Origin of the sequence: uncultured Thalassospira sp., assembly GCF_963976115.1 — a bacterium.
Classification (GTDB): Bacteria; Pseudomonadota; Alphaproteobacteria; order Rhodospirillales; family Thalassospiraceae; genus Thalassospira.
This window is the reverse complement of the sequence record NZ_CAXBJJ010000003.1, coordinates 115,344-173,014: the sequence shown is the minus strand read 5'-3', so window position 1 is coordinate 173,014 and position 57,671 is coordinate 115,344. Positions and strand designations below refer to the sequence as shown.

Sequence of the window (57,671 nt, the reverse complement as noted above, 5' to 3'; positions counted from 1 at the left end):
TTTATGGCAAGCTGGATCGTTTTGCCATCGATAACCAGATGCAATATGACACCGCAATCAACCAAAACCTTCAGAGCAAGACTTTGTTTGGTTTTGACTTTAATCGGGATGTAAACCGGGAAAAAAGATATGACGGAACGGCATCGCCAATAGATCCTTACAACCCCGCCTATTGCGGCCTGTCCTGTATAAATCTCAACTTCACCTCGGATACTGAAATTACCCAGGCCGCTTATGGTGCTTATGCACAAGAACAGTTGACGATTGCCAGAAACTGGATCGCGACGATAGGCGGCCGTTTCGACTATGTTCAAAGTGATGTTGATACCTTAAGCCGCGGTACGACCGAGGAACGAGATGATCACAAATTTACCTCGCGTCTGGGCCTGACCTATAAGGCGACGGACGAGATTTCGGTTTACGGCAATTATTCAGAATCATTCGAACCGGTTTATAGCAGCACCTCGTCGCTTCCGGGGGGCGCCAAACCACAGTTAGGGACCCAATACGAGGTTGGCGCGAAATATCAGCCCGCAGGACGTGACGCTTTGCTAAGCGTTGCGCTTTTTGATCTGACACAGGAAAATGTTTCGCAATGGAATGAAGACTATTCCAAGCATAGCCAGGTTGGCGAAATTAACTCGCGCGGGGTCGAGGTCGAGGGCAAAATGTCACTTGACGAACGGACCAATGTAACGCTGGCTTATACGTATCTTGATGCAGAGATTAAAAAAGACGTGATCGCCACCAATATCGGCAATCGGCCACAAATGGTGCCCGAACATACGGCATCGGCATGGTTTGACTATACCATTCCTGAAAGTGGCGCCCGGGGTGATCTTACCTTTGGTACTGGTGTGCGTTTTGTTGGTGCGCGTTATAATAATAATGCCAATGCCGAGTTGCTGGGATCTCATACGGTCGTGGATGCGATGGTAAATTATAAGGTAACCGACAATGTCAATTTGGCGCTTAACGCGACCAACCTTTTTAATCGTGAATATGTGTCGTCAAATGCATTTGGCAGCCGTTTTTATGGTGACGGTCGTACGGTTCTGGCAACATTGAAATACAGCTGGTAGCGCCGCGTTTTATGCGGGTGACTGATACGAACAGGCCGGATGCGACGGCAACTTGCTACTAGTCCGCTAGTCAGTGCCCGAATATGTATAATTTCGTATACCAAAACCCCGTCATTGCTGTGACCGTCGAACTTTTATTTCGGCGGGGTCAGCGTGACGGGGTTTTATGGTTGGGGCACTGTTTGCAAAAACGTATGTGATCACGGTTCATGAGCGCTAACCACGGCGTCTGCAAGTTGTTCGGCAAATCGCGCCCCGGACAATACGCTGCCAAAGGTCCAGCTTGTTGGAATGGAATAGACGTGCTTTTCGCGGACAAACGGCAGGGATTTCCACAATGGCGACTGGAACAGTTTGGCTTTGATCGTCGGGGCAACAGGTTCGATATAGACAAGTTGCATATCGCCCATTCTGGCAAGGTCGGCAATGGTGCCATTATGGAAAGACCAGCTGTTTACCTGCCCGTTCCAGGCATTGGTAAATCCCATTCGGGCCAGAACAGACCCGAATAAGGACGTATTGCCGTGAATGCGGAAATTGGAATCATTGATAATACGGATGATGCCAAATTTGACGTCATTACCGGTAACTGCACGTATTCGATTTGCGGCGGCGTCGATGCGCAGATTTACCGAGCGGATAACCTCTTCAGCTTTGTCTGTTTTACCGGTGAGCCTGCCAAGATTTCTTAAAAGGGTTTCGGCCTGATCCATCGCCGCTTTGTCGGTATTGTAAATCGAATAGACCAATGTCGGCGCAACATCCAAGAATTTGTCATAAGCCATCGCGGCATCGGAACTGATCAGGATTGCATCAGGTTTACTTTTGCGCAGGGCTTCAAAGTTTGGTTCCTGACGGCTGCCAAGATCGACAAAAGTCGGCGGCAACGGCGGATCAGCCACCCATTGGCGATATGCGTCGCCCTCGGGAATTGCAACCGGTGCCACACCCAGGGCGAGCAGACTTTCGGTGAGTGACCAGTTTGAAACGGCAAATCGCGTGGGGGGTGTTTTAAATTCGGCTTGTCCCATCTCATGCCGGAACGTTTCGGCATAGCCCGATAATGGGGTCAGGATTACACAGGCGATCATACATCTTAATGCCGTTCGGGCAAGCCAGTGATTTTGCATGATCTTGTTCCTGTCTTGCGTCGTGAATGCAGCCAAATGTCTTGTGAGACCTGAGAATGCTTATCAATTACGACATCGCAATGCAACCGGATTACAATGAAATCCAGCGCTTAAACAGGGTGTATGGCAGGATCAGGATGCGGGAAACGTTTTCTGTGCAAGTCGGGTTTTGCTGCAGGTGAGCAATGCGTTATTCCGAGTGACCAGATCATGGTTTTATTAAAAAATCATGTTGTCATAACGGATCGGCCCTATTGTGGCGGCGGGCGAGAAAGCCGGAGTGGCTAAAGCACATTTCCTTTAATATGACCCATTTTGTTTGTTTTTGGCGTGTCGTTTGGCAAGGCACAGCGCGCAGCGCGATGCGGCGCATCGGGCAAGCGGTGTAACGCCGCCAAACACCGCCAAAATCAAACCCTGTGGGCCAGCTCAGTCTGCCGCCTGGCCGCGTCGAAATCCTTGTCCGTAAACCCATTACGCCCGGCGGACTTCTCCTTGCCAGGCGGCAGACTGAGCTGGCAAAATGGGTCATATTAAAGGAAAAGTGCTTTAGTGTGCATTGCCATGATGCCAATGAACACCAGCCTGATCTAAGTATATTTTCGTTATATCGTTGACGGCAAACCTGGTATCACACCAGGCCGGAATTTTGAGAGGCATTCGCGTTAGTGGGCAAGGCTATGTCCGGTTGGGCACAGAACGCCACTGGTCCCGCCCAGAACATCATCGCCAAGGTTTAATCCCAGAAAACGGTGCCGATCAAAATAACCGGGCATTGACAGGCCTGCTGCCGGTGCGGCGACAAAGCCGAACCGGGCATAATATTTTGGATCTCCGACCAGCAGAATGGCCCGGTGCCCGGCATCACAGGCGGCGTTGATGGCTGCATACATCAAACCAGCCCCGACGCCGGAACCATTATAGGCTTTTTCTACCGCAAGCGGGCCCAGCATCAGGGCAGAGCCGCCATTGCCCGCATTGACATTCCATAACCGAACAGTGCCGATCATGTGTTTGCCGTCATGGGCAACAAAGGCCAGCCCGTCGGCCGGAAGACGTCCCGCCCGGATCACTTCGGACGATTTTTTAAACCGGTCCGGTCCCATCACGCGATCCAGAAGCTTTTCCCGCTCGATATGGGACGAAGCATCTTCGCGATCAATGACAATCATTGGCGGGATGCCTAGATGATATAGGCGGCCAACGGCGAAAAGCCGTTAAACGCCACCGATGCATAAGTTGTGGTATAAGCGCCGGTGGCTTCGATCAAAACCTCGTCGCCAATTGTCAGGGCAATCGGCAGATCGTAGGGTTTCTTTTCATACATCACATCGGCGGAATCACAGGTCGGACCTGCCAATACACACGGGGCCACATCGCCACCATCATGGATGGTCGTAATCGGGTAGCGAATGGCTTCGTCCATGGTTTCGGCCAGGCCGCCAAATTTACCAATATCAAGGTAAACCCAGCGTATCGGATCATCTTCGTGCTTGCGCGAAATCAGCACCACTTCGGCTTTAATCACACCTGCATCCCCCACCATGCCACGGCCCGGTTCAATGATGGTTTCAGGCATGTGATTGCCAAAATGATCATGAAGGGCATCGACAATGGCGGCACCATAGGCTTCGGTTGCCGGAACATCACGCAGGTAACGGGTCGGGAAACCGCCGCCCATATTGACCATGCGCAGTGTAATGCCTTTTTCTGCCAGGGTGCGGAAAATCATTGCAGCTTCGCCCAGCGCAGTGTCCCAGGCATCGAGGTTGCATTGCTGAGACCCGACATGGAACGACACACCATAGGCATCAAGACCCAGATGATGGGCATGTTGCAAAACATCCAGCGCCATGCTCGGCGCGCAGCCAAATTTGCGCGACAGCGGCCATTCGGCGCCAAAACCGTCGGTCAGAATGCGGCAAAACACGCGCGAAGCCGGGGCAACACGGGCAATTTTTTCAACTTCTTCAACACAATCAACGGCGAACAGGCGCACACCCAGGGCATAGGCACGGGCAATGTCGCGTTCTTTTTTAATGGTGTTGCCAAATGAAATCCGTTCGGCAGAGGCACCGGCAGCCATGGCCATTTCGATTTCCGGCACCGATGCGGTGTCAAAATTGCTGCCAAGGTCGGCCAGAAGGCTCAGAACTTCCGGTGCCGGATTTGCTTTGACGGCATAAAAAATGCGCGAGTCAGGCAGGGCACGGGTAAAGGTTTCGTAATTGCGCTGAATTACGTCCAGATCAACAACAAGGCACGGACCTTCCGGTCGGTTCTGGGCAAGAAAATCAATAATACGCTGCGTTGCCATGGGGGCGTTCTCCCATTCCACTATAAAGAGCATAGCGACACCTGATGCATCCTGACGCGGTGGAGGCGCAGAATGCGGTCTATCGTCATGCCAAACGTGAACACCGATGATCCGGGTTCGCGAAAGTTGCCTCGATATAAGAATGGGAAAATGCCATTCCGCACGGCGGGCAATGATGGTGTGCCTCTTCAGTGTCGGTGGTATTTGGACAACCACCTGAGACCAAAAAAGCCCTACACCGTCGTTGCTTTAAGTAAGTCCTACAGGGTTCCTGATCCGGACCACCACAGGCACGTGCGACTTTGGGCAAACCGGGATTTACGCCTGTTCTAACTTTTGTGCAAGTGAAATTTTCAACCATTTTGTCATGGTTCAATCGCAGGATCGTCGAACAAGTCCACGTCCTACGCAAAAAATGGCGTAAATGGCCGTGTTTTGCCCGGTCGGCTTTTTTATTCAAGGTGTTTTGGAATGGGGCATTGCAATTTGCGCATATCGCACGGCCTGATCAATCGCGTTTGACGATCGGGTGTGTGTCTGTCAGTCGGGGACCGTTGCAATATAAAGCGGGTAGGGGCCGACAATATGCCACCCCATGCGTTTTTGTAACCGGATTGAGGCCGCGTTGCGGCGTCGGGTAACACTCCATAACGCGTCAAACCCGCGTTCGCGATACAGATCCATCGTATAGCCACTGATCCACTGGGCAAGTCCGGTACCCCACCAAGGTCGCAGCACCGCGACGCCGGAAAACAATGACGTCCTGGTGCCTTCGGTATAGGCCGCGATCTGACCGCTGGCATCGTCGCGGGCATAAACCATCCAGACATCATCATCGGTAATCAGGCGCCTGATTTTTGCCCCGGTTAACTGGATACCTAATCCTTCGTTGGCATAGGCGCGATTGTAAAAATTGGCCAGTTCGTCATCGATCTTGTCATCAAGACAACTGGCGTCATAGAGATGAAAAGACAGGCCGGGGACTTCCTTATAGGAATAATCATCGCCGTCCCATGCAAGCCGCACCGTGTCATCTTCGGCGACAAAGCCGGTTTTTTTTAAAAAACCGGCTGCGGGGAGAGATCTTTCATCAAGCATCGCGATCTGATGGGTCAGTCCGCGTTTGCGAAAGGCGACATCCATCCCGTTTTTCAAGGCCGTACCGATACCTTTTTTCTGGCAATCGTTGGGGACAAGATAAACGACAGAGCGTGCATTATCATTGCGATAGGGACGCCAGTTGGCAAATGCAACGCCCTTTGCCTGATCATCCTTTATGGCCACCAAAACAACTTCCATGCTTTTATGGGGCGACGCTATCACCGATTGCCAAAAATCATAGTGATACGATGCCGGGTCATTCCCACCCCATCCCGCGACCAGTGCGACCAGCAAGTCTTGCATGCAAGCCGGATCATATTCGACAATATGGCAGGCTAAGGGCTGTATCGTGGTCATGAAACGTGTCTTTCTTAAATGCCGGGGAAGTAATATGAAGTGGAATGGCGCAGCACATTTTGAGAATAAAAAAGTGCGATTGCCAAACCCAATTAGCAATCACACCCTTGTCAGATAATTTTTAGTCTGCCGACATTAAAATTGTCTCAGCCGAGAATACGCACATCTACTGGAATTGAGGGACCTGCTTACTGTTGCTGCGTAAGCCAGCACGGCTGGGAATGGGGCCAGCCGACAGATTCTGATCGTCGCTGATGGAACGGCAAGCCGGTATCGTCGGCATAGGGCCGCTGGTGGAAAGCGTTTCATCGGCATGGATAAAGCAGGAGCAATTTGGCATCGGACGACCGTGAGCTGCCACTGTCAGTTTCTCATCCTTGATATTCATACAGGGGCCGAGGCACATGGTGTTCGGATTTGGCACAGGTCCGGATAGTACAGCAAGAGCCTCAGCATCGCTAATGCGCGATAATAGCGGTGTTGGGAGACTGTTTGAAACCAGAGCGGTTGCGTCGTCATTAAAACGAGAAAAAACCGGCGGTGGCAAGTGATCTGCCCTGATGGAATTGTTCTGTGTCATAATCCCTGCTACTCCTGATTGTGTGTCTACGCTAATAAGGAACGCCCTTGCTGCGTAATCCGGAATTCAGGCTGGAAATCCTTGCAAAAGAAATGCCCGCCTATTGTAAAATTCAAGAAACTTTATTTTAGTTTATTTAGCCATCAAGACTTTTTATTGCACTATCTTACGCGATGAATGAAAGTGATGCAACTGAAGGGTAATTAGGGTTTTGGGAAATTGTCGGGTGTTAAACCCGGACAAAACAAACACCACAAGATGGGTTACTGCCCGTTAAAAAAGAGGGGCCGGTACACAAACCGGCAAAGATCGGTTTATGGGACAAAATAGCAGTCATTATCTGGCCATCGCACCGCATTTGAATGTGCATCGCATGGGGGATGACCAGTTTATGTTATTGTCTGAAGATCAAAGTTTCCGGCTGTCCGGGGCAGGGTATAAAATGATCATACCCTTGCTTGATGGTCGGTTTACCCGTGCGCAAATCCTTGAGCAAGTGGCCGGGGAGCAAGTGGCCGGGCGTGCCCCTGTTGACGAGCTTAATGCTCTGATCGATACCTTGCTGGTCAAGCGCTATGTCGTTCCGGTTGAGCCATGGGCAGATAGTGCGCGATCCGCATTCTGGAGTGCACAGAACCTGCCGCCGGTTGATTGCGAAAGCCATTTGGCGCAGTACCGCGTAGCGGTGGTGCCGTTGGGCAAGGATGGTCCGGCTGGGTCCGTGCAGGCCTCCCAACTGGCTGCCATGTTGATGGCGGCGGGGTTTTGCATCAGCGATTATAAAAATGCCCATGTTTCGATCGTGCTGGTCGAGGATTATCTACAGCCCGCCCTTGGCGATTTCGCCCGGTCAGCCGCACAGCGAAAAGCCCTGTGGATTCCGTTCAAGCCGGGCGGTATGTCCGCATGGTTCGGGCCGGTCATGGGCAGCCACAGTGGCGAGCATAATTGTTATTTCTGTCTGGCACGACGGCTGGCGGAACACCGGCCAACGGAGCATGTGCTAACCCCGACCATGATGGGTGTTCGCGCGGCAAAGGCATGGACCCCGGCCACTTTGGCGATTGCAAGTGGTCAGGCAACGCTGGAAATGATCCGCTTTGCCCTTGGTCAGTCGCAACAGATCGAACAGCGCCTTATGACCTGGGGCATTGTTGACGGTCAAAATGCGGCGCATATGGTGCCGTTGTTTGATGATTGCCCGTCACAAGATAGCGCGCAGGCGCAGGGGCAGAACGGGGGGGCTGATGGGCCAAACGATACGGTCGATGCCGTGCCGATCCGGTTGTTGCCGGTTAAAAATTTCGATGGTGCCGACAGTGGCTGGCGTGCCCTTTCGCCAGAGCAAGCATTGGCGCGGTTAGAACCGATCGTCAGCCCGATTACCGGAATTGTCGCCTATATAAGTCCGGTTGCCCTTGGCGAAGGGTTGCATGTTTACAGTGCGTCCCAAGGGAGCAGGAGTGCGATTGATCCGCGCCAGAACCGCACCCTTGGCCGTGCGGGCGGGGCAGCAGGCAAAGGATTAAGTGCTAAGCAGGCAAAAATCAGCTGTCTGGCCGAGGCGGTAGAGCGATATGGCGCGCAATGGGTGGGCAGTGAACCCCGGCGACAGGCAAGCTGGCGCGATCTGGGCGCACTTGCCCCGCATCCCCGTGATTTGTTGCAATATAGCGACTTTCAATACGAAAACCGGGCCGAATTAAACAAATCGATTGGCATGATGGCGCGCATTGGTGAGCCGTTTGACGAAACCGCATTGGTTGACTGGAGCCCGGCATGGTCGTTGCGCGATGATGCTGCGCGCTGGTTGCCCAGCCGGTTTTGTTTTTATCAATATCCCGATGGTCTTGTGCAGGGCGATCATAAATTCTGTTGGGCGGATTCCAATGGCTGTGCCACGGGGGGCAGTCTTGAGGAAGCCATCCTGCAAGGGTTCCTTGAGGTGGTTGAACGCGATGCGGTGGCGATCTGGTGGTATAACCGCCTGCGCGTTCGTCAGGTTGCGTTTGACGGGCTTGATGACGCCTATGTAGCGCAGGTTCAGGATTATTATCGCGGCTTGGGGCGTGATATCTGGTTGCTCAATATCACCACAGATCTTGGGATTCCGGTGGTGGTTGCGGTTTCGGCAACCTTTGACGGTCGTCGTATCCTGACCGGTTTTGGGTCGCATATTGACGGGCGGATCGCCGCCTTGCGCGCCCTGACCGAAATACATCAGATTATATTGTTCGATCGATCCCCCGATACGGAGCGCAGTGCAAATCATCTGGTTGATGATGCGCTTTGGCAATGGCTTGATGAGGCCAGTCTGGATGATCATCCTTATTTGAAGCCCGATGGCATGACCACGGTGCATGAGATGCCCGCCCATCAGTTTGACAGTATCGATCAGGCGGTACGTTATGGCGTTGACCGCGTGGCGCAGGCAGGTCACGATTTTATTGTTGTTGATTACAGCCGTAATGACTTGCCGTTGAACTGTGTGCGGGTTGTTGTGCCGGGCTTGCGCCATTTCTGGAATCGCCGTGCGGTGGGGCGTTTGACCGAGGCGCCGGTGCGTATGGGGAACCTTGCCCGGCCTTTACGCGAAGACGAACTTAACCCTGTTAATTTTTTCATTTAGGGCATTTTTTATGACATTCGATGCGGCCGAACCGATGCCTGGAATGATGCTGTCGCCCATGATTACTGCGATTTCGTATGATGCAGATCGTCTTGTGCTGTCAGTGCATTTTCAAGATTGGCCAAGCCGGGATTTGCCCTGGAATGATGCAGCGTTGGCCGGACTGATCGGCAAGATGCCGGGGGCTGCGGGCATGTCGCTTTCAGACGTTGAGCGCGCAGTAGGGCGCTTGTATCCTGCCATGTCGGATGCGGATCTTGGCAAAGCCACCGACACTCTTTTGCTTTTTCTGTCTCAGAACGACATGCTGCACTGGTGGTTTGGCACTGCGGAGCAACCCTTGTGCATCCTCGATCCGCAATCGCGCCTGTTTTCCCCAAGATTTAGCTTGGGGCCGGTGCCCGATGGGGTGGTTTTGTCGCGTTTTGCCTTTATGCGGCGTGACGGGGATGCGGTTCTTCTGGAAAATCCCGAATATCATGCGGTGTTGCGCTTTACCGCCGCCGGGCGGGATTTGCTGCCGGTGGCTTTTGCATATTCTGCATCTGGTACGGCAGCAGAAGCAGTATCATCCCATCAGGCCTTCTGGCATTTTCTGTGGTGCTCGGGATTTCTTGAACCTGGCGCAACCGATACGCCATCCCGCCAGGCGTGGGATTTTCATGACCGGGTCTTCCATGCCGGTTCGCGGTCTTTCCTCGGCTCAGCACCCATCGGGATGAATTGCCGTTTTAAAGACACGATTGCCCCGCTCCCCGCTCAGAAACCGGCAATGTCGACCCGCAAGATTAACTTGTTGCGCGTACGTGATGGCGAAACGACACCGCAATCGCGGCCCTTAAGCAGTGTGATGGAAACCCGGCATTCTGTGCGCAAACCGGGTTACTTTCCCCTCTGTCTTGACGATTTGGGGGTGTTTTTATGGCGCACAGCCTCGGTGCGTGGGCAAAGGTCTGGCGGGGGGCTGGAATTGTTAGAACGACCAATGCCCGCGGGTGGTTCGATCCATGAGCTTGAATTTTATATTGCGGTCCATCGCTGTGACGGGCTCGAACCGGGCCTGTATCACTATCATGGCGGCGAACACGCCCTTTATGCCCTGCCGGCCAAACCGCCCTACGTGCAAGCGATTGTGTCCAGTGTCGCCAGCGGCATGGGACAGCCCGACATTTTGCCTGATTGTGTGATTGTCATGGCGTCCCGGCTGTTGCGACTGGCGTGGAAATATCAGGCAATTTCTTATCGGCTGTCGCTTTTGCATGCCGGGGTGGCGATGGAGACATTTTATCTGGTGGCCGAGGATATGGGGCTTTCACCCTGTGCTGTCGGCAGCGGTGATTCAGCCTTGTTTTCGATTGCTACTGGCCTGCCCGAGGACGAAGAAACCGCAATTGGCGAATTTGTTTTGAACGGTCGTCAGTTAACTGGAACGGCAGGGGCGGGAAGCGGGACATGGCAATAAAAAGCCCGGAACCGGCACGATCAACATATTATTGTCACCATCATCGCTGATTTTCGCCTAAGCCATTTGGGACGTTATAGCAGGGATACTCGCCGATGATCACGACTATCCGATTGTTTAAATCCTGTATCGTGATGGCGGGCCTGTCGCCGTTTGTTTTGACTGGATGCCAGACATTTATGGCCGATGACGTTGCTGCCAACCCGGATCGTCAGCCCCCAGGCATTATTATGCCCGACCGCCCGGCGGTGGCTGATGACTGGTCGGACAATTTGCCGATCATTTATAATCAGGTTGCAGGTTGTTTGAACGCCGACCCGACACCACCGGCGCGTGTGGTTGATGCCGGGCAAAATGCGGATGGGCAAATTGTCATTGATATGCTTGGTGACAGTGGCAGTTATATCCGTTGCATCAGCGATCCCTCGGGCAAAAGCAAACCGGTATTGCTCGATCAGGTGGCCCCGGCCGATTTGCCCGGCCCTGTTTACACATCTACCCCGTATCCGCCCCCCAAATCGCCCGACGCCGCAATATGTTATGAACATTTTCCAGTGTTGGACAAAACCGGCTGGCAATTGGGGTGGCTAAGTTATGCGCAAGCGGCAGGTGATTGCACCGATCGGACCGTTGCCAAACCATAAGCTCGTATTTCGGGGTTGTTAAATTTGGTTGCTATCTTATTGCCAGAAATACCGGTAATATGAGAAGATAAAAATAACCACACTAACAATCGTACCCGTCTCGTTTGAGTTTGACGCCAAACTATCAATCGAATCCGTCCCTTAAACGTGCGTCGTATTTCTGAAGCAGTGTTATTTGAAAGGTTGAAAATTTTTCAGATTGTGGTTGATTTACCTAAATAAGAAGGTTTTTTAGCGATATCTATTCCGTTGAAGCGGTTTTTCGGGTAATTTTCGATATTATTCTATTTGTTTAAAAGCATTTATCCTGTTGTTGGGTTTTTTTTAATTTAATTGTGTTGTCATAGGTGAGGCGTATGTCAAATAGAAAACTTTTAGAACTTCTTCAGCGCGGGAGGAACGGGAATGCAATTTTATTTTGCGGTTCTGGGCTTACTGCGGATTGCTTGAATTTTGATGATCCCTCTTCTGTTGGAGTGACATCGCATTTACTTGGTGTGTTGAACCGCGGACTGGAAAATAATGGAAAACAGTCTGGTTTTAGGGATGTTAAGAATGCCGCTAAACGGTTCAAGAAAGATCTTGGAGATTTGCAGCTCATGCAGCTCCTTCAAAATCGTTTTAAATTGAGTCATGTTTCCGCATCTGTTGTTGATATAATGAACTATCCGTGGACTGCCATTTACACCACTAACTATGATAACGGCCTTGAGCTTGCTCATCAGATTAATCATAGTAAGTTCAAGGCTGTAAATAATCTCGATGACCCAAGTTTGATTGTAAATGGTACGCCGATTATTCACTTGCATGGGTATGCAGAGGATTGGGATTTAGATAGCTTTGAAAAGAGTTGTGTTCTTGATAATGATTCCTATCGTAGTCTTGCAGGTCTTCGTGATTGGTTAAAGAGGCTCCGACACGACATCGAACGTGCAGAAATTGTTGTTTTTGTTGGATTTAGTGCAAACGATCTTCATTTGGAACAGGTTTTTTTTAATGTTTCTGGATTAAAGGAAAAATCTTTTTTCATAAATCCCATTGTTTCTGAGCCAGATTTAGATATGCATGCGGCCCAAGAGGATTTTGGCCTCCCCCTTTATATTGGCCGAGAGCAGTTCTCTCAGATTATCAATACTGCGATTCAGGAGGGTTTACCTGTAGAGCCAGTTTTGGCATCTTTTAGCAGGTTCAAAATTTTGCCGCCAAGTGAATCGGTGCCTTCGGTACATGAGATTGAGGATTTGTTTGTTTGGGGAAAAATTTCGGAATCCCAAATAAAAAGAGACTTAACTCAAAATAAATCCGACTATCATGTTCTTAGGAGAGAAATTTCTGAACTAAGAGATGAGCTTGATAGGCCGGGAAGGGTGGTATTAGTATATGGTGATATATGTGATGGTAAAAGTCTTATTGTGAAAGGAGCTGTAAGCGAAATTTCCTCGTCGCGACCTGTTTTTGTTTTGAAACATTCTTATAATGACTTGGTGGAGGAAACTTCTAATATTTTATCTTATTATTCTAACGCTGTTTTTGTCGTGGAAAATTGCTTTAGTGTTGGTGACGAGCGTCTATCTAAGGTTGTGCGATTGGTTAGTCTGAGTGAAGGGGGGCTTATTCTTTCAGCTCGGAGTATTTCAACTGAGGCCGAAATTGAAAAACTAAAGTTTTTAAGAAATTTGGAAGCTTTTCGAGAGATTGAAATCGGCGGATTGCAAGACGACGAGGCGGAGTCCTTAATAAAACTGCTGGATCAAACAGCAGGTTGGAGAAGTGTGAGAGTATTGTCTCACTCTGACAGAATGAAATTTGTCATCAAAGACTGCGAAGGGGTTATTCCTCGTGTTCTTTTACATTTGCTGAATTCTGAGTATGTGCGTGAGAAATACAAGGAAGAATATAATAAGACAAACTATCTCAATGATTCGGATAGAGAGATGCTTATTGCAGCCTTGTTGGTCTCGAACCTTGGCCTTAATGCTCCACTTTCTTTTTTGAGTGAGGTTTTCGAAGCAGATTTAAAGTTTGTTTTAGAGGAACTTAATTCTCGTACAGGAGGACTCCGACTGCTCCGTATTGAAGGGGACCGAGTTCAGACGGTGCCGTCTATTGGTGCGCGTAATTTGCTACGCAATGTGATTGAGGACCGTGAAATAGTAAATACGACGATTAAAATTTTGGAGAGAATAGCGGAAGATCGCCACCGGGAAGACTTTGATCAGCATGTGTTTGCTCAGTTTATGCGTTATTCAATTTTAAGTTCAACGGTTACGAATGAGAAGGAGATAAATCGTTTCTTCGATCATATATCGAAAATTGATCATTTCCGTCGAATGCCCCTATTTTGGTTGCAGTGGCATATGGCTATGTGTGAGCAGAAAAGTTGGCTGAACGCTGAAAAATATTTGGAAATGGGTTACACGGCTGCTAGTGCATACGAAAAGCACAGCGAAAAAAAATATAAGCGCAAACAGCTTGATGATCGGAAAGCTAAGTTCTTGGCGCTTACTGCTATTGGCAAAGAAAAGTCTGGCGCTGAGTTATTCAGAGATTTTAAAGAAGCTATCGATACTACTGGGCGATTGATTAGGGATTCTGAATTAACGCATCACTCGTTTGAGACCCTTCTCGATATTGCAAAGGCATTGGGCGATAGGGCGTATGTCCTGCTTGAGGGGCAGTTGCCGGTTCTTTTACTTAAGTTAGACGGCCTAGTAGTTCTTGCTCGGAGGCGCGTTGATTTAGTTCCGTCAGGTTATCAAAGGTCTCATGCCCTTCAAGCAATGGATCAAATTTCTCCTATATTGGAAAAATTGCAAAAATCTTAAGTTTTTACGCTTTGATTACTCTGCCGCCACCGTCTTCCCGTCATGTTCCAGCATTTCGCCCTGTTTGCGTTTGCCAAGGATTTCGCGGGCTTTGGCGTATTGCGGGTCGTGCCAGAAGATCAGGCAGCCATTACAGCCCCGGCCACAACAGCCCTGGGTGCCAACGCGCGGGGTGCGGAAGCTTCGGTCTTTTTGACAATCCGCAGGACGAACGAAGCCAGCGTTTCGTTTCACGGCTAGCAAAGACGTGATCGGGAAAGGGCGATAACCCGAACATTAACTCGCAGAAATCGCGGTATCCCGCGAGATTTGAGGCACCGTTTGTTTTTCGTATAAGACATAAAGAAATCTTTATGTCTGTGTTGACAGTTATGGGATTTAGGGGCACTCTACGCCGTGTCGATGGTTCTTCCGTTTGATTTTCAGACGGAAGCTAAGAGGGAATTCGGTGCGTCGTTTGAAGAAACGGCAATGCCGAAGCTGCCCCCGCAACTGTAAGCGGCGAGCTTTTATCCATGCATGGCCACTGAGACGTTCAGGCGTTTCGGGAAGGCCGGTTAAAAGCCGTGACCCGTGAGCCAGGAGACCTGCCGCGACTTTATGTTACGTCCTCGGGCGGGGTGCCCCGGTGGAGTATTGTGCTTTCACCGGTGGTTGATTCCGACTGAGGGTGCGTGCTTTTGCCTGGCCTTTGCCCCCATTTATTGGGGTAAGTCTATGTCGAAGAACTTTTTCATTCCTGTTTCAACTCTGGGAACACCCCGGATTGGCCCTCGGCGCGAATTGAAATTCGCACTTGAGGATTACTGGTCCGGCACGTCTGATCTCGCCACCTTGCAGGAAAAGGCATCGGCCTTGCGCTGTGCCAACTGGGCGCGGCAAAAAAGCCTTGGTGTTGATCATGTGCCCAGCAATGATTTTTCCCTGTATGACCATGTGCTGGATATTTGTGCCATGGTCGGTGCAATTCCCGATATCTATGACTGGCAGGGCGGATTGATTCAACCCGCCACCTATTTTGCCATGGCACGTGGAGATACACAGGAAGAAAGCTGCTGTGGCAAAACGGCTTATAAAGGTATTCCGGCCCTTGAAATGACCAAATGGTTTGACACCAATTATCATTATATGGTGCCGGAGCTATCGCCCGAACAGCATTTCACCCTGGCCTCAACCAAGGCCGTTGACGAATTTCGCGAAGCAAAAGCACTTGGTTTTAAAACCCGCCCGGTTTTGTTAGGGCCGGTCACGTTTCTGAAACTGGCAAAATCCACGGTTCCGGGGTTTGATCCCCTGTCTTTGCTGGACCGGTTGTTGCCGGTGTATGGGGAGGTGCTCCGCCAGCTTAGGGATAGTGGTGCGGACTGGGTGCAAATTGATGAACCCTGCCTGGTTCTTGACCTTGGCGATGCCGAGCGTTCGGCTTTCAAAAAGGCATACCAGGTATTGGGCAAGGCTGTCCCGGAATTGAAGCTGATGTTGGCGACGTATTTTGGCAAACTGGGTGAAAACTTGCCGACGGCCCTGTCATTGCCGGTTGCCGGGTTGCATGTCGATTTGGTCCGGGCACCTGAGCAGCTTGATGCCGTGATTAACGGTGCAGCACCAAACCAGGTTATTTCGCTTGGCGTAATTGACGGGCGCAATATCTGGCGGGCGGATCTTCAGGCAATTTACGACTGGATTGCCCCGGCCATTGCTGCACGCGGCAATGATCTGTTTGAACTGGCACCATCATGTTCGCTTATGCATGTGCCGATTGATCTGGAGCAGGAAAGCGAACTGGACCCGGACCTTAAAAGCTGGCTTTCATTTGCGGTTCAAAAAATACAGGAACTTAAAACCCTTTCGCGGGCTTTTGGTGACGGTGTAGGGGCGGTCGCATCGTTATTTCGCGAAGCATCGGTGGCACTTGCAACACGTCGCACGTCAGCGAAGGTTCATAATCGCCTGGTGACGGAACGTATTTTGGATATTTCTGCAGGCATGGATAAACGCAACAGCCCGTTTGAGGTGCGTCGTTGCTTGCAAACCGCCAAACTTGGGTTGCCTGCTTTTCCAACCACAACCATCGGGTCGTTTCCCCAAACAGCAGATGTGCGTAAATCCCGTGCGGCCTTTGCCAGAGGCAACATGCAACCTGATGCCTATGATGCCTTTATTCGCGAGCAAACCAGTGCCGCCATTCGCTGGCAGGAAGAAATTGGCATGGATGTGCTGGTTCATGGCGAGTTCGAGCGCAACGACATGGTGCAGTATTTTGGCGAAAAACTGGCGGGATATGCCTTTACCAAACAGGGTTGGGTACAAAGTTACGGGTCGCGATATGTTCGGCCCCCCATCATTTATGGCGATGTATCGCGCCCCGACGCCATGACAGTTAAATGGTCGCACTATGCCCAGTCGTTAACCGACCGCCCGGTTAAGGGGATGCTGACCGGGCCTGTCACCATGATGCAATGGTCGTTTGTGCGAAACGATTTACCGCGCCGCGACGTTTGCGCCCAGATCGCACTGGCCCTGCGCGACGAGGTTACCGACCTTGAAGCGGCGGGTATTGGCCTGATCCAGATAGACGAACCCGCTTTGCGCGAAGGGTTGCCGCTGCGCAAGGAGGATTGGAAAACCTATCTGGACTGGGCGGTTGAGTGTTTTCGGCTGTCGGCATCGGGCGTGCGTGATGAAACCCAGATCCACACCCACATGTGCTATTCCGAATTTAATGACATTATAGAAGCAATTGGCGCGATGGATGCGGATGTTATTTCGATTGAAACATCACGTTCAAAAATGGAATTGCTGGATGCCTTTGTCGATTATGCCTATCCCAATGATATTGGTCCGGGGGTTTATGATATCCATTCGCCGCGTGTGCCAACCATTGATGAAATGGTCGACTTGCTGGTGGCGGCAACCCGGCAATTATCCGCAAGCCAGATTTGGGTCAACCCGGATTGCGGCCTTAAAACGCGGAATTGGGATGAAGTGCGCCCGGCACTTGTAAATATGGTCGAAGCGGCCCGGTTATTACGTCACAACCTTGCGAAGGCCGCACAATGAACCCGGATCACCCGGTATTTTCCGGGCCAACCCGGTTGGTTGATATCGTGTTTCCGGGGGCGGCAAATCATCATGGCACGTTGTTTGGGGGCGCTGGCCTTTCCTTTATGGACAAGGTTGCCTTTATTGCGGCGTCGCGCCACGGGCATGTCGATTTTGTTACGGCATCGTGTGAACGCATTGATTTTAACGCACCGGCGCAAATCGGCGACATTGTTGAACTGACGGGTTCCGTGGTGCGGGTCGGTTGTCGGTCATTGTCGGTAGAGGTCGACATGATCGCCGAAAACCCGCTAAGTGGCGTGCGTAAACATTGTTGCCGTGGTGGTTTTAACATGGTGGCGGTCGGGGCCGACCTTGGGGCATGGGGCGGCAAATTGCCGCCTTTGCCTGACAATGCCGGGGTGAGTGAGACCGACGAAACACAGATACATCCGGCAATGGTTGAAATTGTTTTTCCCGAAAAAACCAGCCATTACGGTAGTTTATATGGGGGCAATGCACTTGCGGCCATGGGAAAAGCAGCCTTTATTGCCGCATCCCGCCAGTGTCGGCAAACAGTGGTGATGGCGGGGTCAAAGCGGGTTGATTTTACCCGTCATATTCACAGCGGTGAAGTTGCCATTACCGTGCCGCGGGTGATGGGCGTTGGGCAAAGCTCGATCCGGGTTGAGGTCCAGCTATGGGCCGAAAATTTACACACAGATCAAAGGCGGCAATGTGGTGTTGGCGAGTTTGTGATGGTTGCCATTGATCATGATCATCGTCCAATGCCGTTTCATAATCGCGCAGCATAACAATTGCGATTTTAACGGGAAAAGATGGCTGGCGTTAATTGTGCGCCAGCCATTTTCCGGTTGTTAAAATCGCGGGTATTTCCGGCTAAACAATGATCGATAGTTGATTGCCGGGAAAGCTGTTTGTGTCGACCGAGCCTGAATAATCCTTGGGTAAGGTGTTACATGGCAGGCGTTATTCTGCGGCGCGGGGCAGTGCGTTATTCACAAGTTCCCTGATTTCGGGAAGGCACGACCCGCAACCGGTTCCAGCCTGAAGCAAACGGCCAATATCGGCGGTGGTCACCGCATTTTGTGTATGAATAGCGCGCGTGATTGCCGTTAGCCCGACCGAGAAACACGAACAGATCAAACGGTCGTTGATTGCTGTGGCGTCTGGCATGCGTCCGGCGAGCAGGGCATTGCGTTCTGGCGTGCTGATCGCGGCATTGCCAAGAAGGGTCGATACCCAGTCCCGGCCCAGGGCGGGTCGTTTTAGACCAACAAAAAGTGCGCCGGTAATACGTTCTCCCTGAAGGCGGGCATAACGATGAATACCCTTTTTGCCGTCGCTATATTCAATGATCTGTTCAGGGATGTTATCGGGCCCGGTATTGGTCGCTGTGGGCAGCATTGATTTAAACAGGCAGGGTTTGTCGCTGGCAATTTCATAAATCATGCAACCCGGCCCGCTTGCGGCGACCCAGTAAGGCAGGTGCGATAGATCAACCGGGGCGTTTGAAAACAGCAAACCTTGCCACAGCGCTGTGAACGGTTCGATGGAAACCGGAATATATTTGGTTTCTGGCTGGCCGGAACAGGGGTCAACATTTGCGCTGGCCAGTTGGCCAATGCCACCGGCAGAAGAATAGACATCGTTCCAGTGCATGGGCAAAAAAACCTCACCGGGCATTTGCGCATCACTTATCGATACCCGCATAAGGGCGGTGCCCTGGCGGCCTTTGATCCGGGCCAGTCCACCGTCACATAGTCCGTATTGCGCGGCGTCGATATTATTGACCTCAAGCAACGGTTCGGGGCGGTGGGCTGATAACCTTGCTGCCGTTCCGGTGCGGGTCATGGTGTGCCATTGGTCGCGATAACGGCCGCTATTCCCAATCAGCGGGAAATCGTTGCTTGTTTGCGACAGGGGCAATTTATGCTGAACGGCCAGCATCCGGGCGCGACCATTGGACGTTGTGAAAACGCCGTTGCCATAAAGGCGGCTGGCACCATCTGCTGGTTGATGGTGGCGCGAGGCAGGCCATTGAAACGGCACCATCGTGTTGTAGGCTGATTTTTTTGCTTTGCGCCAAAGGCCAATGTCAAATGCCCGCACGCCGTCGTTTTCAAATTCCGACAAAGCAGCATGTTCGGCAAAGATTTCGGCCGGGTCGCGATATTTGAATGCCGTGCCATATCCCATTGCAGTTGCAACCTGGCTCATAATCCACCAATCGGGTTTGGCGTCACCCTGTTGGTCGCGAAACGGGCGCTGGCGTGATATCCGGCGTTCCGAATTGGTAACCGTGCCCGATTTTTCGCCCCAGCCCGCCGCCGGAAGTTTGATATGGGCATAACGTAACGTATCGGTGTCATTGACCGTATCTGAAACAATCACCAGCGGGCACCGTGATAACGCAAGCTTTACACGGCTGGCGTCGGGCAGGCTGACTGCCGGGTTGGTCGCCATAATCCACACCGCCTTGATCTCGCCGGTTTCAATGGCACGAAACATGTCAACGGCCTTGTACCCTTCGCCGGTTTCCAGAATGTCGGATTCCCAGAACCGTTTCACCCGGTCAACATCGTTTACATTATTCGGGTCCATATGGGCGGCAAGCTGGTTGGCAAGGCCGCCAACCTCACGTCCGCCCATGGCATTTGGCTGGCCGGTAACAGAAAACGGACTTGCCCCTGGTTTGCCAACCCGCCCGGTCGCCAAATGGGTGTTAATAATCGCATTAACCTTGTCCGACCCGCTGCTGGACTGGTTTACGCCCTGTGAAAATACCGTAACCGTGCGCTCAAACTTTGCAAACCACTGAAAAAATGTTTCCAGTTTGGTCAGCCCCGATGCCGTTTCATCGGCTTTTGCCGGGTCGTCAAGGCCGCATTTTTTTGCGGTGCTGGCCATATCGGGGCAGTCGGCAATGGCGGCGGCAATGGTGTCTTCATATCCGCTGACATGACGTGAAATATAGGTCTGGTCGCAATGGTTGTTTTGGTCCAGCCATGCCAGCAACCCGTTAAACAGGGCAACGTCACTGCCCGGTTTGATCGGCAGGTGTAAATCGGCGATATCGCAACTGGCTGTTTTGCGCGGGTCGATCACGACAATTCTGGTGCCGCGTTTTTCTTTTGCGGCGCGTAAACGCTGGTTTAAAACCGGGTGGCACCAGGCAAGGTTTGACCCCGTAAGGATGACCAGATCGGCAATTTCCAAATCTTCATAACATCCCGGAACGACATCGGCCCCAAAGGCACGTTTGTGCCCAACCACGGTTGACGCCATGCATAACCGCGAATTTGTGTCGATATGGGGCGAGCCGATGAAACCCTTGATCAGTTTGTTGGCGACATAATAATCCTCGGTCAGCAATTGACCGGAAACATAAAACGCCACCGATTTCGGGCCATGCTGGTCAATCGTCTGGCGAAGCCTTTTGGCGGTTTCGGCGGTTGCGGTTTTCCAGTCAGCGATTTTTCCATCTATTTCAGGGGTTAATAACCGAAAATCACGTTTTGTTTCGGCCGTAACTGTATCAATCAGGGCTGCCCCCTTGGAGCAGATCCGACCCCGGTTGGCCGGGTGATCAGGGTCGCCCCCAACCGCCCAGCCGTCCCGGGTGGGGGAGACGATCAACCCGCAGCCCACGCCGCAATAGGGGCAAGTGGTTTTAACCTCACCCTGCATGGCGCAATCCTGTTTGTTGCGCGTTCAGGCCGATATGGACGGTATCATTTACAACACGCACGTCTACTCTGGCCGCACAGCCATCGTCTGTACCTTGTGCTTTGCCGGTTTCTAGCGAAAAAACCATGTTATGTAGCGGGCAGGTGACAAAGTGCCCATGGACAATGCCCTGTGCCAGTGGTCCGTCCTTATGCGGGCAGCGGTCCAGCAGGGCGTAAATCTGATCATCAAGGGTGCGAAAAATTGCAATGCGGTCTGTTTCGGTTTGAAATGTGCGTGCGCCTTGCTGCGGAATATTGGAAATGGGGCCGACATTTACCCAGTTTACGATATCTGACATTGCCGTTACTCCGCTGCGATCAGGGACAGGGATTTAAATTCATGGGAATCAACGCCCTGGCTGGCACGTTCTGCCCATGGGTCAATTTGTGCTGTTTTCTGGCTTTCAATGAAACGTGCAAACAGGGCGCCCCGGTTTTGGGCGTCATCGACAATGCGTTCCTGAACATGTTTCAGGCCGACCCGTTCTATCCACGGTGCCGTGCGCTCCAGATACCGGGCTTCTTCGCGGTAAAGCTGAATAAAGGCACCGCAATATTCCTTCACCTCGTCGCCGGTCGTTACCTTGCATAAAAGTTCGGTTGCGCGGACATGAATGCCACCATTGCCGCCAACATGCAAATCCCACCCGCCATCGGTGGCAACCACACCAAAATCCTTGATTGTGGCTTCGGCACAATTGCGCGGGCACCCCGAAACGGCCATTTTAAATTTATGGGGCATCCATGATCCCCAGGTCATTTGTTCAAGTTCGACGGCCATGCCCATAGACATCTGCGTGCCAAAACGGCACCATTCCTGCCCAACGCAGCTTTTAACTGTTCGCAGCGATTTGCCGTAAGCATGGCCTGACACCATGCCAGCCGCGTTCAGGTCGGCCCAGACGGCAGGTAAATCTTCTTTTTTAACGCCCAAAAGGTCGATGCGCTGCCCGCCGGTTACTTTGACGGTTGGAATGTTGAATTTGTCGGCGACATCGGCAATGGCGCGTAATTCGCGCGGGTTGGTAAGGCCGCCCCACATGCGCGGTACCACCGAATAGGTGCCATCTTTTTGAATGTTGGCATGAACACGCTCATTAATAAATCGCGATGCCGCGTGGTCAACATATTCGCCGGGCCAAGCGGCCAGCAGGTAATAATTCAGGGCCGGGCGACATATATGGCACCCATCGGACGATTTCCATTCCAGTTCCTGCATTGCGGCGGGCATGGATTTAAGGGTTTTTGCAATAATTAGCCGCCGCACGCTGTCATGATCATGGTCGGTGCAGGGGCAGACCGGTTTGACTGCGGCGGCCTCGTAATCGCCGCCCAGTGTTGCGGCCAGCAGGTTTTCCACCAAACCACTGCATGAGCCACAGGACGCCGAGGCTTTGGTATGGCCTTTAACCTCGTCAAGGGAGGTTAAGCCCTTTTCCGTAATCGCTGAAACAATGGTTCCCTTGCAAATGCCGTTGCAACCGCAAATTTCTGCATCATCGGGCAGGGCGGCAACGGCATCAAAAGGGTTTGCTGTGGCCCCTCCGGCAAAAGCCTGACCAAAAGCAAGGGTATCGCGCAGGTCGGTAATATCCTGCCCGTCTTTCATCAGTTGAAAATACCAGGCGCCGTCGGACGTATCACCGTACAGAACGGCACCTTTGATCCGCCCGTCTTCCAGCACAATGCGTTTGTAAACGCCGCGTCCGGCATCGCGAAACACGATTTCCTCGGTTTCGCCGCCACCGGAAAAATCGCCCGCCGAAAAAACATCAACACCGGTAACTTTCAGCTTGGTCGAGGTGACAGAACCGGCATAGCCGCCGGTTTCGATTTCGGTTAAATGATCAGCACAGGATTTTGCCATTTCAAATAATGGTGCAACGAGGCCATAACATTGACCGCGATGTTGTACGCATTCGCCAACGGCAAAAATGTCCGGATCGCTGGTGGTCATCACATCGTCGACAACGATGCCACGTTCGACGGTTATTCCCGCGTCTGCGGCCAGGCGCCCGTTGGGGCGAATGCCAACCGCCATGACCACCAGGTCAGCCGGGATCATATGTCCGTTCTTCAAACGAACACCCGTGACGCTGTCTGTGCCAATAATTTCGGCGGTGTTGGCTTCGGTTATCACGTCGATGCCACGACGGCCCAGTTCTTGCGCCAAAAGATAGCCAGCCGATGGGTCCAACTGGCGTTCCATAACGTGGCTAGCCAAATGTAAAACCGTCACTGACATGCCGCGTGCTTGCAGGCCGGAAGCGGCCTCCAACCCCAAAAGTCCCCCGCCAATGACAACGGCAGGCCCGCCATTTTGGGCAACCTTCAGCATGACATCGACATCATCAACATCGCGGAATGTGACGACACCTGGCAGTTTATGCCCGGGTACCGGGATCATGATCGGGTCAGATCCGGTTGCCAGTAAAAGCTGGTCATAGGCGGTTTTTGATCCGCTTTTTGATATGACAATTTTACGATCCCGGTCGATCTCAACCACAGGGTCGCCCGATAACAAGTGAATATTATTTTCCTGATACCAGGACATCGTGTTGATCACGATGTCGTCGAATGCTTTTTCGCCCGACAGAAGTGGTGAAAGCATGATGCGATTATAGTTAACACGGGGTTCTGCCCCGAAAACGGTGATGTCGTATTTATCCGGCGCGCGGGCAAGAATTTCTTCAACGGTGCGCATGCCAGCCATTCCATTGCCGATTACGACAAGACGGGTCTTTTTTAAAAGTGCAGCAGGGACGTGGTTCATTTGTCTCTGGCTCCTGGTCGCGGGAAGCGAATTGGCAAAAAAAAACGCCCGGTGCGCATTGCCTGTAAAAAGGCAATGTCGCAACGGACGTCGTTATCCGGTGAACCCGTCATTGGATTCAATATCAGGGTCTGGCATTTCGGCCAGGGCAGCAGGCAGCTTTGCCCGCGCACTTAATCTCTTTCTATACAAGTTGCGTGCCAGAATGCATTTTTTGGTTAAATTTTTAATAAGTGCATGATGTAAAAAGAACTTTCAACTACCCGGAATTGACCGCCGCATGACGTAAAATTCACGAATGACTATAAAATAGACACTCATATGTTAATGTGTATAAAAAATATGCAAAAATTAAACTGCCCCAGAGTGGGGTGATGGGGAAGCTGGTGCGCATCTCATTTGAAACACTATTTATTTCAAATGGTTAGTCAAAAAATACTGCATTGCGAAAAAATTGGCGCGCCGTTTGCAGCGCTGTAGCCTGTGAGGCGCTTGGATGAAAGCAGACCCAATGACGGGTATCTCACAGTTCTTCGTCCAATGGCGGGCGATCAGACGTTTGGTTTTGGCGCGCAACGATGTCGCTGCCCTGACCGAAACGAATGACGGGCCGCCAGCGAACTCCATTTGGTGAAGCATGCGGCCCTTGGGGAAATAACCGTCGGTCACGCAATCGGGAACCTGATTGCATATGACCCGAACGAAGGGCTTCAGTGTTATGGAAATCAAGAACAAAGCTCCGCGTATTAATTTGTTCAGCCTTAAAACGGTGCAGATGCGAACCTTTCATCTCACCTGGCTGGCGTTTTTTCTGTGCTTTTTTGGCTGGTTCGGCATTGCCCCGCTGATGCCGCTTGTACGGGATGACCTGGGCCTGACCAAGGGCCAGATCGGAAATACCATTATTGCATCCGTCGCCATTACGGTTTTGGTGCGCCTGCTGATTGGTCCGCTTTGCGACAAGATCGGCCCGCGCAAAACCTATACCGCCTTGCTGGTGATCGGTTCCTTGCCGGTCATGCTGATCGGGCTAGCCGATAGCTACGAAACATTTCTTCTTGCCCGTCTTGCCATTGGCTCGATCGGGGCATCTTTTGTGATCACGCAATATCATACCTCTACCATGTTTGCGCCCAACATTGTGGGCACCGCCAATGCCACCACAGCTGGCTGGGGCAATCTGGGTGGGGGTATCACGCAAATGGTAATGCCGTTAATTTTGGCGATGGTGCTTGGTTTTGGTGTGTCTGAAACCATGGGCTGGCGTCTGGCAATGGTGTTTCCCGGTGTCATCATGCTGGTCGTTGCGGCCCTGTACTGGTTTTTTACCACCGATGCGCCCGACGGCAATTATGCCGATATGCGTAAAAATGGCGCGTTGTCGCCCGAAGACGACCATTCTGGTGCGATCAAAGGTATGCTGGCAGCAAGCAGGGATTTTCGCGTCTGGGCGCTGTTTCTGGTTTATGGTGCATGTTTTGGTGTCGAGTTAACCATCAACAATATCGCTGCGATCTATTTCTTTGACCGTTTCGAACTTAGCCTGCAAACAGCCGGACTGATCGCCGGTTTGTTTGGCCTGATGAACATCTTTGCCCGCACACTGGGGGGCATGTTTTCTGATAAATTTGCCGCAGCAGGCGGCCTTTCCGGCCGGGTAAGGTTTTTGTTTCTGGCCCTGTTTATCGAAGGTATCGCCCTTGTCGCATTTTCAATGATGGATGCGCTGGTTATTGCGGTGTCGATGATGGTGGTGTTTTCGTTGTTTGTGCAAATGTCGGAAGGTGCAACCTTCGGGATTGTGCCCTTTATTAACCGCAAGGCACTGGGATCGGTCGCCGGTATTGTCGGGGCCGGTGGTAATGCCGGTGCCGTTGCCGCAGGGTTTTTATTTAAATCTGAATCCCTGACCTATCAACAGGGCCTGATGTATTTGGGCATTGCCGTTATTATCTGTTCCTTTGCGGCCCTTTTGGTGCGTTTTTCGGAAAAAACCGTGGCCGAGGAAAAAGAACGCTTTGAAAAAGCCGTTCGGGAACGTGATGGCGTGCCTGCGGGTGCACAGGCCATTCCGGCAGAATAGAAAATTGAATACCGGAATGCGGCCAATGTCGCATTCCGGTCATGCTGTCAGTCGGGGTGGCTTTTCCCGGTTGAGACAAGGCAGGTAAGGGTGCATTGGGGAGAATGATCGTGGTCGTCAGGGATTTGGGTTGCTTTAAATGAACCTTGCAGACTTTAGTATTCTGGTGATTGACGAAAACCCGGACCGCGCCGCCATTGTCGAGCGCGGCCTTGTTGAAGGCGGCTATACCCGTGTAAGCCGTATTGGCACGTCGTTTAACCTGGTGGAACGCATTCAGGCATTGGCCCCTGATATTATTATCATCGACCTTGAAAACCCTGACCGCGATACGCTTGAACAAATGTTTCAGGTGTCGCGGGCGATTTCGCGGCCGATTGCGATGTTTGTTGATCAAAGTGATTCCAGCATGATCCGTGAATCTGTCGAAGCCGGGGTAAGTGCTTATGTTGTTGACGGTTTAAGGCAGGACCGCATCCGGCCGATTGTTGAAATGGCAATTTCACGTTTTAATGCCTTTCATCAATTGCGCCGCGAACGCGACGAGGCCATGGCAAAACTAAGCGAACGCAAACTGATCGACCGGGCAAAAGGATTGCTGATGCAGGAAAAAGGCCTGACCGAGGCGGCGGCATATAACCTGCTGCGCAAAAACGCCATGAAACAGAACCGCAAGATTTATGAAATTGCGCAAAGCGTGATTACTGCTTTTCAGTTGGAGTTCTAATTCATGTCTCTTATGCAGGTTCGCCTTGGTTTTGTGCCGTTAATTGATTGTGCCTTGCCAGTTGTTGCCCGTGCCAAAGGCTTTGCGGAAGATGAAAATATAGACCTTGTTCTGGTGCGCGAAATGTCGTGGGCGGCCATTCGCGACAAGCTGTCTTACGGGCTTTTTGATGCCGCACATTTGTTGGCAGGTATTCCTCTTGCGGCGCGTCTTGGTCTTGGCGGGATGCCATCGCAACATTTGGTCGTGCCAATGGCGCTTGGCCGTGGCGGGAATGCGATTACGGTTTCCACCCGGCTTTATCAGTGCATGCTGGAAGCAGACCCGGCAGCGATGCGTGGGCCACGTGGTTTGTCCGCGCGCGCCCTTAAAAAAGTAATTGACGGTGATCGCGCGGCTGGTCGGCCGGTTTTGTCTTTTGCAACGGTGTTTCCGTTCTCCAGCCACAATTATGAACTGCGTTACTGGATGGCTGCAGCAGGGATTGACCCCGATAATGACGTTAATATTGGCGTTATTGCCCCGTCCCGCATGTTCGACAGTTTACGGAATGGCTGGGTTGACGGCTATTGTGTGGGGGAGCCCTGGAACCAGCGTGCCGTATTTCACGGTGATGGCGTTATTGTTGCCCTGAAAGACGACATATGGGCGCGCAGCCCGGAAAAAGTGCTGGGTGTTCGGGAAGACTGGGCGTTATCCAATGCTGAAACACTCGATGCGCTGGTTCGTGCCCTGGTGCGTGCTGCCGAATGGGCGGATCAGTCGGAAAACCGTACCGAATTGGCGCAGTTGCTGTCAGAAGAACAGTATGTTGGCGCGTCGTTTGATATTTTGCGGGCGTCGTTGCACGGACGCCCGGTGTTAAAACCCGGCGATGATCCGGTTGAGGCACCCGACCGCCATGTTTTTTATCGCTATACCGCCACCTTCCCGTGGTTGTCGCAGGGTGTTTGGGTGGGGCGGCAAATGCAGCGTTGGGGGCAGGTCGGTCATCAGGTGAATTTCAACGATGTTGTTCGCGACGTTTATCGCCCCGATATATACCGCCGCGCCGTCACCAGCCTGGATGTCGCCTTACCCGTCGAGGATTGGCGGGTGGAAGGGCTTGACAATGCCAGTGATCGCGCGCTGGTTGGACCTGACAGCTTTCTTGACGGTACCCTTTTTGACATGCGGGCCTGACGCATGTGCCGCAATAACGGCCCGGATGATGGACATTGTCTTGTAGTTCTGAAAGTTTGGTGAAAAACTGGGGTCAGGCTGATTCTAAACGTATTTTTCGGAGCAAAATCCTGCCAGGATAGTTTTGTTACCAGTTCTCAATAAGGATGACTTATAGAGAACTGGTTAGGTGTAACGTTGCACATGGTGTGGATTTTGCTAGCGTGCGCCTGCAATGCGCTCGGCAAGGGCGGAGGTCATGCCGACCGTTGGTTTGGCGACGGGGCGTCGAAAACTGCCCTCGATGGGCGCGCGCACGTTCAGGCGCGCCAGTGTTTCGGCTTGTGCCATTGCGGCTTCGGCGCAATCAACAACGGGAACCGGTATTCGGCCCTGCACCTTTTGTGCCAGACCGGCCAGGGGGGCGCCAGCAAGAACAATGACGTCGGCGTCATCTTCGGTGATGGCAGCCTGGGCCAGGGCGACAAGAAGGTCTTCTTTTTCTTCCTGCACATTGCCAATGGACTGGAACCCCCCGGTCAGGGTGCGCACACTGGCGCAACGGGCTTCAAGGCGGTGCCATGCCACACATTCCAGATACCAGGGCCGCAGGGTTTCGGAAAAACTGACAATGGAAAAACGCCCGCCCAGCATGCACGCGGTCAGCATGCCAGCTTCGGCCAGTCCAATAACCGGAACGTCGAAAAGCTCGCGTGCGGCCCCCAACCCGGGGTCGCCAAATGCCGCAACGATCGCAGCGTCGATCAAATCATGTTTTTCAGCCAGAATTTCCATCATGGCGGTGCCGCCGATCAGGGCTTCGCTGCGGGTTGAGATATAAGGCACACCGTAACGCGCTGTTTCGCAGATCAGATTGGTGTCGGCACTTTTGACACGCAACGCCGCATTGGAAAGTTTTTCCGTTATTTCGACCGAAGTGTTCGGGTTTATCAACAGTATGTTCATGTTAAATCTTCTTTTTTATCGGATACGGTCAGTCGATGGAGCACGGAAAAGATGTGTGCCAAAACCAGGATCGCCAACGACATTACCATCATTTGTAACGGTTTTTCCCCGCAGCATCGTCAGGACCGGCCACCCGGTGACGGCCATGCCTTCATAGGGGGTATAGTCCGAACCATGGTGAAGCAGCGATTGGCTGATGGTGACTTTTTTATTGGCATCCCACAGTGTGATGTCGGCATCGGCCCCAATCGCGATGCTGCCTTTGCGGGGGGCCAGGCCATAAAGTTTGGCCGGGTTGGTGGACGTTAAGGCAACAAAACGTTCCAGCGAAATACGGCCTTTGGAAACGCCTTCGGAAAACAGGATTGGCAGGCGGGTTTCGATACCCGGTATGCCATTGGGGATCCATTTGAACGATGTGCGCGCCCCCGGGCGGTCTTTGCCTTGGCGGTCGGCATAGCGAAAGGGGCTGTGGTCGGATGAAAAAATATCAAAGGTGCCATCTTTGATACCGCGCCAGATGGCTTCCTGGTTTTCATGGTCACGCGGGGGCGGTGAACAGACATATTTCGCGCCTTCAAAATCCATATTCAGGCCGCGCATGTCATCCTGGGTCAGGACGATATATTGCGGGCAGGTTTCGGCAAAAACCGTGCGCCCGCGATTGCGTGCCCATTGGATCTGTTCCATTGCTTCGCTTCCAGAAACATGAACGATCACAATGGGAAGATCGATTAATTCGGCATGGCTGATGGCGCGATGGGTGGCTTCGCGCTCCACGATCTGGGGTCGCGAAATGCCATGGTAATAAGGTTGGGTCTGGCCTCGTTCTTCGAGTTTGCGCGTTAAATAACGAATGGCATCATGCCCCTCGGCATGGACCATAACCAGCGCGTTTTCGTGCTTGGCAACATCAAAAACATCCAGCAATTCGCCATCAGACAGCATCATGTCGTCATAGGTCATAAAAACCTTGAAAGATGTATAGCCATCTTTCACCAGCGCCGGAAGTTCCTGACCTAATACCTGCGGGGTCGGATCGGTGACGATCAGGTGAAAGGACACATCGCTAAACAGGTTTCCTTCAGCCTGGCGGTGGTAGTCTTCAACAACAGTGCGCAAGGAATCGCCCTTTTGTTGCAAGGCAAATGGCATAACGGTGGTTGTGCCCCCTGCCACGGCAGAACGGGTGGCAGACATAAAATCGTCTGCCATGACAATACCGTCCCCGGCTGGTTGCGAAATATGAACATGGGCGTCAATGCCGCCGGGTAAAACCAGCAGACCGCTGGCGTCAATTTCGCGGGCGGCATCGTTGATTTTTTCGGCGATGGCGACAATGCGTCCGTCGCGAATGCCAATGTCGCAGCGGGTGGTATTGGCTGTTGTGCAAACGGTTCCGCCGCGAATGGCAAGGTCAAATTCAGTCATCTTCTAGCTCCGCAGGTTCAACGCTTGCCGCACTCAGGGCTTTGACGGTTGCAAGGCCGGTATGGTCAAGATGCACCTGCCAGATCGCAGCTGCGGCATCGGGGTCGCGTTTTTCAAATGCGTCCATCAACTGGTCATGTTCTTCAAGGGCCTCGCGCCAGCGGTATGGGTCGGCAATGGCAATGAATCGCCCGCGATTGGCGCGCACCATGAGTTTGGCCCGTGATGATGACAAAACCGGATTGCGCGCATAGTCGACAATCAGGTCGTGAATGGCACTGTTCAGCGGAAAGTAAGTCTCTTTGTCGTGTCGTTCATATGCCGCGTGCATGGTTTGATGCATGTCTTGCAGTTGGCTTAGTTCCTGTTGGGTCATGCGGGTTGCGGCCAGGCGGGCAGCCAGACTTTCAAGACCGGCGATCACTTCAAAAAGGTCGCGAGCATCTTCTTTGGTATAGGCACAAACACGTGCACCGCGATTGGGTAAAAGTTCGACCAGATTTTCCGATGCCAAAACTTTCAGGGCTTCGCGCAGCGGGGTTGGCGACACTTCAAGCTGGGCGGCCAACGTGGTGACCGGAACTTTTTCACCCCAGGGCAGATCGCCAACAATGATCATTTCGCGCAATGTTTCGGCAACCTGTTCGGGCAGCAAAAGACGCGACAGTTTCTTTTTTCGTGTGTTCATCATTAATAGCCCATCGCCCGTGGAAGTGCCGTCACGATATCGGGGAACAGCATGCAAAGGACTAGCACGCCATATTGCAAAAGCACATAGGGCCAAATGTTACGGATCAGTCTTGCCATCGGGAGTTTGGTAATGCCGCTCATGACGAAAAGAACAATGCCGACCGGCGGCGTCACCATACCGATAACCAGGTTGAAAACAAACAAAAAGCCAAACAAAAGCGGGTCAATATGAAAGCTGATGGCGACCGGCGCAAACAGCGGCACCAGCATGATATAGGCGGCATTTGATTCGATAAACATGCCGACCGTCACCAGAATTAACATGACCAGAATCAGGAACATTTCCGGGCTGGAGGTGACCGATTGTAACAAGCCTGCGATGCGGGCCGGTACCATGTCGATGGTAAAAATAAAGGTCACAGCGGCGGCAAAGGCGATCAATGCCCCCACCATGGCGGCCGAAACGGCGGCGCGAAACAGCGCGTCGGGCAAATCGGACAGTTTCAGTTCACGGGTAACAAACATGCCTATGACGAACGCATAAAAAACCGAAATACCGGCCCCTTCGGTGGCGGTGAACACCCCGCCGATGATCCCGCCAACCACCACCACAGGCATCAATAATACCGGCAAGGCTTTCCATGTACGCAGGGCAAGGTCACGGGCATTGAGACGGTTGCCTGTCAGTTTAAAGCCACGGCGCCAGGAAATGAAACTGGCCAGCGCCATGAAACCCAGTGTTAAGATAATGCCTGGAACGATACCCGACATAAACAAACCGCCGACGGACACGCTGGAACCCGCCATCAAGGCATACACAATCATGGCGTTGGATGGCGGAATAATGGCCCCAAGATTGGCCGCCGATGCAATGACCGCACTTGAATAGCCATCGTCATAGGATTTGCGCATTGATGGCACCAGGGTGGAACCAAGGGCAGAGGCCGAGGCAACCGCCGCACCGGTAACAGCGGCCAAGATCATGCCCGCAACAATCGCCACATGGGCAAGCCCGCCATGCAGGCGCCCCACCAGGGCATCTGCGAATTCGATTAATAGCCGCATGATGCCCGAACGCACCATTAATTCACCCGCCAGCATGAAAAGCGGGATTGCCATAAGCGGAAAACTGTCCACGGCATGCAGCATGCGTTGCGGCATAACCGAAAGGTCAATGCCCCCGGCAAGTAACCCGATCAGCGATGCCAGGCCCAGCGCAAAGGCCAGCGGCATTCCGATCAGCGCAAGGGCAAGGAAGGCAATAATAACAGCGATTGTCATGCGGATACCTCGTTTTGACCATCAATGCTTGCCCATGTTTTTGCCCCACCCCATGCCAGCAGCAATAGATGCAACAGACTGTGGCCCGCAGCGACGAGGACGGCGATATAGTAAACAGCCGATGTGACATTGATGGTGGGCATCAGTTCGGTCCAACCGTCTTGTGTGACCTGAAGTCCAAAATGAAAAACCACGATCATAAGGACGGCACCCAGCAGGGCTGAAAGACGAAACATCAGATCTTGCAGGCGTGCGGAGAATTTGTTGACGACAACATCAATGCCAACATGAATACCAAAACGCACACCATGCGGAAGTGCCAGAAAGATGGTCCAGACAAATGCCAGACGGGACATTTCGTCGGCCCAATCAATGGAATATGACAGGGCATATCGGCAGAAAACCTGAACGATAACCAGACATGTCATAACACCAATGGCAAGAATGACGACGCCTTTGGAGACGCTATCAAGTCGGATCAGGGCTTTTTGGCAAGACGAGAAGAGCGAGCCTGCTTTCGCAGGCTCGTGCCGACCAGGGGCGGGCATCATTTTGCGGTGACCTCGCTTTGAACCTTTTCAATCAGGGCCGGGTCAATGCGTTTTTTCAGACCTTCGATAACCGGTGCTGTCAGCTGACGCAGTTTTGCACGCACATCATCGGGGATCGGCGTAAATACCATTCCGGCGGCAATCAAGGCGGCTTTTGCGGCGTCATCTTCCTTGGCGGCTTCGGCGCGCTGGAAGGCAACGGCGTCGGCCATGGCGTCAGTCAGAATGGATTGGTCTTTGGGATCAAGTTTGTCGAAGGCCTTTTTGTTGGCAACAATCGAAATGAAATCGAAAACATGGTTGCTGTCGGAAAGATATTTTTGAACTTCGTCGAAACGGCGCGTTTTAATGATCGAATAGGGGTTTTCTTCGCCGTCCAGCACGCCTTGCTGTAACGCGGAATAGACTTCGCTGATACCCATGGAAATCGGGCTGGCGCCAATGGCGCGGAAGGAATCCAGATGGGTCTGGTTGGGTTGCAGACGGATCTTGAGACCTTTCAGGTCATCAACGGTTTCGATGGGGCGCACGTTGTTGGTGATGTTACGCGGGCCAAGTTCCATCCAGCCCAGAACTTTAAATCCTTTATCGGCCAGTTTTTCATCGACAATGGTGCCGACATCGCCGTCAATCACGCGAAAAGCTGTGGCGCGGTCGGGATAGGTGAAAGGCATTGAAATGGCTTCAAGTTCCGGTACTGTGCGCGACAGATAAGCCGCCCCGATCCAGGTGCCAAAAATGGCGCCAGACCGGGTTTGATCAACATTTTCCTGTGCACCACCCAGTTGCATGTCGGGGAAAAGGTCGATTGTGAGGGCGCCGTCGCTTTTTGCTTCGACAGCTTTCTTGAATTTCTGCATGGCGATGGAACTGGAATGATCCGCAGCGAAGTTGCCGCCAAAGCGCAATGTTTCAGCAGATGCCGGGGCAGCTACCAAGGCGGCGAAACCTGCCGCAATGACTGTTCTTGTTAGGTATTTCATCTGATCTTCCCGTCGTATGTGTGAAGCCTCGGATGGATGTTTCCCTGTATGTATTGTGGCTTTGCCATCTTTAAGTTAGCGCCAACTATCGCGGCAGTTATCATCTTGCGCAAGTATTTTTTAAATAAAAAATTGAATTTATCATAAGCTATTGTTTTTAAATAATTTTATGTCTTTTAAAAATGGTAAATACTCGCTTTGGGGGCCAAGGCAGCGTGATGAAAGGCCGCGCAAAACAAAACCCCCGACCACTATAAGGGGCCGGGGGGTGAAGGTGAAAGCGGCGGGAAATGTCGGGTGTGTCAGGTGGGGTTGTCTTATTTGTTTTCCTGCCAGACGATGCCGGTCGGGAAGGTGTGATCAATAATGCTTTGCGGTTTCATGGTGATCGAGAAGCCCGGTGTTGTCGGGGCGATGTAACGGCCATTGCGAATAACACAGGGCGTTTCAAAATGTTCGTGCAAATGATCGACATATTCCAGAACTCGATCCTCAAGGGATGCTGAAACGCAGATATAGTCGATCATGGACAGGTGCTGGACATATTCGCACAGGCCAACGCCGCCGGCATGGGGGCAGACTGGTTTGTTGAATTTTTTTGCCATCAGCAAAATCGCCATGATTTCATTGACGCCGCCAACCCGGCAACTGTCAATTTGCACAACGTCAATCGCGTCAGCTTGCAGGAACTGTTTGAAAATAATGCGGTTCTGGCAATGTTCGCCGGTGGCGACGCGAATGGGTGAAATGCCCTCGCGGATTTGCTTGTGGCCTAAAATGTCATCGGGGCTGGTGGGTTCTTCGATGAACCACGGGTCAAATTCGGCCAGTTCTTTCATCCAGGAAATGGCCTGATCAACTTCCCAGTTCTGATTGGCATCGACCATTAATTTCCGGTTCGGGCCAATGACATCGCGTGTAATGGCCAAGCGGCGTTTGTCGTCTTCAACGTCAAGGCCGACTTTCAGTTTGATATAATCCCAACCAGCATCAATCGCTTCCTGGCACAGGCGACGCAGTTTTTCGTCGCTATAGCCCAGCCAGCCCGCCGATGTGGTATAGGCCGGGTAACCCTGCTGGCGCATTTCATCCATTCGGGCCTGTTTGCCCGGTTCGGCCGCGCGCAAAATTTCAAGGGCGTCGTCGCGGGTAATTGCGTTGGTCAGATAGCGAAAATCAACACAATCGACGAACTGTTCGGGTGTCATTTCGGCAACAAGCTGCCATACCGGTTTGCCCGCTGCCTTGCCCCACATATCCCAGATGGCGTTAACGACGGCACCGGTTGCCAGGTGCATCACGCCTTTGTCCGGGCCAAGCCAGCGCAACTGGCTGTCGCCGGTTAAATCGCGCCAGGTTTGGCCCATATGGGTGGTAAGATCACTTAACGATTTGCCAACCAGCAAATGTGACATCGCCTTGATGGCGGCAACGCATACATCATTGCCCCGGCCAATGGTAAAGGTCAGGCCGTGGCCTGAAATATCGGGATTGCTGGTTTCAATAATGACATAGGCAGCGGAATAATCCGGGTCCTTGTTCATGGCATCCGATCCGTCGAGATGACGTGACGTCGGAAACCGGATGTCGATTGCCTTGATACCTGTGATGACCGGATTCATGCCCTGATGCCTCTTTGTTTTATAAATGGAACGTTATTTTAAATATGGTGTATTTTGGGGCTTGGCAAGGCCCGTTTTTTACGAAAAGCTGCGGCAGATGACGAACAAGGGTTAAATATGTCCGACGATACCAAACGTGTCTACAAGGCCCCGGCCCTGGAAAAGGGGTTGGAGATACTGGAAATTCTGGCCGCCGAGCGCCGACCGATGAGCATGGGCGCGATTGCAAGTGCGCTTGGCCGGTCCAAAAGCGAGATTTTCCGGATGCTCTCGGTGCTTGAGCAAAAGGGATACCTTGAGCGCAAGGACGGCTCGGAACTGTTTCATATTACCAACCACCTGTTTGAACTTGGCATGCAGGTGTCACCGGTTTCAACCCTTTTGGAGGCGGCCTTGCCGCAAATGCGCAGGCTGGCAGCACGGGTGGGGCAGTCGTGCCATTTGGCGGTGCCGTCGCGCGATCAGATGGTGGTGATCGCCCGGGTTGAAAGCCCCGAAGCCATAGGGTTTTCGGTGCGGGTGGGCTATCGCCGCAGCCTGGCAGATTCGGGGTCGGGCAAGGTCTTGCTGGCATGGATGTCGCCCGAACGCCGTGCGCCTTTGATGGAATATTTCGGCGAAAGACTGGGGGCATCGTTTAATGCCGAAGTGTGGGAATATGAGCTAAAGGCCATTCGGGCGCGCGGCTATGTCGAGGTGCAAAGTACCGCAACAGTCGGGATCATTGATGTGGGCGCACCTGTACTGCAAGGCGAGGGCGGCGAGATCCTGGCCAGCCTGACCATCCCCTATCTGGGTGGGCCAAGTACACCCTATAAGGTGGCCGACACCGTGCCTTTCATTATGGAAACAGCCGGGGAAATTACCCGGCTGACCGGGGCGCATGGCGGGCTGTAAGGCCGATAAACCATAGAATGCCGGATGTCGCAATGTGGGGGTTTTGCCCGTGATGGTCATTTTGCTGCAAAATATAATTGAAACGACTGTTTAAATATGAAACGATCCGTGCCGTCGCAAAACGTGCGAGATTGGGAGGATTAAGGTTATGGCCCGTCAGAAGCGCCAAATTGGTAATACCGGTTTAGATGTAAGTGTTCTTGGTTTTGGCGGCGCGCCGCTGGGCAATATGTATCGTCCGCTTGATGATGCCCAGGCGCGCGAAACCTTGCAGGTGGCATGGGATTGCGGATTTCGCTATTTCGATACCGCCCCGCGTTATGGCTATGGCCTGAGCGAACGCCGCACCGGCGATTTTTTACGCAGCCAGACCGAACCCTACATCCTCTCGACCAAGGTGGGCCGGTTATTGCACCGTATTGCGGGCGATATTCCAAAAGATCGCCCGTTTGTTGATGCGCTGCCTTTTGTTGAAGTTTACGATTACAGTTATGATGCGGTGATGCGATCCATCGAGGATAGCTGGCAGCGTTTGGGGCTGCGCCGCATCGACATTGCCTATATCCACGATATTGGCAGCCTGACCCATGGCAAGGAAGACCACCCGCGTCTGATGCGCGATGCCATGGAAGGCGGGGCGCGCGCGCTGGACGAGTTGAAAAAGGCCGGGTTGATTGGCGCTTATGGCCTTGGCGTTAATGAATGGGAAGTCTGCCTTGAGGCCTTGAAATCCACCGATATGGATGTGTTTTTGCTGGCCGGGCGCTATACCTTGCTAGAACAGGAAGCACAGGAAAGTTTCCTGCCTGAATGTGTGCGCCGGAATGCGTCGGTCGTTGTGGGCGGGGCGTTTAATTCGGGCATTCTGGTTACCGGGCCAAAACCGGGGGCAAAATACGATTATGAAGATGCCCCGCAGCATATTCTGGACCGGGCGCAAAAAATCGAACAGATTTGTAGCGATCATAACGTGCCATTGGCGGCGGCCGCCATTCAGTTTCCGCTGACCCACCCTGCCGTTGTGTCGGTTATTCCCGGTGCCAGTTCGCCGCGCCATGTGACGCAGGCGGTGGAATGGGCCGAATTGCAAATTCCGTCGGCCTTGTGGCGTGATTTGCGCGATCAGGGTCTGTTGCGCGCCGACGTGCCCGTGCCGGGTGACGATTTGCTGACGGGTGGGGATGCGTCGTGATGGCGCACGATATTGGCCTGATAGATGCCCATCAGCATTTCTGGCAAATTGATCGTGGTGATTATGGCTGGTTAACCCCGGATGTAACCCCGCTTTATCGCGATTTTTTACCCGATGATTTAAAACCGGTTCTGACCGGGCAGGGCATTGCCAAAACGGTGTTGGTACAGGCCGCCCCCAGTGTGCCTGAAACCGATTTTATGCTGTCGCTGGCATCGGCGCATGATTTTATTGCCGGTGTGGTGGGCTGGGTTGATTTTGAAAAACCCGACGCCGCCCTGGTCGATATTGCCCGCTGGGCCAAACACGACAAATTTGTCGCCGTGCGGCCGATGATACAGGATATTGAAGACCCGGCATGGATGCTGCGTGCCGAGTTCGCCCCGGTATTTGAAGCCCTGATCGCACGCGGACTGGCGTTTGATGCGCTGGTGCATCCGCGCCATTTGGCCAATTTGCAAATATTGGCCCGGCGTTATGCCCGTTTGCGCATCGTGATTGACCATGCCGCCAAACCCAAAATTCGCAACGGCATTCATGGCCCCGATGCCTATGTTGAATGGGCGCGGATGATGGGCGAATTTACCCCGCTTAAAAATGTATATTGCAAGGTTTCGGGCCTGTTGACCGAAGCGGGCGCGGGGGCAGGTTTGCATGATTTAAAACCGTATCTGGACCATTTGCCACGTGTTTTTGGCCCGGATCGATTGATGTGGGGCAGTGACTGGCCGGTTTTGGGCTTGGCTGCAACCTATGCCGACTGGGTGAAAATGACCCGCCAGTGGTTAAGCACCTTTGCCCCAAATGACATTGAAAAGATTGCCGGAAAAACGGCAACGCACTTTTACCGGTTGTAGGTATGTGCCGGTTTTCACCGGCAGATTACGGAGGCTACGTTCATGAAATCGGAAAGCCGGGTGTTGCTGCCCGTGGCAGGCGATATGTGCCGCCAATATTGCGTTCATCTTCGCCGGGTTGATAAAACCACGGCAAAGCGGGGGTAGGGGCATTATGGCGGTGATTACCCATGTCGATATCCGAATGGTGGATTTAAAACCAAAAACCGTTCGGACCGATGCCATCCAGTCCTTTGTTAGCCAGGAAACGCCGATTGTGCGCATTACCGATGCCGACGGCGTTGTGGGCACGGGCTATAGTTACACCATTGGTACCGGGGGATCATCGGTTGTGGCCCTGCTGCGCGATCATTTGGCCCCGCAGCTCATTGGGCGCGATGCCAATGATATTGAAGCGATCTGGCGCGATTTGCTGTTTTCAAGCCATGCCACATCGGTTGGCGCGATTACATCGCTGTCGCTGGCCGCGATTGATACCGCGCTGTGGGATTTGCAATCGCGCAAAACCGGCATTGCCCTTTATCAGCTGGCGGGCGGGGCCAAGGGCAAAATCCCGCTTTACACCACCGAAGGCGGCTGGTTGCAGTTGGAGCAATCGCACCTGGTTGATGATGCCGTGGCGATGAAGGCCAAGGGTTTTGGCGGGGCCAAAATCAAGGTTGGCAAACCGCGCGGTGCCGAAGATGTTGCCCGTTTGCAAGCGGTGCGCGAGGCCGTTGGCACTGATTTTGAAATCATGACCGATGCCAATCAGGGGTTTGATTTATCTGAGGCCATTCGCCGCGCAAGGCTGTTTGAACCGATTGACATTGCCTGGTTTGAAGAACCCTTGCCCGCCGATAACGTGTTGGCCCATCAACGTCTGGTGGCGTCAACATCGCTGCCGGTTGCTGTGGGTGAATCGATGTATAGCATCGGGCAGTTTCGCGAATATCTGGCACTGAATGCCTGTTCGATTGTGCAGGTTGATGTGGCGCGCATTGGCGGCATTACGCCATGGTTAAAGGTGGCCCATCTGGCGGAAAGTTTTGATGTTGCGGTCTGCCCGCATTTCTTAATGGAATTGCATGTCTCGCTGTGCTGTGCCGTGCCCAACAGCCGCTGGCTGGAATATATCCCGCAGCTTGATAGCCTGACCCATCGCGGGCTGGATATTATTGATGGTCACGCGGTGCCCTCAAACCAGCCGGGGCTGGGCATTGACTGGGACTGGGACGCGATAGAAGCGCAACAAATGTTCACACCGATAACCATCAGCAAATGAGGCCGTAATGAAACGTGTTGGCATGGTCATTCATGTAAAGCCGGAAAAACTGGCGGAATATAAAAAACTCCATGCCGAGCCATGGCCCGGTGTGATTGCGGCCCTTAAAGCCCATCACGTTCATAATTACGTGATTTATCACCATGCCGATTTGCTGTTTGGCCATCTGGAATATGACGGCGACGATTTTAAAGCCGATATGGCCGAGATCGCCAAAGACCCGGTAACACAAGAATGGTGGAAACTGACCGACCCGTGCCAGTCCCCCCTTGCAACCCGCAAGGAAGGCGAATGGTGGGCGGACATGGAAGAAGTTTTTTACATGGCCTGACGGTGCGGCGTTACAGCGACCGTTAAATAACCAACCAGAAATGACCATACACGCAGGAGAATGAAATGGCAGGAAGACTGGCAGGGAAAACCGCCGTAGTAACCGCCGCAGGGCAGGGCATTGGCCGCGCAACAGCAGAAATGTTTGTCGCCGAAGGGGCAAAGGTCATTGCCACCGACATTAACGAAGATGCCCTGGCGACCCTGTCGGGTATGGAAACCCGCAAGCTTGACGTTACCGACGGTGCCGCGATTGCCGCTTTTGGCAAGGAAACCGGGGCGGTGGACATTTTGTTTAACTGTGCCGGGTTTGTCCATCATGGCAGCATCCTTGATTGCGACGAAGATGCCTATGATTTCAGCTTTAACCTGAATGTGCGTTCGCAATATCGCATGATGCGCGCCTTTTTACCGGCGATGCTGGAAAATGGCGGCGGGTCTATTGTCAATATGTCGTCGGTGGCATCCTCGGTTAAGGGGGTTCCGGTGCGCTTTATTTACGGGGCGACCAAGGCGGCGGTTATTGGCATGACCAAATCGGTCGCGGCCGATTTTGTCGGCAAGGGCATTCGCTGTAACGCCATTTGCCCCGGCACAGTTGAAAGCCCGTCGCTGGAACAGCGCATGTCATCGCAAGGCGGCGACTTTGCCGAAGTTCGCAAGGCATTCGTTGCCCGCCAGCCGATTGGCCGCATTGGTCAGCCCGGCGAAATTGCCGCTTTGGCAACTTATCTCGCTTCCGACGAGGCAAGCTATACCACCGGCACCATTCATGTGATTGACGGTGGCTGGGTAAACTGATCCATTCGGGTCTCTCCGGTTTTAAACTCACAAAAACCAAAAGGACAAATGTTCCATGAAACTGTTACGTTACGGGCCGGTTGGCGCTGAAAAACCCGGTCTTCTTGATGCCAATGGCACCATTCGCGATCTATCTGGCGTGATCGCCGATCTTGATCCTTCGACCATCTCGGCCGAAACGTTCGATAAAATCGCCGCGATTGATCCGGCAACCCTGCCGGAAGTTTCGGGCGATCCGCGCATTGGCGCCTGTGTTGGCCGCCCTGGCAAATTCATCTGCATCGGCCTGAACTATTCCGACCATGCGGCTGAAACCGGCATGGCCGTGCCGCCCGAACCGGTGATTTTCTTTAAGGCGACCTCGGCTGTCTGCGGCCCGTATGACAATGTTGAAATCCCGCGCGGCTCGGAAAAATCCGACTGGGAAGTGGAACTCGGCGTTATCATTGGCAAAGAAGCCAAATATGTTGATGAAGCCAACGCGATGGACCATGTGGCCGGCTATTGCGTGGTCAATGACCTGTCCGAACGCGCCTTTCAAATCGAACGGTCCGGCCAGTGGGTAAAAGGCAAAAGTGCCGATACTTTCGGCCCGGTCGGCCCCTACCTCGTCACCCGCGACGAAGTAAAAGACCCGCAAAACCTGCCGATGTGGCTGACCGTGAACGGCCATAAATACCAGAATGGCAGCACCCAGACTATGGTCTATGGTGTGCAGTTCCTGATCCACTACCTGTCACAATTCATGAGCCTGCAACCGGGCGACATCATCTCGACCGGCACCCCTCCGGGCGTTGGCATGGGCCAGAACCCGCAGGTTTACCTTAAGGCTGGTGATGTGATGGAATTGGGTATTGAAGGACTGGGCAGCCAGAAGCAGACAACCGTACAGGCTTAATCGCCCACACGCTGCTTAAAACCGTATTTTAAAAAGTCGCCATCTGTATAACCACGGATGGCGGCTTTTTTATTCCGGCGGAATATCCAAACTGTTCGGCAGCGATACCCAGATCACAGTTTGTGCCTCTGGCGAGTGGCGCGAGAGATGGCCCTTGCCATGTGTATCTTCGATCAACACAAAACTGCCCGCCGCCACATGGCGCACTTCGCCATCACTTGTTTCGTAATCCACAGCCCCATCCAGCCGAACCGTTAAAACCGGCTCCGGCACCGTATGCCATGAAACCTCCCGCATCCCGGCGGGAATGTGGCTAATGCGAACCCGCGACGCCGGATAACTGGCCGTTACATCAAACGGCACGGCATCAGGGTGCACCGTGCGCTTTGTGGTTGGCAATTCAACTTCATCAAAGTGTGATTCACCGTCCGAGGTGGCGTAGATTCGTAGGCATTTCATTGAGTTGGGTCCTGTTATCTGCTTTTGAACATGGGAACTCATTAGCAAAGTCGTTACTATTTTCCGGGAGTTTGTTGGGTTTCCTTGTTGGCCGATGCATATGATTGGTTTTCTTTTATGCTTTGTAAGCTTTAAGTTGATCCGTATAACACTGACTAACGGCTCACTGGACGTTGGTATAGAGCAGAATTAGCAGGTTTACTTCAAAGCTGGATGCGCTATGGAACTTGGTCTTTGAGAGGAAGGCCGCCATAGGTTGGTGACTGTAGCCCGCTGAGGTTAGACTATAACTATTTATGATTGCAATAAAATATCTTCTTTATAGCAGTTTATTTTTTATAATACATAATATACAGTTCAAGTTTATAATATCACTTAGGGGGGTAAATTGGAATTCTTTGAAGGCGTGGCATCCGGGACGTTGGCTACTATCATTGGAGGCATTTTTTCTGCCGTGGTGTTTTTCTTGGTGCGTGAAAAATTCTTCGCTTATAAAGATATATCTGGGAAATGGAAATATTATATTATTACAGAAAAAACAGAGTATAAACCATACCAAGGGATGAAGTTAACATATGCAGCAGTGCTGTGGCGAGAAGGTGATAAAATTTATGGGTCAGTGGAGAAGGTATATGAGAAATCGTCGACTGGAGAGCGAAGCTATGTTGGAAAAAATCGTACCACTGGAGTAGTGACTGGATCTTATGAGAAGAAATATTTTGGAAGGGATAGAATCAACATCCATGTGAGAGAGAAGGGGCAGGAAAGGGAATCCACAGTTTATTTTTCTTTGTATTTCTGTGGCGGAAAGATGCAAGGGCGATTTGATTCTTTTGTCGCTGACCAGTTTGGGAGAGCAACTTGGGAAAGGTAATATTTTTTAGGTTGTTTTATCTTTTTGTTTCATTTCCTCTGTTGGTGTTTTCACACATTTTTGAATTTTTTAATATTCTTCAAGTTCGATCCTTATTTGTGGAATGTGAAAGTCTTTTGCACGATAGCGGTGATTTTATTGAAGATGAGTTATATGTTTTATTGACTGGGGCGGAAGATCACCGAAATACTTATCACTATGGAGTTGATTACGTTGCGGTTTTCCGTGCGATTTTTGCAAATATGAGGGGTGTCAGGCAGGGGGCAAGTACGATTGAACAACAGTTTGTGCGGACAGTAACAAAGAAATATGGTATTTCTTTGAAAAGGAAGTTTGTTGAACAGATGCTTGCTCACTTGGTGTGTTTGCGTTTTTCTAAGATGAAAATAGCATCTGCGTATATGAATGTAGCGTATTTGGGTTTTGGTTTTCTTGGCTATAAGTCTGTCGTGCTTAATGATGATCCTGTTTTAGATGAGGATTTTTATTTGTCGGTAGTATCATTTCTAAAATATCCTAAACCCCAAAATCCTGACGCCGATTGGATGGAAAAGGTTTTAGTTAGAAGATATTATATTGATAAGAGATGCAAAAGTCTTAATATTTCAAAGTTGTCATCTAGCCGTTGCTATCCCCACCCAACGCCTGATACAGCGTCACCAGATTTAAAATCTGGTTGAGCTGGTTTTGCAGCAGCGATTCTTCGGCGGTGCGCCGGGTTTCCTGGGCATCAAGCCAGCTTTGCATTGAGACGGCCCCGGCGCGAAAGCGGGTTTCGTAGATGCGTTCGGCGTTCCGCGCGTCATCTAACGCGGCGCGCAGGCTTTGGGCTTGTTCCAGGTAATGGTCGCGGGCTGACAGGGCGGTTTCAACATCGCTAAACGCCTGATACAGGGTTTGACGATAGGTCGCGATATCCTGTTCGTATTGGGCTTGCGATACCTTGATATTCAACTGGCCTTCGTTCCAGTTCAGGAACGGCAGGGCAAGGCTGGCGCCGAGTGTGGCAATCGGATTTTGCAGGAAGTTGCGCAACTGGTCGCTGCTGGTACCGAGTTCGCCCGTCAGGTTCAGGGTGGGCAGCAGGCTGGTTTTGGTGGAATTAAGCTGTGAGACATCTTCGCGCAGGCGTAATTCGGCGGCTTTGATGTCGGGTCGTCGGTCCAGCAAGGTCGCGGGCAGGCCGGAGGCGACAAGGGGCAGGCCGTTGTCGGGCAGGGTTTTGCGGGCGATTTCGATATTTTGTGGCGGTTGGTCAAACAGGATCGACAGTGCGTTTTTGTTGGATTTCAGGCTTTGCGCGATCTGGGTATAGTCGGCCAACTGGCTTTCAAGGCTGCGGCGGGATTCGTAAAGTTCCAGCGAGCTTGAGGCACCCGATTGATATTGCACATTTACCAGTTCCAGCGTTTTACGGGCATAGTCGATGCTGGCCTGGGCAATAGCCAGGCGTTGCTGGTCGTAAACGCTTTGCCAATAGAGGTTGGCGGTGGTGCCGGTCAGTGTTAAAGCCGTGCTGGCACGGTCCTTTTCGGTGGCCAGGGCTTCCCATTTTGCCGCGTCGTAATCGTTGCCGAGTTTTCCCCACAGATCAACTTCGTAGCTAACCCCTGAGGTGGTGCCATAACTGCGCGAGATATTGCCATTATCGAGATTGCGCGAGGTCGAGCTTTTGGCGGTGGCCGACAGGTCGGGGAACAGGTCGGTTCTGGCGATGCCTGCTTTTAGTTGGGCCTGACGGACCTTGATGGTGGCGGCGGCGAGATCGTTATTGCGCGCCAGCGCATCGGCGACGAGCGTATCAAGCGCCTTGTCGTTAAAATTATGCCACCAGTTTGACGGAGCAAAGGCGGCATCCTTGCCAGGGATGATAGCTTTGTGCGTGCCGTCAGGGTCGGTGCTGGCAGAATACCAGCCATCGGGCACGTCAATATCGGGCCTTGTGTAGCTGACTTCTTTCAGGCTGGAGCAGCCCGCCAGAATGAGCAGCGACAGAATGGTGCCGGTCTTGAGGGTGGATTTAAGCATTTTCAATTCTCCATCAGTCCCGGTTCAAGGCATCGACAGGGTTTAAACGGGCGGCACTGCGCGCGGGCAAAAAGCCAAACAAAACCCCGATCATGGACGAGCAGGCAAAGGCCATAACGATTGAGGCGGTGGAATAGATCATTTGAAACGATGTTCCGAGCATGTCGAACAGAACCCCGAATAACAGGGCCAGCGACACGCCTAGCGCCCCGCCGATCAGACACACCAGTACCGCTTCGATCAGGAACTGGCGCAAAATATCGCCCTGCCGTGCGCCAACAGCCATGCGTACGCCAATTTCGCCGGTGCGTTCGGTAACCGATACCAGCATGATGTTCATCACCCCGATACCGCCCACAATAAGGGAAATAACGGCAATCGAGGAAACCAGCAGGGTCAGCGTTGCCGTTGTGGTTTCAATGGTTTGGCGGATGGTATCGGTATTGATGGTGAAAAAATCGCGGATACCATGGCGTTTCTCAAGGAATTCGCCGATTTTCTGATCTGCCAGCTTGCTATCGACGGCATCGGCAATGCGCACGGTGATGCTGGTCAGGTAATTTTGCCCGGTCAGGCGGGTCATCACGGTGGTGTAAGGCAGCCAGACATTAAGGCTGTCGCCCCGGCCAAAGGCGCTGTCGTGCTTTTTGGTCACCCCGATGACCCGCACGGGAACAGCGCCGAGCAGGATCACTTTTCCCAGCGGGTCTTCGCCATTGGGGAACAGTTTATCGCGGGTGTTATTATCGATAATCGCATCCTGATCACGGTTTTGCACGGATCGCTGGTTAAACCAAATGCCCTGATCTATTTCATAGCCGCGCACCCGGTCATAATCGACACCAACACCGGTCACAGACGAGGTTGCCTCGATATTGCGATAGCGGATCGTAACACTGGTGGAAACACTGGGCGTGACGCTGTCGACATAATATTGATCGGCAAGGGCGGTTGCGTCGTCAGCCGTCAGGGTACGGATGGTGTCGGCATCGCGGTCGCCAAAATCCTTGCCGCGCTGGATGTCGATGGTGTTGGTGCCGATGGAACTGATGCTTTCTAGCACCTTTTCGCGCGAACCGGTGCCAAGGGCAACGACCGATACCACCGATGCAATGCCAATGATAATGCCCAGCATGGTCAGAAATGTGCGCAATCGATGGGCGGCCATGGCGACCAGCGCCATATTAAAGGCTTCGCCAAAACGGCCAAATTCGGCCCACAGGCGGTTGCCTTTTGGTTTTTGGGCAACCGGGGCGGGGGTAACAGTGTCGCTGCCGCCTGCGGCGATCTGGCGTTCATCGCGGATGATTTCGCCATCCAGAATTTCGATCACCCGTTCGGCATGGGCGGCAACATTGGGGTCATGGGTAACCAGAATAACGGTATGGCCATCGGCATGCAGGTCGCGCAACAGGGCCAGGGTCTGCTCGCCGCTTTTGCTGTCAAGTGCGCCGGTGGGTTCGTCGGCCAGAATAACGTCGCCGCCATTCATCATGGCACGGGCAATGCTGACGCGCTGTTGCTGCCCGCCCGAAAGCTGGCCAGGACGGTGATGGGTGCGATCTGCCAGCCCCACTTTCGCAAGCAGGTCATGGGCACGGATGTGGCGCTGGCTGGTGGAATATCCGGCATAAATGGCGGGAACTTCCACATTGCCCAGGGCGGTCAGGTCGGACAGCAAATGATAGCGTTGAAAGATAAAGCCGAAATATTCACGGCGCAGTGCCGCCAGTTCGTCCGGTTCGAGGGCATCTGTCGGGCGACCATTCACACGGTAGGTCCCGCGTGTTGGCCGGTCCAGACAGCCCAGAATATTCATGAGTGTGGATTTGCCAGAGCCAGACGCGCCCATAATGGCAACCATTTCACCGCGTTCGATGGTCAGGTTAACACCTTTCAGCACAGCAATTTTCTGGTCGCCTGCGGGGTATTCGCGCCACAGATCGGTGATTTCGATTAACGGTGCTGCCATGATCAGAACATCATCCCCCGCGGGCGACGCGTGCCGGTGCTGTCGATAACAACGCCGCTGGCGGCCCCGATGATTACGTTATCGCCTTCGGCAACGCCCGATGTGATTTCGGCTTTGACATTGGTATTTAGCCCCACTGTGACAGGCACCTGTTTAATCACGGGTTTTTCGTCGCCTTTGCTGTCTTCGATCTGTACATATTGTTTGCCATCCTGCCCGGTGATCAGGGCGGATGACGGAATGATCAGGGCATCCTTGATGGATTTCAACACAACCGTGACCTCGGTTGTCATGGCAATGCGCAAGATACCGTCGGGATTGGGGACATCGAACAGGGCATTGTAATAAACCGCTTCGTTATCTTTGATACCGTCGTCATAGTCGTCAATGGCATCGGGGGCGGGTTCGATGGCGCGCAATGTGGCGTGATATTTGGTATCGGGGTCGCCCAGAATGGTGAAATACACTTCTTGCCCCGGTTTCACACGGATGACGTCGGCTTCGGAAATTTCGGCCTTGACCGTCATGGTGCCAAGTTGCGCCAGTTTGATGATGGTTGGCGTGGTTTGAACCGCGTTTACCGTTTGCCCGACCTTGACGGGCAAGGATACAACCGTGCCATCCATCGGCGCTTTGATTTCGGTGTAATCAAGGTCGATCTGGGCGGTATCAACCGCAATTTTTGCCCGATCAATTTCGGCATTCAGAGCGTTGATTTCGGCCTTGGTTACGGCAAGGGTGGCCTCGGCGGTTTCAAGGTCTTCTTGTGGGCTGGCATCCAGGCGGCGCATTTTCTTCTGGCGGTCATAGGCCTGTTGCGCCTGGCGCAGGGTGGCTTTTTTCGATGCCAGTTGCGCCTGGTTGTTGGCAAGGTTGGCCTTGGCATCGCTCAGGGCATTTTGCTGGGTCGACGGGTCGATCTCGGCGATCAGGTCGCCTTTTTTAATCACATCGCCCAGGGCAACATACAGTTTTTGAATTTGCCCCGAAACCTGTGCCCCGACCGAGACCAACTGATAGGCTTCCAGCGTGCCGCTTGCCAGAACTGTGCTTTCCAGATCGCCCCGCGTCACCCTGGCGGTCACATAGCTGGGTGCTGCCTCGGGTGGAAACAGATAATCGCGGCCAAACCACCCCCCTGCGGCAAGCAGGATGACGACGACAATTATGGTGGTGCGATGGGCGAGCAGTTTTTTCATGGGAATCCGTTATGCTGAATTCTTGAAGCATGTGTCTGGGGTGAAGGGCACGATCGAAACATCCGTTTCCATCAATATCCTGATCATAGATAGCATTCATTGATGTGGTGCGGGGTGAAGGGGATGAAAATCATGTGTAAGGGATGTGTAAAGTTCGAATTTGTGGCCTTTTCGCGGCAAATTTGCCCGGTATGATGCCGTCATATTTGGAGAAAACAACCGTGAGCCGAATACTTCTGATCGATGACGACATCGAACTGGGCGAGATGCTGGCAGAGTATCTGGACGGCGAAGGGTTTGAGATCACCGTGGTACATAATGGCCATGATGGCATTTCGCATGCCCTGTCGGGGGAATATGCGATGGCGTTGCTTGATATCATGATGCCGGGCATTGGCGGGATAGAGGTTTTGCGCCAGGTGCGCGCCCAAAGCCGGATGCCGATCATTATGTTAACCGCCAAAGGCGATGATGTGGACAGGGTTGTTGGCCTGGAACTGGGGGCGGATGATTATATACCCAAGCCCTATTATCCGCGCGAACTGGTGGCGCGCATTCGCGCTGTACTGCGCCGGGCCGATGGGGGCCGTACGTCGGGCATAGCCGCGGCGACACACATATCTGATCGTCAGGATGCTTTGCTGGAACGGGGTTTGATTACACTGGAGCCCGCCCGACGTTTTGCCGCATTTGACGGGCAGGAAATGGATTTGACGGTGTCGGAGTTTAATTTGCTTGAAACCCTGATGCGGGCGCGCGACAGGGCACTTTCAAAAAACGAGCTGTCGATGACGGTGTTAGGTCGCCCGCGCGAGGTTTATGATCGTTCCATTGATGTGCATATGAGCAACCTGCGCCAGAAACTTCAGCAGGCCAGCGGCGATGCATCGCTGATTGAAACCGTGCGCGGGTTTGGCTACCGGTTAAGGCAGGGATCATGAAGGGGCGGCTGTTCTGGAAAATTCTGGTGAGCTTTGCCATTACCTTTATTGCTATTGCCGAAGGGGTATGGTTGCTGTTTCAGTTTTACGGGCATCCGCCAACCCCCTATCTGATTGGTTATTTGTCGGCGACGGTGCCGGGCTATGTTGACATGGCGACCCGTGTCGCCGAGCGCGGCGGGGTGCCTGCACTCGACCAACTGTTAACGGACTGGCCAAAGGCCGAAAGTGAACGATTGCGCTATAAGCCTGTGGCCGCAGCGACTGCCCGCCAGAGCCTGCAAAAGGCACAAACCGATGTGACCGTGACCGATCAGGAAATACTTGAATGGTCGGAAAAAACCGGTAACCCGGCGAAAAATCTGTTACCGGAACAGTTGCGCGAACGGTATCTGATGGTGCGTCGGGCTTGGGAAACAGGCAATATTTCGCGTATTGTGCCTTTACCTGATGGCACATGGCTGCAAATGACGTTCGATATTGCCGATATTGTGGCGCAAATCCCGCGGGACCGACATTTGAATGTGCCAATGCCCATGGTTATTGCGGGCGTGGTTGGCGGGCTTATTTTTAGCGCCCTTTTGGCGTGGTATTTAACCCGTCCGATATTGCAGTTACGCAAAGGGTTTGAACAATTATCGTCGGGCGATATGTCGTACCGCTTACGACCGGAAATGGGGCGCAGACGCGACGAAATTGCTGATCTTGCCCGTGATTTTGACCATATGGCCGACCGTTTGCAGCAATTGATTGGCGCGCGTGACCGCCTGTTGAACGATGTATCGCATGAATTGCGGTCGCCGCTGGCGCGAATGCAGATGGCCGTTGCCCTGGCGCGGCAAAAACCCGAACGGATTGAAAGTTCGTTTGATCGTATTGAAAAGGAAACCATTCGTCTTGACGAACTGGTAGGCGGGTTGCTTACCCTTTCGCGGGTGGAAAGCGGTGCGGCGCATCAACCGGTTTATCTGGATCTGGATCATTTGCTGGGACGGGTGATTGCCGATGCACGGTTTGAGGCCGACGGGCTGGGCATTGTGGTAAAAACCGATCTGGCTGTGCGCCGGTCGTATTTTGGCGCGGTGCCGGTTGTGTCGGGCAATGCCGAATTGCTGCGCCGCGCGTTTGAAAACGTGATCCGGAATGCCTTGCACCATACCGCAGCGGGCAAACAGGTTGAAATTGATGCGACCGCCGATTTTGAGCGTCAGTTTTTCGAGATTACCATTGCCGATCGCGGACCGGGCATTGCCGCAGAAATGCTTGATACCGTGTTTGACCCGTTCACCCGCGATGTTGCGGCAAGCGTGGCTGCGGAGCAGGCTTTACCTGTTGCTGATCAGAAAGTTGCCGGTGCCAATGCCCCGGTAAATCCCGGTGTTGCCGGGTTTAGCGCCAGTAAAGCCGGGTTTGGCCTTGGTTTGTCGATTGCGCAACGCGCGATTGTTGCTCATGGCGGTACGATCATTGCCAAAAATCGACCTGATGGCGGGTTGGTAATGCAGATCGCACTTCCTTTTACCCTGCGTACCGATGACGCCCGAAAATCATAAGACAAGCGGTTAAGGCGTGGTCGTTGTTGGTATTGCCCTGTCCGTTTCCGGCAGGATCAAAATGGCTTCAAACCCGTCCGCTTTGCCTGTGGCGGGCGATTGCAACAAAAGCTGCCCGCCGGCTTGCTGCATGATTGTTTCGGCAATCGCCAGGCCCAGCCCTGATCCGCGGGCTGAGGGATTATTGCGTTCAAAACGTTCTGTCAGTTTTGTCAAAACGTCTGGTGGCACCAGCGGGCAATGATTGACAATGTGAATTTGCGGCGAATTGCCCGGCGATGCCCAGATCGTGACCGGGGCGTCCTTTGCGCTGTGGATCAGGGCATTTTCGATCAGGTTGCGCAGGCAGATGGCAAAGGCATCGATGTCTATTTTGCCCATTAACGGGTGTTCATCACTCAGATTGGTTTCAATGCGTTGCGTATAGCGGGAATCGCGGCTGAAATCCTCGATCACGAGGGACAGGGCGGGCGATAAATCCTGCATATCGCCAACAACGGCCACCCCGGCCTCGGCGCGTGAAAGCTGCAACAGTTTTTCTGACAGGCGTTTGAGGTGTTGTAGCGATGTTTCAATTTGGTTGGCGCGGTCGGCATTGGCATCATCAGCGGGTATTTCGGCGCGCAGGCGTTGGGTTTGTGCCAGGGCGACGGCGATCGGGGTGCGCAATTCGTGCGCGCTGTTGGCGGCAAAATTACGCTCGGCCGTCAGGGCGGCTTTTAGTCGCGACAGCAGGTTGTTTACGGCTGTCACAATGGGATGAAGTTCGTCAGGCAGTTCGGGGCGGTTAATCGGGGCCATATTGCCGCTGCCGCGATTGCGAATGTCATCCTGAAGCAAAGTCACCGGGCGCAACCCGTGCCGGACGCTCCACCAAATGCCGATAATGCTGACCGGGATCAGCAAGAGCAGCGGGGCGAGGATGGCCGCGGTGCTTTCTCGCAGGGCCTCGCGGCGATGGGCAAGGGGTTCGGCAACCTGAATATACAGGCTGTTGCGCAAGGTGGCTTCGGTATAATAGCGAAACCGGTCATCTTCATAAAAACCCGGTTCTAACGGGGCGGAAAAGGCATCGGTGCCACCTTCATAGGATTGCACCAGAATTCTGCCTTCCGGATCCCGAATCTGATAGGCGACAAATTCGTCGCGCGCCATAAGCGACCCGGTGGGCATACGGTGCGGGGCATCGGCATCGTTATGTTCAAACAGGTAATCGACGGCCAGGGGTAAAATGCGATGTGCCGTCTGTTGCAGGCCACTGTCAAAGGCTTCGCCCATTTCATCTTGCATCGCCAGCACGGCAAGCGCACATCCCAATAACCACGCCAGCGTCATGACCATGGTGACGCGGGTGACGATGGCAATGATCAGGCTGTTTCTCATTTTCAGCAACGCCATGCCGATTTATCCTTCCAGCCGGTATCCGACACCGCGCACGGTGCGAATGGGAACCGGACCGATTTTTTTGCGCAGGCGGCTGATATAAACCTCGACTGTGTTGCTTTCGATTTCGGCGCCAAATTCATAAAGCGCGTCTTCAAGCTGCCGTTTTGACAGAATGGCACCGGGGCGGCGCAAAAGCTGGTCAAACACGGCCCATTCGCGTGCGGTCAGGTCAATCTGGCGGCCGGAAACGAAAACAAGGCGGTTGGCCTGGTCAATTTCAAGATTGCCAATTTCGACCAGCGGGTTCGGGTTGCCGGAATAGCGCCGTGAAACAGCGCCCAGCCGGGCAATCATTTCACCCAGATCAAACGGTTTGACCAGATAATCATCGGCACCGGCATTCAGCCCGGCGATACGGTCGGAAATCTGATCCTGGGCGGTCAGAATCACGCAAGGGGTGGCATCGCCGCGTTTGCGGATATTTTGCAACAGCGTAATGCCATTGCCGTCGGGCAGGTTTAAATCCAGCAAGATAATGTCGTAACGCGTGCTGCGCAGGGTGTCTTCGGCATCAATAAGGGCAGGCAGCCAGTCAACGGCTTCGCCATTGGCCATTAAATGATCCTTGATCGCCTGTGCCAGCGATGGTTCATCTTCAATTAGCAATATCCGCATGTTACCCTGTTGGCCCCGTTTGCATGTGTTTACACACTGTCACAGCGGGATGAAAAAATCGTGCAAACAATTTGGTGTTGCTTCAGTTTGTTGTCAGCATTGACGGGCAAAAGCGCATCCGTTCCAAGCTGATAATACCAAGAGTTTTCTTGCGATCCGGGTCGGAAAATATTATCAACACCGCTAATGGCAATGTGGGACGACGTCGTTATTTTGACATTAGATTGTAATAAAAGCGCCCACTGGCCCTTATTGCATCTGCATTCGTGGAAATGGCGGTTATAGTGTTGTGTAATTTTTGACATTAGTTTGTGCATAAATATTTGAATTTTCAACAAGATAAGGATTTTGACGCATCTGCGCGCGAGGGGCCTCCGATTTGGGTGCGTTTTGCAGACAATGTGTTGATCGCCGCGACGGTTTATCAGAATGACATTTGAAAAAAGTTCTCTGCCCGAAAATCCGGCCCCCTCTCAGGCAGCAGCGTCTGCCGATGTTGGCGTACCCGTGCTTTCGGTTGTGGTCCCGGTTAAAAACGAGGCCGAGAATATCGCGCCACTGGTAACCGAGATTGTCAGCGCCCTGCGCGACAAGGTTGCGTTTGAGATTATCTATGTTGACGATGGCAGCACAGATCAGACCCCGACGATTGTGCGCGGTTTGCGCCAATCGGTGCCGGAATTGCATCTGATTTGCCATGAAAAAAGCTGTGGTCAGTCGATTGCGGTTTTGACCGGGGTTAAAAATGCCCGTGGCGGTTTGATTGTAACGCTGGACGGCGATGGCCAGAATGACCCGGCTGATATTTTGCAAATGCTGGAACGGTACCGGGCCGAGGGTGACAATGCCCGGGTTCTGATTGCAGGCTGGCGGGCAAACCGGCACGATACGGCGATGAAACGCATTCAGTCACGCATTGCCAACAAGGTGCGTGGCGGGTTGTTAAAAGACGAAACCCCTGATACCGGCTGTGGCATCAAACTGTTTCGCCGCGACGATTTTCTGGCATTTCCGCGCTTTAATCACATGCATCGTTTTTTGCCGGCCCTGATGTTGCGCGATAGCGGAAAGGTTTATTCCGTGGCCGTCAATCACCGCCCAAGGTTGCGGGGAACGTCAAATTACAGCATGATGAACCGGCTTTGGGTTGGTATCGTTGACATTATGGGTGTGATGTGGCTTCAGGCCCGTGCCAAAACACCCGTTGTAAAATCAAAGGAATAGGGGGCAGCAATGCATGAATGGTTTGCGCGGTTGTTCTCGCATCTTGATGCCTGGTTTGTGCTGGGTATTGTTGGTCAGGTCATGTTTTCCGGGCGGTTCCTGGTGCAATGGCTGGTCAGTGAAAAACATGCCAAAAGTATCGTCCCGGTGGCGTTCTGGTATTTCAGTATTCTGGGCGGCATCTGTCTGATGATTTATGGCCTGAAACGGGCCGAACCGATCATTATTCTTGGCCAGTCCTTTGGTCTTATCGTTTATGCGCGGAACCTTTATTTCATTCATCGCGAAAAACGGAATGCCCAAACCGAAACCATCCCGTCGATCGTGGCCGAATAACCCGTCGTTTAAATTTACGGATTTTACATGACCCTGAACAATCGTACCGGCGCAAAGACGGCATCGTTTGGCGTAATCCTGATATTGTGGGTTTTGGTTGCGGTTTTAGGGGTAAGTGCCCGACCGTTGCTGCCTGTTGATGAAACACGGTACCTGTCGGTGGCATGGGAAATGTGGCTTCATCATAACTGGCTGGTGCCGCATCTTAATGGCGAACCCTATTCGCACAAGCCCCCCCTGTTGTTCTGGCTGATCAATGCCAGCTGGGCCGTTTTCGGGGTCAATGATTTTACCGCCCGCCTGATCGCGCCGTTATTTGCCGGTTTGAACATGGTGATGGTGGCATTGCTGGCCAAACGCATTTGGCCCGATAAAACAGCAATTGCGCAAATTGCCCCCCTGTTTTTAATCGGCGGCACCTATTATGCCGGTTATGGCACGCTGACCTATTTTGATATGTTGCAGTGCTTTTTTGCCTTGCTGGGGTGGTATGGTGTTTTTGTGGCCCGCGATGGCGATGCCCCAAAAGGCTGGATCATTACCGGCATTGCCATCGGACTGGGCGTTTTGGCCAAGGGGCCGGTGATTTTGCTTTATGTTTTGCCAGCTGCGGTTTTTGCACCGGTTTGGCAAAAAAGCTGGGCTGTTTCGTCACGTGGTGGGGCCGTGCCGAAAACGGCCAACGGTCCTGCTTCCATCGCACCGGCCTTCGGCAGTGCGGGCATTTTTGCCGGGCGCGGTGCCTTTAAACGCTGGTATGCGGGGATGGGGCTTTCGGTGTTGCTGGGCGCGGGGATTGCGTTGTTGTGGGCCGTGCCTGCCGCTGTTTTTGGCGGCGAAGTATATCGCAACGCCATTTTTTGGGGTCAGACAGCGGGCCGCATGGTTGACAGCTTCGCCCATGTTGAACCGTTTTATTATTATCTGGTCGCGTTACCGGCCATGTTGCTGCCGTGGGTGTTCTGGGGCGGTTTGTGGCGCTCGCTGTTCGGGTTTGGCTGGCGCAAGGATCAGGATGCCGGGTTGCGGTTTTGCCTGCTGGTTTCTGTCTTTTTGCTGGTTGCGTTTAGTCTGATTTCGGGCAAACGGGTGCATTATGTTCTGCCGGTTCTGCCGTTATTGGCACTTGTTTTTGCGCGCATCATTGCCGATGTTCCGATCCGCCGGATCGATCAGATCCCGTTAGCGGCCTTCGTGATCATTCTGGGTGTCGCTGGTTTGGTGGCACCGTTTCTGCCAGGATTTTTTGATAAAATTCCGGCCTGGGTCGGAATGCTTGATGGTTGGTGGGGCGCGTTTTTACTCGCGGCGGGTGTTGCGCTTGTGCTGGTGCAGGCGCGCCGTGTTGCCCTTGTCGGGGTGATTGCCGGGGTGAATTTGTTGCTGGTGGCTATGGTCTTTATGATCGCCAGCCCCCGTTTGCAGACCGACTATAACATGCGCCCGATGGCGGTTTATCTGAAAAGCCAGCAACAGGCGGGCCATGACGTGGCCTATTGGGGCAAATACCATGCCCAGTTCCAGTTTTTGGGGCGTCTGGAACAACCGATCCCGATGCTGCTTGATATATCCGAAGTTCAGTCCTGGATTGCTGCCCATCCACAAGGTGAAGTGATTGCCCGTCGCGATAATCCGATCACGGGTATGGCACAGCCTATTGCCCGGTTTGATTACCGAAGCGACCATTTGGTGATCTGGGATGCGGCGACTGTTAAGGCTGATCCCGAAAGCGTGCTGGCACGCTAAACTTTTTATCTTGTTATGTCGGAGTGTTCGTTTACGGGCGCGATTGCCTCTATGGTGGGCTGGTCGTGCCCGTTCCAGTTAAACAAAACAAGATGCCAAAGCCCGGGGGCCTTTCTCGACGGGTCAATAAGCCCTTGCGCCCCCAGTGCGACAAGCCTGTCCCGAACGTGCCATGACGGGGGTGTTGTGCCTTGGGCAACGCAATCCTGCCACGGAGCTGTCGCATCTTCCAGGCTGATACCCGCCTGTATGCGCGCCTTTTCGTTGCGAAGATCAAAAATGCGTTGCGCCTTTACCGATACCGCCACAATTTGAAGCTGTTTGGCCCGATTGGCGGTATGTGCAATCATCGCCGCTTCGACGCCTTTTGGCGAGGAACTAAGATAAAGCGTGGGTTGTTCCGGGTTTGAGTAACGCCCGGCATTGCGTGACCCGGCCAAGCTTGTTTGAAGATAGCGCGGATCCACAGCACGATAAAACAGGCCCTCGACGGGGCGAAAAATATCTTCATGATTTTGCGACATAGGAACATTTCCGAACGCTGTAAATTTGGCAAGCGGGCAAGATTATGCGTGCGGTTTGTTGTTCGTCAACGATGTCGCCAACTTTTGCCGCGTTGTGGCTGGCAAAGGCGCGATTTTGGATTATTTCAAACCCAGCGCGCAGTTTGGCGGTGAAGGATGGTGTTGTTGCATTGTTTGAACCCCACTGCCGGGAACATATAAATTTATCAAAAACATGGAGGCCCACATGAGCCAGAATCTGAGCGTCAAAACTGCTGACGGTACTTTTAATGCTTATGTTGCGATGCCCGATAAACTGCCTGCGCCGGTCGTGGTGGTGATTCAGGAAATATTTGGCATTAACGCCGTGATGCGTGGCGTTGCCGATGAGTACGCAAAGCAGGGCTATATCGCAGTTTGCCCGGATTTGTTCTGGCGGATTGAACCGGGGATCGAACTTACCGATAAAACCGATGCGGAATGGCAAAAGGCCTTTGGTTATTTGCAGGCTTTTGACCCTGACAAGGGCGCACAGGACATACAGGCGACTTTGGATGCCGCCCGCGCCCTGCCGGATGCCACCGACAAAGCAGCCGTTGTTGGTTATTGCATGGGCGGGATGATGACCTATCTGGCCGCGACGCGCACGGATGGCGATGCTTTTGCCTCCTTTTACGGGGCGGGCATTGATAATTACCTTGGTGAAGCAGATAAAATTAGCAAACCGCTGATTATGCATCTGGCCGGGCAAGATGAATTTATTCCCGCCGAAGCACAGGACAAGATCAAGGCCGGGTTGAAAGATAAAGCCGATGTCATGATCTATCAGTATCCCGAACGCAACCATGCCTTTTGTCGTAAAGGTGGCAATCATTATGACGAAAATGATGCCGCAACCGCCAATGCCCGCACGGCAGAGTTTTTGAAACAGAATTTGGCCTGAGCGGGTTTGGATTTGATCTGATGGAAGATAAAGCTCCCGCCCCAACAAGGGCGGGAGCTTTGTGCATTAAGGGGGCTGGTGTGTTTAGCCGTGGCTCATTGCGTCGAGTTCCTGACGGTGCGCGTGCAGTTTGTGGAAAATGGCATAGCGCCGGTCATGGTCGGCTTTCGCGGTATTGTCTGGCGATTTAACCGTATCAGGTGCTGCCATTGACTTTGATGCCGCTTCCAGCCCGCCATCCGGGACAAGGGCAACTGCGGCCAGCATGGCAGCACCCAGCAAGACAGGCTCCGCACATTCAGACATCACAACGTCACAGCCTGTCACATCGGCATAAAGTTTCACCAGAACCGGACTTGCAGTGTGGCCGCCACTGAGGTGAATGTAGCGAATGTCGTAGCCCG

General features: G+C 52.8%; 49 protein-coding genes and 1 riboswitch (2 of these 50 cut by a window edge). Of the genes, 25 read left to right on the top strand and 24 right to left on the bottom strand.

The window, feature by feature from the left end; genetic code table 11:
* Nucleotides 1-1,082: the 3' end of a TonB-dependent siderophore receptor gene (locus tag AAC086_RS04580; RefSeq protein WP_339775846.1), read on the top strand. 1,156 nt of this gene lie to the left of the window's left edge; the window shows 1,082 of its 2,238 coding nt (coding positions 1,157-2,238); its start codon lies off the left edge, out of view; its stop codon occupies nucleotides 1,080-1,082.
* Between the two features lie 200 nt (nucleotides 1,083-1,282).
* On the opposite strand, the gene AAC086_RS04575 is transcribed toward AAC086_RS04580, so the two are convergent.
* The 5 genes from AAC086_RS04575 to AAC086_RS04555 all read right to left on the bottom strand — a co-directional run bounded on the left by AAC086_RS04575 (nucleotide 1,283) and on the right by AAC086_RS04555 (nucleotide 6,567).
* Nucleotides 1,283-2,212 (bottom strand): iron-siderophore ABC transporter substrate-binding protein, encoded by a 930-nt coding sequence (locus AAC086_RS04575; protein ID WP_339775843.1) that lies wholly within the window; start codon nucleotides 2,210-2,212, stop codon nucleotides 1,283-1,285.
* 665 nt (nucleotides 2,213-2,877) lie between these two features.
* Nucleotides 2,878-3,384, bottom strand: a complete 507-nt coding sequence (locus AAC086_RS04570) for an N-acetyltransferase (protein ID WP_339775840.1) — start codon at nucleotides 3,382-3,384, stop codon at nucleotides 2,878-2,880.
* A gap of 11 nt (nucleotides 3,385-3,395) precedes the next feature.
* Nucleotides 3,396-4,529 carry a type III PLP-dependent enzyme gene (locus AAC086_RS04565; protein WP_339775838.1) on the bottom strand — a complete coding sequence of 378 codons (1,134 nt, stop codon included), beginning with the start codon at nucleotides 4,527-4,529 and terminating at the stop codon, nucleotides 3,396-3,398.
* Nucleotides 4,530-5,069: 540 nt separating this feature from the next.
* On the bottom strand, nucleotides 5,070-5,987 hold the full coding sequence (locus tag AAC086_RS04560) for a GNAT family N-acetyltransferase (protein ID WP_339775837.1): 918 nt from the start codon (nucleotides 5,985-5,987) through the stop codon (nucleotides 5,070-5,072).
* Between the two features lie 166 nt (nucleotides 5,988-6,153).
* The gene (locus AAC086_RS04555; RefSeq protein WP_339775836.1) at nucleotides 6,154-6,567 is read right to left on the bottom strand and encodes a hypothetical protein; all 414 of its coding nucleotides are present in this window, start codon (nucleotides 6,565-6,567) and stop codon (nucleotides 6,154-6,156) included.
* Between the two features lie 316 nt (nucleotides 6,568-6,883).
* On the opposite strand from AAC086_RS04555, the gene AAC086_RS04550 reads away from it, so the two are divergent.
* From AAC086_RS04550 to AAC086_RS04535, 4 genes are all read left to right on the top strand, one after another.
* Nucleotides 6,884-9,196, top strand: a complete 2,313-nt coding sequence (locus AAC086_RS04550; RefSeq protein WP_339775833.1) for a TOMM precursor leader peptide-binding protein — start codon at nucleotides 6,884-6,886, stop codon at nucleotides 9,194-9,196.
* Nucleotides 9,197-9,206: 10 nt separating this feature from the next.
* The gene (locus tag AAC086_RS04545; protein WP_339775831.1) at nucleotides 9,207-10,658 is read left to right on the top strand and encodes a SagB family peptide dehydrogenase; all 1,452 of its coding nucleotides are present in this window, start codon (nucleotides 9,207-9,209) and stop codon (nucleotides 10,656-10,658) included.
* A gap of 95 nt (nucleotides 10,659-10,753) precedes the next feature.
* Nucleotides 10,754-11,302: a hypothetical protein gene (locus AAC086_RS04540; RefSeq protein ID WP_339775829.1), complete on the top strand. Its 549-nt coding sequence runs from the start codon at nucleotides 10,754-10,756 to the stop codon at nucleotides 11,300-11,302.
* A 356-nt stretch (nucleotides 11,303-11,658) separates the two neighbouring features.
* Entirely contained in the window at nucleotides 11,659-14,127 is a 2,469-nt protein-coding gene (locus AAC086_RS04535) for an SIR2 family protein (protein ID WP_339775826.1), read from the top strand.
* Between the two features lie 15 nt (nucleotides 14,128-14,142).
* Here the strand turns inward: AAC086_RS04535 and AAC086_RS04530 are convergent, their stop codons facing one another.
* On the bottom strand, nucleotides 14,143-14,361 hold the full coding sequence (locus AAC086_RS04530) for a hypothetical protein (protein ID WP_339775824.1): 219 nt from the start codon (nucleotides 14,359-14,361) through the stop codon (nucleotides 14,143-14,145).
* Nucleotides 14,362-14,513: 152 nt separating this feature from the next.
* Nucleotides 14,514-14,737, top strand: a riboswitch (cobalamin riboswitch).
* 125 nt (nucleotides 14,738-14,862) lie between these two features.
* Here AAC086_RS04530 and metE point away from each other — a divergent pair.
* Both metE and AAC086_RS04520 read left to right on the top strand, forming a co-directional pair.
* The gene (gene metE / locus AAC086_RS04525; protein ID WP_339776230.1) at nucleotides 14,863-17,187 is read left to right on the top strand and encodes a 5-methyltetrahydropteroyltriglutamate--homocysteine S-methyltransferase; all 2,325 of its coding nucleotides are present in this window, start codon (nucleotides 14,863-14,865) and stop codon (nucleotides 17,185-17,187) included.
* Nucleotides 17,184-17,984 (top strand): hotdog domain-containing protein, encoded by an 801-nt coding sequence (locus AAC086_RS04520; protein WP_339775820.1) that lies wholly within the window; start codon nucleotides 17,184-17,186, stop codon nucleotides 17,982-17,984. Before metE ends, AAC086_RS04520 begins: the two co-directional genes overlap by 4 nt.
* Nucleotides 17,985-18,159: 175 nt before the next feature.
* On the opposite strand, the gene AAC086_RS04515 is transcribed toward AAC086_RS04520, so the two are convergent.
* The 3 genes from AAC086_RS04515 to nirB are packed head-to-tail and all read right to left on the bottom strand — an operon-like array spanning nucleotide 18,160 to nucleotide 23,694.
* Nucleotides 18,160-20,880: a molybdopterin-dependent oxidoreductase gene (locus AAC086_RS04515; RefSeq protein ID WP_339775818.1), complete on the bottom strand. Its 2,721-nt coding sequence runs from the start codon at nucleotides 20,878-20,880 to the stop codon at nucleotides 18,160-18,162.
* On the bottom strand, nucleotides 20,870-21,220 hold the full coding sequence (gene nirD / locus AAC086_RS04510; RefSeq protein ID WP_339775817.1) for a nitrite reductase small subunit NirD: 351 nt from the start codon (nucleotides 21,218-21,220) through the stop codon (nucleotides 20,870-20,872). The genes AAC086_RS04515 and nirD overlap by 11 nt, the downstream gene beginning before the upstream one ends.
* Before the next feature lie 5 nt (nucleotides 21,221-21,225).
* Nucleotides 21,226-23,694: a nitrite reductase large subunit NirB gene (gene nirB, locus AAC086_RS04505; RefSeq protein ID WP_339775815.1), complete on the bottom strand. Its 2,469-nt coding sequence runs from the start codon at nucleotides 23,692-23,694 to the stop codon at nucleotides 21,226-21,228.
* Nucleotides 23,695-24,385: 691 nt separating this feature from the next.
* Between nirB and AAC086_RS04500 the strand changes: the two genes are divergently transcribed.
* The 3 genes from AAC086_RS04500 to AAC086_RS04490 all read left to right on the top strand — a co-directional run bounded on the left by AAC086_RS04500 (nucleotide 24,386) and on the right by AAC086_RS04490 (nucleotide 27,686).
* Nucleotides 24,386-25,777 (top strand): MFS transporter, encoded by a 1,392-nt coding sequence (locus AAC086_RS04500; protein WP_339775813.1) that lies wholly within the window; start codon nucleotides 24,386-24,388, stop codon nucleotides 25,775-25,777.
* 139 nt (nucleotides 25,778-25,916) lie between these two features.
* Nucleotides 25,917-26,504, top strand: coding sequence for an ANTAR domain-containing protein (locus AAC086_RS04495; RefSeq protein WP_339775811.1), 588 nt, complete (start codon nucleotides 25,917-25,919; stop codon nucleotides 26,502-26,504).
* Between the two features lie 3 nt (nucleotides 26,505-26,507).
* Nucleotides 26,508-27,686 carry a CmpA/NrtA family ABC transporter substrate-binding protein gene (locus tag AAC086_RS04490; protein ID WP_339775809.1) on the top strand — a complete coding sequence of 393 codons (1,179 nt, stop codon included), beginning with the start codon at nucleotides 26,508-26,510 and terminating at the stop codon, nucleotides 27,684-27,686.
* Nucleotides 27,687-27,884: 198 nt separating this feature from the next.
* On the opposite strand, the gene AAC086_RS04485 is transcribed toward AAC086_RS04490, so the two are convergent.
* The 7 genes from AAC086_RS04485 to AAC086_RS04455 all read right to left on the bottom strand — a co-directional run bounded on the left by AAC086_RS04485 (nucleotide 27,885) and on the right by AAC086_RS04455 (nucleotide 35,189).
* The gene (locus tag AAC086_RS04485; RefSeq protein ID WP_339775807.1) at nucleotides 27,885-28,631 is read right to left on the bottom strand and encodes an aspartate/glutamate racemase family protein; all 747 of its coding nucleotides are present in this window, start codon (nucleotides 28,629-28,631) and stop codon (nucleotides 27,885-27,887) included.
* Between the two features lie 15 nt (nucleotides 28,632-28,646).
* Nucleotides 28,647-30,062 carry a dihydropyrimidinase gene (gene hydA / locus AAC086_RS04480; protein ID WP_339775806.1) on the bottom strand — a complete coding sequence of 472 codons (1,416 nt, stop codon included), beginning with the start codon at nucleotides 30,060-30,062 and terminating at the stop codon, nucleotides 28,647-28,649.
* A complete protein-coding gene (locus tag AAC086_RS04475; protein ID WP_339775804.1) occupies nucleotides 30,055-30,753 on the bottom strand; it encodes a GntR family transcriptional regulator in 699 nt (232 codons plus the stop codon). Before AAC086_RS04475 ends, hydA begins: the two co-directional genes overlap by 8 nt.
* Nucleotides 30,753-32,033 (bottom strand): TRAP transporter large permease, encoded by a 1,281-nt coding sequence (locus AAC086_RS04470; RefSeq protein WP_339775802.1) that lies wholly within the window; start codon nucleotides 32,031-32,033, stop codon nucleotides 30,753-30,755. Before AAC086_RS04470 ends, AAC086_RS04475 begins: the two co-directional genes overlap by 1 nt.
* Nucleotides 32,030-32,584, bottom strand: coding sequence for a TRAP transporter small permease (locus tag AAC086_RS04465; protein WP_339775800.1), 555 nt, complete (start codon nucleotides 32,582-32,584; stop codon nucleotides 32,030-32,032). Before AAC086_RS04465 ends, AAC086_RS04470 begins: the two co-directional genes overlap by 4 nt.
* On the bottom strand, nucleotides 32,581-33,567 hold the full coding sequence (locus AAC086_RS04460; RefSeq protein WP_339775798.1) for a TRAP transporter substrate-binding protein: 987 nt from the start codon (nucleotides 33,565-33,567) through the stop codon (nucleotides 32,581-32,583). The genes AAC086_RS04465 and AAC086_RS04460 overlap by 4 nt, the downstream gene beginning before the upstream one ends.
* Before the next feature lie 317 nt (nucleotides 33,568-33,884).
* Nucleotides 33,885-35,189 (bottom strand): L-fuconate dehydratase, encoded by a 1,305-nt coding sequence (locus tag AAC086_RS04455; protein WP_339775795.1) that lies wholly within the window; start codon nucleotides 35,187-35,189, stop codon nucleotides 33,885-33,887.
* A gap of 117 nt (nucleotides 35,190-35,306) precedes the next feature.
* On the opposite strand from AAC086_RS04455, the gene AAC086_RS04450 reads away from it, so the two are divergent.
* The 7 genes from AAC086_RS04450 to AAC086_RS04420 all read left to right on the top strand — a co-directional run bounded on the left by AAC086_RS04450 (nucleotide 35,307) and on the right by AAC086_RS04420 (nucleotide 41,428).
* Nucleotides 35,307-36,086: an IclR family transcriptional regulator gene (locus tag AAC086_RS04450; protein ID WP_339775793.1), complete on the top strand. Its 780-nt coding sequence runs from the start codon at nucleotides 35,307-35,309 to the stop codon at nucleotides 36,084-36,086.
* A gap of 148 nt (nucleotides 36,087-36,234) precedes the next feature.
* Nucleotides 36,235-37,278 carry an aldo/keto reductase gene (locus AAC086_RS04445; protein WP_339775791.1) on the top strand — a complete coding sequence of 348 codons (1,044 nt, stop codon included), beginning with the start codon at nucleotides 36,235-36,237 and terminating at the stop codon, nucleotides 37,276-37,278.
* Nucleotides 37,278-38,135, top strand: coding sequence for an amidohydrolase family protein (locus tag AAC086_RS04440; RefSeq protein WP_339775788.1), 858 nt, complete (start codon nucleotides 37,278-37,280; stop codon nucleotides 38,133-38,135). The genes AAC086_RS04445 and AAC086_RS04440 overlap by 1 nt, the downstream gene beginning before the upstream one ends.
* 154 nt (nucleotides 38,136-38,289) lie before the next feature.
* Complete coding sequence (locus AAC086_RS04435; RefSeq protein ID WP_339775785.1) at nucleotides 38,290-39,399, top strand: mandelate racemase/muconate lactonizing enzyme family protein; 1,110 nt, start codon at nucleotides 38,290-38,292, stop codon at nucleotides 39,397-39,399.
* 7 nt (nucleotides 39,400-39,406) lie between these two features.
* A complete protein-coding gene (locus tag AAC086_RS04430) occupies nucleotides 39,407-39,730 on the top strand; it encodes an L-rhamnose mutarotase (protein WP_339775783.1) in 324 nt (107 codons plus the stop codon).
* 65 nt (nucleotides 39,731-39,795) lie between these two features.
* A complete protein-coding gene (locus AAC086_RS04425) occupies nucleotides 39,796-40,530 on the top strand; it encodes an SDR family oxidoreductase (RefSeq protein ID WP_085591032.1) in 735 nt (244 codons plus the stop codon).
* Between the two features lie 55 nt (nucleotides 40,531-40,585).
* On the top strand, nucleotides 40,586-41,428 hold the full coding sequence (locus AAC086_RS04420; RefSeq protein WP_339775779.1) for a fumarylacetoacetate hydrolase family protein: 843 nt from the start codon (nucleotides 40,586-40,588) through the stop codon (nucleotides 41,426-41,428).
* Between the two features lie 69 nt (nucleotides 41,429-41,497).
* Here AAC086_RS04420 and AAC086_RS04415 read toward each other — a convergent pair whose 3' ends face one another.
* Nucleotides 41,498-41,887 carry a hypothetical protein gene (locus AAC086_RS04415; protein ID WP_339775776.1) on the bottom strand — a complete coding sequence of 130 codons (390 nt, stop codon included), beginning with the start codon at nucleotides 41,885-41,887 and terminating at the stop codon, nucleotides 41,498-41,500.
* Between the two features lie 388 nt (nucleotides 41,888-42,275).
* Between AAC086_RS04415 and AAC086_RS04410 the strand changes: the two genes are divergently transcribed.
* Both AAC086_RS04410 and AAC086_RS04405 read left to right on the top strand, forming a co-directional pair.
* Complete coding sequence (locus AAC086_RS04410) at nucleotides 42,276-42,761, top strand: hypothetical protein (protein ID WP_339775774.1); 486 nt, start codon at nucleotides 42,276-42,278, stop codon at nucleotides 42,759-42,761.
* Nucleotides 42,749-43,441: a transglycosylase domain-containing protein gene (locus AAC086_RS04405; protein WP_339775771.1), complete on the top strand. Its 693-nt coding sequence runs from the start codon at nucleotides 42,749-42,751 to the stop codon at nucleotides 43,439-43,441. Before AAC086_RS04410 ends, AAC086_RS04405 begins: the two co-directional genes overlap by 13 nt.
* Here AAC086_RS04405 and AAC086_RS04400 read toward each other — a convergent pair.
* The 3 genes from AAC086_RS04400 to AAC086_RS04390 are packed head-to-tail and all read right to left on the bottom strand — an operon-like array spanning nucleotide 43,380 to nucleotide 47,960.
* Nucleotides 43,380-44,789 (bottom strand): efflux transporter outer membrane subunit, encoded by a 1,410-nt coding sequence (locus AAC086_RS04400; protein ID WP_339775765.1) that lies wholly within the window; start codon nucleotides 44,787-44,789, stop codon nucleotides 43,380-43,382. The two genes, AAC086_RS04405 and AAC086_RS04400, sit on opposite strands and share 62 nt — an antisense overlap.
* A gap of 13 nt (nucleotides 44,790-44,802) precedes the next feature.
* Complete coding sequence (locus AAC086_RS04395; protein ID WP_339775763.1) at nucleotides 44,803-46,761, bottom strand: MacB family efflux pump subunit; 1,959 nt, start codon at nucleotides 46,759-46,761, stop codon at nucleotides 44,803-44,805.
* Between the two features lie 2 nt (nucleotides 46,762-46,763).
* Nucleotides 46,764-47,960: an efflux RND transporter periplasmic adaptor subunit gene (locus tag AAC086_RS04390; protein ID WP_339775760.1), complete on the bottom strand. Its 1,197-nt coding sequence runs from the start codon at nucleotides 47,958-47,960 to the stop codon at nucleotides 46,764-46,766.
* 221 nt (nucleotides 47,961-48,181) lie between these two features.
* Here AAC086_RS04390 and AAC086_RS04385 point away from each other — a divergent pair, with 221 nt between their 5' ends.
* Together AAC086_RS04385 and AAC086_RS04380 are read left to right on the top strand one after the other, a co-directional pair.
* Entirely contained in the window at nucleotides 48,182-48,901 is a 720-nt protein-coding gene (locus AAC086_RS04385) for a response regulator transcription factor (protein ID WP_339775757.1), read from the top strand.
* On the top strand, nucleotides 48,898-50,454 hold the full coding sequence (locus AAC086_RS04380; RefSeq protein ID WP_339775755.1) for an ATP-binding protein: 1,557 nt from the start codon (nucleotides 48,898-48,900) through the stop codon (nucleotides 50,452-50,454). The genes AAC086_RS04385 and AAC086_RS04380 overlap by 4 nt, the downstream gene beginning before the upstream one ends.
* A gap of 9 nt (nucleotides 50,455-50,463) precedes the next feature.
* On the opposite strand, the gene AAC086_RS04375 is transcribed toward AAC086_RS04380, so the two are convergent.
* A complete protein-coding gene (locus AAC086_RS04375) occupies nucleotides 50,464-51,852 on the bottom strand; it encodes an ATP-binding protein (protein ID WP_339775753.1) in 1,389 nt (462 codons plus the stop codon).
* A gap of 6 nt (nucleotides 51,853-51,858) precedes the next feature.
* Nucleotides 51,859-52,515 (bottom strand): response regulator transcription factor, encoded by a 657-nt coding sequence (locus tag AAC086_RS04370; protein ID WP_339775751.1) that lies wholly within the window; start codon nucleotides 52,513-52,515, stop codon nucleotides 51,859-51,861.
* A 429-nt stretch (nucleotides 52,516-52,944) separates the two neighbouring features.
* Here AAC086_RS04370 and AAC086_RS04365 point away from each other — a divergent pair, with 429 nt between their 5' ends.
* From AAC086_RS04365 to AAC086_RS04355, 3 genes are read left to right on the top strand one after another with little or no spacing between them, the layout of a single operon-like run.
* Nucleotides 52,945-53,739, top strand: a complete 795-nt coding sequence (locus AAC086_RS04365; protein WP_339775748.1) for a glycosyltransferase family 2 protein — start codon at nucleotides 52,945-52,947, stop codon at nucleotides 53,737-53,739.
* Between the two features lie 9 nt (nucleotides 53,740-53,748).
* The gene (locus tag AAC086_RS04360; protein WP_339775746.1) at nucleotides 53,749-54,075 is read left to right on the top strand and encodes a lipid-A-disaccharide synthase N-terminal domain-containing protein; all 327 of its coding nucleotides are present in this window, start codon (nucleotides 53,749-53,751) and stop codon (nucleotides 54,073-54,075) included.
* 27 nt (nucleotides 54,076-54,102) lie between these two features.
* A complete protein-coding gene (locus tag AAC086_RS04355) occupies nucleotides 54,103-55,821 on the top strand; it encodes a glycosyltransferase family 39 protein (protein ID WP_339775743.1) in 1,719 nt (572 codons plus the stop codon).
* Between the two features lie 5 nt (nucleotides 55,822-55,826).
* Here AAC086_RS04355 and AAC086_RS04350 read toward each other — a convergent pair whose 3' ends face one another.
* Nucleotides 55,827-56,345: an RES domain-containing protein gene (locus AAC086_RS04350; protein ID WP_339775740.1), complete on the bottom strand. Its 519-nt coding sequence runs from the start codon at nucleotides 56,343-56,345 to the stop codon at nucleotides 55,827-55,829.
* A gap of 226 nt (nucleotides 56,346-56,571) precedes the next feature.
* Here AAC086_RS04350 and AAC086_RS04345 point away from each other — a divergent pair, with 226 nt between their 5' ends.
* Complete coding sequence (locus AAC086_RS04345; RefSeq protein ID WP_339775738.1) at nucleotides 56,572-57,267, top strand: dienelactone hydrolase family protein; 696 nt, start codon at nucleotides 56,572-56,574, stop codon at nucleotides 57,265-57,267.
* A gap of 84 nt (nucleotides 57,268-57,351) precedes the next feature.
* Here the strand turns inward: AAC086_RS04345 and AAC086_RS04340 are convergent, their stop codons facing one another.
* Nucleotides 57,352-57,671: the final stretch of an FGGY-family carbohydrate kinase gene (locus AAC086_RS04340; protein WP_339775736.1), read on the bottom strand. Its footprint extends 1,270 nt past the window's final position; 320 of the gene's 1,590 nt are visible here — the last part of the coding sequence; its start codon lies off the right edge, out of view — the gene reads right to left on this strand; the stop codon is at nucleotides 57,352-57,354.

Bases quoted from the DNA above. Each gene is read 5' to 3' on its own strand.
- AAC086_RS04575 (WP_339775843.1), bottom strand. From the start codon at position 2,212: ATGCAAAATCACTGGCTTGCCCGAACGGCATTAAGATGTATGATCGCC.
- AAC086_RS04570 (WP_339775840.1), bottom strand. From the start codon at position 3,384: ATGATTGTCATTGATCGCGAAGATGCTTCGTCCCATATCGAGCGGGAA.
- AAC086_RS04565 (WP_339775838.1), bottom strand. From the start codon at position 4,529: ATGGCAACGCAGCGTATTATTGATTTTCTTGCCCAGAACCGACCGGAA.
- AAC086_RS04560 (WP_339775837.1), bottom strand. From the start codon at position 5,987: ATGACCACGATACAGCCCTTAGCCTGCCATATTGTCGAATATGATCCG.
- AAC086_RS04555 (WP_339775836.1), bottom strand. From the start codon at position 6,567: ATGACACAGAACAATTCCATCAGGGCAGATCACTTGCCACCGCCGGTT.
- AAC086_RS04550 (WP_339775833.1), top strand. From the start codon at position 6,884: ATGGGACAAAATAGCAGTCATTATCTGGCCATCGCACCGCATTTGAAT.
- AAC086_RS04545 (WP_339775831.1), top strand. From the start codon at position 9,207: ATGACATTCGATGCGGCCGAACCGATGCCTGGAATGATGCTGTCGCCC.
- AAC086_RS04540 (WP_339775829.1), top strand. From the start codon at position 10,754: ATGATCACGACTATCCGATTGTTTAAATCCTGTATCGTGATGGCGGGC.
- AAC086_RS04535 (WP_339775826.1), top strand. From the start codon at position 11,659: ATGTCAAATAGAAAACTTTTAGAACTTCTTCAGCGCGGGAGGAACGGG.
- AAC086_RS04520 (WP_339775820.1), top strand. From the start codon at position 17,184: ATGAACCCGGATCACCCGGTATTTTCCGGGCCAACCCGGTTGGTTGAT.
- AAC086_RS04515 (WP_339775818.1), bottom strand. From the start codon at position 20,880: ATGCAGGGTGAGGTTAAAACCACTTGCCCCTATTGCGGCGTGGGCTGC.
- nirD (WP_339775817.1), bottom strand. From the start codon at position 21,220: ATGTCAGATATCGTAAACTGGGTAAATGTCGGCCCCATTTCCAATATT.
- nirB (WP_339775815.1), bottom strand. From the start codon at position 23,694: ATGAACCACGTCCCTGCTGCACTTTTAAAAAAGACCCGTCTTGTCGTA.
- AAC086_RS04500 (WP_339775813.1), top strand. From the start codon at position 24,386: ATGACCCGAACGAAGGGCTTCAGTGTTATGGAAATCAAGAACAAAGCT.
- AAC086_RS04495 (WP_339775811.1), top strand. From the start codon at position 25,917: ATGAACCTTGCAGACTTTAGTATTCTGGTGATTGACGAAAACCCGGAC.
- AAC086_RS04490 (WP_339775809.1), top strand. From the start codon at position 26,508: ATGTCTCTTATGCAGGTTCGCCTTGGTTTTGTGCCGTTAATTGATTGT.
- AAC086_RS04485 (WP_339775807.1), bottom strand. From the start codon at position 28,631: ATGAACATACTGTTGATAAACCCGAACACTTCGGTCGAAATAACGGAA.
- hydA (WP_339775806.1), bottom strand. From the start codon at position 30,062: ATGACTGAATTTGACCTTGCCATTCGCGGCGGAACCGTTTGCACAACA.
- AAC086_RS04475 (WP_339775804.1), bottom strand. From the start codon at position 30,753: ATGATGAACACACGAAAAAAGAAACTGTCGCGTCTTTTGCTGCCCGAA.
- AAC086_RS04470 (WP_339775802.1), bottom strand. From the start codon at position 32,033: ATGACAATCGCTGTTATTATTGCCTTCCTTGCCCTTGCGCTGATCGGA.
- AAC086_RS04465 (WP_339775800.1), bottom strand. From the start codon at position 32,584: ATGATGCCCGCCCCTGGTCGGCACGAGCCTGCGAAAGCAGGCTCGCTC.
- AAC086_RS04460 (WP_339775798.1), bottom strand. From the start codon at position 33,567: ATGAAATACCTAACAAGAACAGTCATTGCGGCAGGTTTCGCCGCCTTG.
- AAC086_RS04455 (WP_339775795.1), bottom strand. From the start codon at position 35,189: ATGAATCCGGTCATCACAGGTATCAAGGCAATCGACATCCGGTTTCCG.
- AAC086_RS04450 (WP_339775793.1), top strand. From the start codon at position 35,307: ATGTCCGACGATACCAAACGTGTCTACAAGGCCCCGGCCCTGGAAAAG.
- AAC086_RS04445 (WP_339775791.1), top strand. From the start codon at position 36,235: ATGGCCCGTCAGAAGCGCCAAATTGGTAATACCGGTTTAGATGTAAGT.
- AAC086_RS04440 (WP_339775788.1), top strand. From the start codon at position 37,278: ATGGCGCACGATATTGGCCTGATAGATGCCCATCAGCATTTCTGGCAA.
- AAC086_RS04435 (WP_339775785.1), top strand. From the start codon at position 38,290: ATGGCGGTGATTACCCATGTCGATATCCGAATGGTGGATTTAAAACCA.
- AAC086_RS04430 (WP_339775783.1), top strand. From the start codon at position 39,407: ATGAAACGTGTTGGCATGGTCATTCATGTAAAGCCGGAAAAACTGGCG.
- AAC086_RS04425 (WP_085591032.1), top strand. From the start codon at position 39,796: ATGGCAGGAAGACTGGCAGGGAAAACCGCCGTAGTAACCGCCGCAGGG.
- AAC086_RS04420 (WP_339775779.1), top strand. From the start codon at position 40,586: ATGAAACTGTTACGTTACGGGCCGGTTGGCGCTGAAAAACCCGGTCTT.
- AAC086_RS04415 (WP_339775776.1), bottom strand. From the start codon at position 41,887: ATGAAATGCCTACGAATCTACGCCACCTCGGACGGTGAATCACACTTT.
- AAC086_RS04400 (WP_339775765.1), bottom strand. From the start codon at position 44,789: ATGCTTAAATCCACCCTCAAGACCGGCACCATTCTGTCGCTGCTCATT.
- AAC086_RS04395 (WP_339775763.1), bottom strand. From the start codon at position 46,761: ATGGCAGCACCGTTAATCGAAATCACCGATCTGTGGCGCGAATACCCC.
- AAC086_RS04390 (WP_339775760.1), bottom strand. From the start codon at position 47,960: ATGAAAAAACTGCTCGCCCATCGCACCACCATAATTGTCGTCGTCATC.
- AAC086_RS04380 (WP_339775755.1), top strand. From the start codon at position 48,898: ATGAAGGGGCGGCTGTTCTGGAAAATTCTGGTGAGCTTTGCCATTACC.
- AAC086_RS04375 (WP_339775753.1), bottom strand. From the start codon at position 51,852: ATGGCGTTGCTGAAAATGAGAAACAGCCTGATCATTGCCATCGTCACC.
- AAC086_RS04370 (WP_339775751.1), bottom strand. From the start codon at position 52,515: ATGCGGATATTGCTAATTGAAGATGAACCATCGCTGGCACAGGCGATC.
- AAC086_RS04365 (WP_339775748.1), top strand. From the start codon at position 52,945: ATGACATTTGAAAAAAGTTCTCTGCCCGAAAATCCGGCCCCCTCTCAG.
- AAC086_RS04360 (WP_339775746.1), top strand. From the start codon at position 53,749: ATGCATGAATGGTTTGCGCGGTTGTTCTCGCATCTTGATGCCTGGTTT.
- AAC086_RS04355 (WP_339775743.1), top strand. From the start codon at position 54,103: ATGACCCTGAACAATCGTACCGGCGCAAAGACGGCATCGTTTGGCGTA.
- AAC086_RS04350 (WP_339775740.1), bottom strand. From the start codon at position 56,345: ATGTCGCAAAATCATGAAGATATTTTTCGCCCCGTCGAGGGCCTGTTT.
- AAC086_RS04345 (WP_339775738.1), top strand. From the start codon at position 56,572: ATGAGCCAGAATCTGAGCGTCAAAACTGCTGACGGTACTTTTAATGCT.